We start from the raw sequence: 57397 nt of genomic DNA, 5'->3' as shown, positions 1-57397 counted from the left end.
GACGACGATGAAGCCGACGAATGCGGGGGACATGCCGAACGTAACCGCCGCTTCCTGCACCGACTCGACGAAAATCTCGCTCACCAGTGCCACCAGCACGGTCACGCCGGCCAGGACCGCAAGCGCCAGTCGCACTGGCCATATCTCGTCACCGGCCTCGTGATGCGATGCGCTGCCGAAAAATTCCCGATGTGTCCTGAGCGAGAATAGCAGACCCAGCGCATAGGTGCCGATCAGCAGTACTGAAAGCCCAACGCTCAATTGATGGGTAAAGGCCGATGTAGAGACAGACTCGGCATCGAGAATTGCGGACGGTGTCATGATCGCGATCGTTGCCAGAAACAGCAGACATGTTTGCAGCCGGGCGCTGTCTCGATTGAATTCCTGCGTATGGAACTTGAGCCCGCCAAGCAGAAACGACGCGCCGAGCATGAACAGCGTATTGGTGACGATCGCTCCGGCAATCGACGCCTTCACCAAGGTATACTGCCCGGCATTCAGCGCAGCCAGTGCGATGACAAGTTCGGTCAAGTTGCCGAGCGTGGCGTTGAGAAGACCTCCAACAGTATCGCCAGTCTTGGCTGCCACCGACTCGGTCGCGGAACTCAGCAGCGTGGCCAGTGGCACGATCGCTAGGACGGAAAGTACGAAAAGCAGCGTATGCGCTTCGGGCTCAAGCTGCTGAGCAATGAGCACCACTGGCACAAATACCAATAGCCAGAGCATTGGATTGTTGCGGATTTCCTTGAGCAAAAGAAGCATGGCTACAGTCACATCCTTTTCCTGACCCCAAGGACTTTTATCGATGCCTGCGATCGGCAAGTGCCTTGTGGCGAGTCATCGCGCAGTACCGTTGTCCTGGCTCGAACGGTTGGCATCGGTATCGTCGGGTGAGCCTATTTCTGTTCGGAATCCTCATCCTCGGTCGCTCGCAGCGCCTGGACGCTGACAGCGGCGACAAGCCCGGTCAGGACGATGCCGGAAAAACCAATCACCACCGCAAGCAACCGTGCCGTGAAATGTTTCGGCGCAAAATCTCCGTAGCCGATCGTAAGGCCGGTCACGAAGGTGAAATAAAGCGCCTCATGGACCCGCCAGTCCTCTATGCGCCCAATGATAAGGCCAGCTCCGATCATGACCAGCAGAACGCCAGAGAAGATCGGCCACAAGACATGAAGCTGATGCAAAAGCGCAGCGAAGAATATGCGCCTCATTTGCCTTGGTCGGGGTCTGGCAGGTGATCTCTTCGACACCAATCTTACGCTCGCTTGCGGCAACCAAACATCAGGATGCGGAGACGGAATTTCGGCAAGTATCCCTCCGCATCATTGTAGGTGTCTGCAGCCGCTTGGGCGGATCATGCTTGAACGCGGATCTCATCCGGCCATCACCCCGACGATAACCGTTCCCCAGGTGGTGAGCAGGATATGGCCGATCGGAACCGCCGGCGTGTAACCGAGCACGGCAACCGGACTGCCGGACCGATCCTGGACGGCCGCCATGCCGGCTGTCATGGTCTGCGCCCCCGCCAGTCCCCCCAGCAGCAGTATGGGGTTCATGCGGAGCAAGTAGCGGCCGACGTAAAGCCCCACAATCATGGGCATCAGGGTGACGATCATGCCGCCGAACAAAAGTCCGATGCCCGCTTCGGCAATGGCAGACATGAACACAGGTCCGGCATGAAGACCGGTCATCGCGACGAAGGCCGCGAGGCCGAGTGCCGTCATCAGTGATATCGCCGCGTCTGGTATCCGGCCGAAGAGGGGAAAGCGCGTGCGCAGATGCCCCACAACCAAACCCGCCAGCAACGTGCCTACGCTGGTACTCAAGGAAATCTGCATGCCTGCGATGGGAATGGTGACGAGCACGCCGACAAGCCCGCCAAGGAAGATCGCAAGGCCGAGAACGAAGAAGTCGGTCGCTGTTGTTGGCGCGACGATGGCTCCGATGCGCTCTGCGGCACGTGGCACAACTGATTCTGGACCTACCAGCCGCGCGATGTCGCCGCGTTCGACCGTGATGCCAGGCGCGAAAGGAATGTCTTGCCCCCCGCGCGTGATGCTGCGGAGATAGACGCTTCTTGCCCAGCTCTCCTTCGACACATCTTCGATGGTCCGGCCCACGAGTTCCCGGTGTGTCACCAGCACGTCCACGACCTCGACTGGGACATCGAGGAGCTCAGGATCCTCAACCTCTTCGGCGCGCTCATCGACCACGTCCACCAGCGTCTCTCGCCGGCCCGACACTGCAACGACGTCGCCAGGTTGGATTACAAGCTGCGGTGTCGCCTCAAGAATGGTGCCGTCTCGCCGGACTCGTTGAATGAAGAGCCGATGCTCCGGAAACTTTTCCTCGGCCGCCTTCACTGACTGGCCGACGATTGGCGCGTGATCCGCGACCCGATATGCGCGCAACTCGAATTTGTGCCAAGCCGACGAGACCCCAGCAGCGACGCGCTTGATGCCCAACTCCTTCTCCAGCTTGAGCGCCTCGGTAGCCAGGTCGATGCCGAGCAGTTTGGGCCCGACGACGCTGCAGAACAAGATCACTCCGACAGCACCGAATATGTAGCAGACCGCGTCTGCTACAGCGATGTGCGCCACAAAACGCGCACGGTCTGCCTCAGGCAGCGGGAGAGCGTTGATTGCCTCCGTTGCCGTACCCATGGCCGGGCTCTCGGTAAGCGACCCTGAAAGCAGCCCCGCTGAGAAACCTGGGTCGAGGCCGAGCGCCTTGGCAACCGCGATCGCGGTAAGAAGTCCTGTTACGCACACGACCACGGCGAGCACGACCGGCTTCATCCCATCGCGCTTCAAGGCCTGCATGAACTGTGGCCCGACCGAGTAGCCTATGCCGAAGAGGAAGAGCAGGAAGAGGAACGACTTGGCCGTACTCGAAACCGGCACATCGGCGAACTGTCCGATCAGGATGCCCGCAAAAAGAGAGCCGGTAACCGGCCCCAGGCTGAAACCTCCAACCTTTATCCCCCCGATCAGGTAGCCGATACTGATCGCAAGGAAAATCGCGAGCTCGGGATACTTGACCAGAAATTGTCCGAACCAAGCCATGACCAAACAAGCTCCCCTCTGCCCGACCCTGAGCTACCGCGCCTGCGCCATTGCATGAGGCGGTTTGGGCGGCATGTGCGGCGGCCCCTTCAGCGTTTCGACCTGGCTGCGACCGCGTCGGGTTTTACCAGTTTCAGTCCTCGCGCTTTCTCGTATCCGTGGATCTCCTTCACATCGAGCTTCCGCATGAAGTCGATCGTCTCCTGCGTCAGCACCTGGCCCGGCACCATGATCGGGAAGCCCGGTGGATAGGGAATGACGAAATTGGCCGAGACCATCTCCGGCCCCTCGCGCAGTCGCCGGTCGCACTCGGCGCCGGCGAGCGGCACGTATTCGCAGACCGAAGCATCATAGGCGTTGAAGAACGCGGTGCGGATGTCACCTTCCGGCGTCAACCGCCCGGCGTCGCCACGGTAAACCTCGTGGAAGTGGCTGAAGTTTGGAAGATCGGGCACGTCGGTCATCAGCGACTTCACACGCGCGGCGAAGGCCGACCGTTCTTCTTCCCCACCGTCGGCGAGGCGCTTTTCGATGCCATGGCAAATCTCGACCAGGACGCGCACGAGGTGAGCAACGTCGCTTCTTGTGTTGTTGATGTTGGACTGCAGCAACACGCTGTTGCGCGATGTTTTGTTCAGCTGGATGTCATACTCGTTCGCCAGCAGACCCTTGAATTGGGTTCCGTCGAAACCGGCGGTTCCGCAGACCAGCGTCATGCGCGTGGGATCGAGGTAGAATTCGTCTTCCCGCATCGCCTTTACCGCGGTGGCCCAGGTCGAGCCGGGTGCGAGATAGTCCTTGAAGCCTGACTGCCGGTAGGCAGCTGGGATCATCTCGTCGGCACCGAGGACGCGGAAATATTTCGAGATCAGTGGGTGAGTGTTCACCGCCTGCCGGATCTTAAGCCCGATCTCGATGGCGTTCATCACCAGGCCATAGCCTTCGAGTTCCATCTGCCGCCGCGCCACGTCGAGGCTGGCGATCAGCTGTTGGTTGGGGCTTGTCGAAGCGTGGGTGAAGACCGCTTCGTGGAACTGAGCTTCCACGGTGTGGAAATCCACGTCCTTGACCAGCAGCATGGACCCCTGGCGGATGGCGGACATCGACTTGTGCGTGGAGTTGGTCTGATAGACCCGAAGCCGCACGAGACGTGGATCGGGGATCAGGCGCGTTGCGAGCAGCGTCTCGTCGGAGGGTTTGTCGCCGAGTTCCGCGCGCTGCTTCTCATAGGCATCGACCGACGCCGGATCCCGCAGCCAGTTCTCGATATCCTCGGCAGCGCCCATGGCCGTGCGCGGACGCAGGAACGGCGAGAAGCGGGCAAATCCAGACCATGCCTCGTCCCACAGAAAAATGAGGTCCGGCTTGATCGCGAGGCATTCCTCCATGACGCGGCGGACATTGTACATGTGTCCGTCGAAGGTGCAGTTGGTCAGATCAAGTAGTCTCAGTCGGTCGAGCCGCCCCTCCGCCCGCAATGCCAGAAGCGCCCGCTTGATGGTGGCTAGAGGCACCGCGCCATACATCGAATATTCCGTCATCGGGAAGGCTTCGACGTAGTAGGGCTGCGCGCCGGTGAGGACCATGCCGTAGTGGTGCGACTTGTGGCAGTTGCGGTCCACGACTGCGATGTCGCCTGGCGCCAGCAGCGCCTGCACAGCCATCTTGTTGGACGTGGAAGTGCCGTTGGTCACGAAAAACACGTGGTCGGCGCCAAATGCCCGCGCGGCCATTTCTTGCGAGCGCTTGATGGTTCCCGTGGGCTCCAGGAGGCTGTCGAGGCCACCTGTCGTGGCGCTGCTTTCCGCCAGAAACAGGTTGAGGCCATAGAATTCCCCCATGTCGCGTATCCAGTCGGATTTGAAGACCGACTTGCCACGGGCGATGGGCAGCGCATGGAATGTGCCGATGGGCCGCCGCGCGTATTTCTTCAGATTGTCGAAGAAAGGCGTGTCGAAGCGGTCCTGCACACCTTCCAGGATGGCGAGGTGCATCTCCAGCGGCTCTTCCACGGCGTAGAAGATGCGGCGTACGGCATCCGCCGCCGGGTCGCCGGCAATGTGCTCCACCTGGCGGTCGGAGAGCAGGTAGATGTCGAGTTCCGGTCGAATCCGCTTCAACGTGCGCGAAAGGCGCAACGCCGACATGTCAGGTCCTTCTGCTTCTCCTAGCGGATCCAATATCGAGCGCAGCACTGGCGCGTCGCGCCGCGAACGGTAGGGAAAGCCTTCGGCCAGGACGACCGAAATGATGTCCGGGTTCAATGCCGCAGCGCAGAGCGCATCTTCGAAGGAGCCGACCATGATGGGCTCATAAATGAAGGCATCCTCCGGCCGACGCAGCCTGCGCAACTCTGCTGCCATTGCGGGCCAGCGCGCGGCGGGCTGGCTGTTGACGAACAGCACTTCGAAATAGGGCCGGCGCCCGCCCCCTTCGCCGCTCGCGGGTGGCATGATGTCGGCAACTTCGCCCGACGACATCTCATCATGGACGTCCCACTCTCCCGGACGACCGCGATAAGCATGTGTCAGAAGCCCGTTGGAAATGCGTCGGGCCAGTTTCGCCGCTCCTCCCGCATCATCGGTGGCAACGCGCTCGTTCAAGGCTCCGAGCAATCGCGAGCCCGGATAGGCGTGGTACTCCTCGGCTGCCGCCATCTCGGCAATCGCAGCCTCAAGCGCTGCCCGCTTGCCACGTCCGGTGGCCCAGGCGTCAGCCAGCGTCGTGATCTCGCGCCAGTTATCGGCACGCGCTGAATGGATGAGGAGGAACTGATCGATACGTGCGGTGTTGCGTGGCATCGCGTGCTCCCAATGTTTGTTCTGATTAAATGTTTGTTCTGATTAAACTGTCTGTCGCGGCCATCCGGCCGTCATCTCACCGGTTTTGGAGCGCCGCCGATTGCGGCGCTCCATGGAACCCGAAAATTCCATCCCGTGCAGACCATCTTTCCTCGGTCAGCCATCCGGGGAGGCCGTCTCCGAGGACAGCCCCACCAGAAGTCGCACCTAGGCCATCAGCATCACAAGGACCATGCCCCAGATCGTCAGCAGGGTGTTTCCAACGGCATAGGTAACGGTATAGCCAAGCCCGGGAATTTGGCTCTTGGCACGGTCGTTGATCATGCCAAGCGATGCCGTCGTCGTGCGTGCGCCCGAGCAGCACCCCAACAGAATGGCGGGATGGAAGCGGAATACGTATTTCCCGACATACATCGCCAAAATGAGAGGCACTGTCGTTGCAAATATGCCCCAGAGAAACAGGCTGAAGCCAAGTTGCTGCAGGCCGGCGACAAAGCCCGGACCCGACGAGATGCCGACCACGGCGATGAAGACGTTGAGGCCGACCGAATTCATGAACCAGACCGTGGAGGATGGAATTCGTCCGAATGTCGGGTGTACGGAGCGCAACCAGCCGAAGAAGAGACCTGAAATGAGTGCGCCGCCCGAAGTGGACAGCGTCAGCGGCACATTGCCGACCTTGTAGACGATCGCTCCGATCAGGGCGCCGATTGCGATCGCAGCCCCGATGAAAGCCACGTCAGCGATATCGCTTGGACGGTCTGCGACGCCAAGCGCCTTGGCGGCTGCCGCGGTATCCTGTGTGCGCCCGACTACCGTCAGAATGTCGCCGCGATGCACTTTGGTGTTCGGCAAGATCGGAATTTCAGTCGCGGTGACGCCGCGTGCTATCTTGCGCAGGAACACGCCACGTGCCGCCGGCAATTGCGCAAGCTCGGCCAACGTCTTGCTGTCGGCTTGCTTGTTGGTGACAAGAATGTCGACGCCTTCGATGGGCACCGCCAGTAATTCGCGGTCATCGACCTCTTCGGCTTCGTCGAGCAGATTCACCAGCACATCGCGCCGGCCTGCCACGGCAACGATATCGCCGCCCTGTATCACCGTGCTTGCCGTCGCATCCTCGATCTTGCCGCCCCGGCGGTAACGCTCGATGAACACGCGCTGGTCGGGGATCAGGGACTCGGCGTCATGGACCGTCTTTCCGACAACCCGTCCATTTTCCCGGACCTTATATGCACGCAGTTCATAATGATGCCAGGCGGTTCCGGCACCACCCACGTCCTTGGTGCCGCCATGTTCGGCTTCGTAACGCTTGCATTCGGCCTCCAGATCGATGCCCAGCAAGGCGGGGCCGAGCAGGGCCAAAACGATGGCCGAACCGACCGTGCCGAAAATATAGGTGACGGCATAAGCAACCGGCATCGCATCGAGCAGCCGCTTGGTTTCTTCCGGCGGCAGCGCCAGGCGATTGATTGCGTCCGTCGCAAGCCCCATCGATGCCGATATGGTCTGCGAACCGGCGTAGAGACCTACCGCTGATCCGATGTCATAGCCGGCCAGCTTGGCCGCCAGCAAAGGCGCGCCGAGACAGAAAACACAAACAACCACCGCAAACAGAGCCTGCGGGATGCCATCCTTGGCGATGCCGCGAACGAATTGCGGCCCGACGCCGTAGCCGATCGCAAACAGGAACATCAGAAAGAAGGTCGCTTTGAGCGGGGGCGAGATCGTAATTCCGAGCTGTCCGATGATGACAGCCGCGATCAAGGTTGCCGTTACCGCACCGAGGCCGAGCCCCTTATATGTAAAAGACCCGAAATAGTATCCGAGGGCCAAAGAGAGAAATATTGCGATTTCTGGATAACTACGAAGTGTGTTTACGAACCAGTCAAACATAGTGGAATCCCCTCTATGAATCGGTACGGCCGGTCACAACTCTGCGCTGCAAGGTGCATCGCCAATCAGGCAAGATTACACCCTTGCGTCATCCTTTCAAGATGCTACCATTGCGAAGAAAACAAGAGACTTACTGCTAATTTCCAGTGCATTTTCGGTGCAGAGGAAGTACATGAAGGCTTTATCTGGTATCCTGCAATATAAGTCATGGACCGGGGAAGTTTTGTTCATGCCTATCGCAGTTAACCAAAGCTGAAATGAAAATGAAACGTCCATCATTTCCAGATGGCGTCATTTGGGTGACTGGTTCCCGGCCGCGGCCAACACTGCCCGGGGAGTTTTGCACCATAAGCGACATCCCCTGCCTGAGCACAAACCGCTCGCCGAAGCGGACCCGGCGGCGACTTTTACTTGCCAGTCGTCGCGAGAGTTCGCCGGTTCCCGACGTCAAGCCGTGCGCGTCTTGCGCTCCGTCGTCCAAGCACGCTTCCATCACAACGGCATCGAAATTGTGGCTGGCCTCCGCGCCAAGACGTGGCTTCGGCGTTGCCAAGAGAGCCGCAAACTACAAACGCGCCGGACGACGGCAGCTTCCAGGTAATCTTTGATTTTGGCGGGGTCCTGCAATGCGGCACAGCCGCGGATTGAAACGTATCGGAGATAGGGGATGATGCGAACTCAACGACAGACGCTGGTGGCGGCAATGGCCTTCCCGCTCATGTCGCTGGCAATGGCCACGCCGGCCGCTGCAGCAGACACAGCGGCGGCCAAGGCAGCCGACACCGGCAAGTCCACCCTGATACCCAAGCTGCGTGTTGGCGACGACAACAGCTATCTTGAACTCTATGGCCAGATCAACAAAGGCCTGCTGGTCTTCGGCGACGGCGGATCGACCTTGGGTTATGGTCCGGTCGACAACGGCAATTCATCCTCGCGCATCGGGTTACGGCTATACGGGGCCATCTCCGAAGGTTGGTCGCTTGGCGGCAACTTGGAATGGGAGTGGACCCCTTACTCCACCAACTCCGTGAACCAGCTCAATCGTGGCGATTTCGATTGGGATACCAATCTGCTGCGCAAGGCGGAATTCTACCTGGAGTCCAAAGAGCTCGGCAAATTGTGGCTCGGTCAGGGCAGCATGGCGTCAGACTCCTCTGCGGAAGTCGACCTCTCAGGAACCACCGTCGTTGGATATGCATTGGTCTCCGACATGGCCGGAGGGCCGTTCTTCAGGCAGTCCGATGGCACGCTCACTTCTGTGCATGTCAAGGATGCGTTCACCGATTTCGACGGGGTTGGCCGTAAGCTGCGCGCTCGATACGACACGCCGAAATTCCTTGGCGGTTTCAGCCTGGCGACTTCGGTAGGGCAGCAGGTGGTCCCCACGGATACCGACGTCACCGTGTGGGACATTGCCGCGCGATACGACAACACCATTGGAGACTACAAAGTCTCCAGCGCCATCGCTTTCTCCAGGCCCGGCGACGACCAAAATCTGTTCGACGGGTCGGTCTCGATACTGCATGAGCCGACGGGGTTGAGCCTGACGGTCGCGGCAGCCTATTCGGATGAGCAGGCGGTCGATGGAAAGTATGGCTACGTCAAGCTGGGCTATCAAACCGACATCTTCGAAGCGGGCAAGACCGCGTTCTCGGTCGATGCCTATTTTGGCAACGACATCGCAGCCGCTGACAGCAGCAGCACATCCTTTGGTGCCCAATTCGTCCAGAATCTGGATTATTATCAGACAGAACTCTATCTCGGCGCGCGCTCCTATTCATACGATGAGGCGGCCGTGGATATCGACACCAGCTATGCCTTTCTCGCGGGAGCCAGGGTGAAGTTCTAAAGCCAGTCGGGACATGTCGCCCTCGCGGGGTGCATGATGATCGTGAACGAGGTCGCCTAAGCTTGCCCCTTCGGGGCGACGGAAAGAAAGCAGAGTAGGCAATAACGCCCTGCTCGGTATTCTGGGAGTGATGCCATGGAAACGATTGACTACCGAGAATACGAAAAGATGAGCCCGTTCGAGATCAAGGACGGGCTCATAAAGCTAGCTAAGGTTAGCGCGCAGAAATCCGCCCATGCCCTGCTCAACGCTGGACGCGGCAATCCCAACTGGGTTGCGACCGCGCCACGCGAGGGGTTCTTTCTGTTCGGCCAGTTTGCGCTGACCGAATGCCGCCGCACGATGGATGATCCGAAGGCGGGGCTCGCCGGCATGCCGCAGATGCGCGGGATTGCCGAGCGCCTGGAGGCTTGGCTGGACAAGCACGCCGACATGCCGGGCGCTGACTTTTTGTCGAACATGGTTCGCCATGGGGTGAAGGCCCTGGGCTTCGATGCAGACGCCTTCGTCTTCGAGCTCACCGACTCGATCATCGGTGACAACTACCCCGTGCCGGACCGCATGCTCGTTCACGCCGAGCAGGTCGCTCACCGCTACCTCATGTGGGCGATGGCCGGCGACAAGCCGCCGTCTGGCAAGTTCGACCTCTATGCGGTGGAAGGCGGCACTGCCGCCATGTGCTACATCTTCAAGTCGCTGATGGCGAACCGCATTCTCAAGAAGGGCGACACCATTGCGATCGGCACGCCGATCTTCACGCCCTATATCGAGATCGCCGAGCTCGAAGACTACGCTTTCAAGGCGGTGCACATCAGAGCGACGCAAGAGCATCGCTTCCAGTATTCGGACGAGGAAATCAAAAAACTCGAAGACCCAAAGATCAAGGCTTTCTTTGTGGTCAATCCCGGCAACCCGACCTCGATGGCGATCGACGCGCCAACCATGAAGAAGCTGGTCGATTTCGTGAAAACGAAGCGCCCGGACCTCATCCTGCTCACCGATGACGTGTATGGCACCTTTGTAAACGGCTTCCGCTCACTGATGGCGGAGCTGCCGCACAACACCATCGGCGTCTATTCCTATTCGAAGTATTTCGGCTGCACCGGTTGGCGCCTCGGCGTCATCGCGCTGCACGAAAAGAACATCCTCGACGATATCATCGCCAAGCTTCCCGCCAAGGAGCTGGAGGCGCTCGACAAGCGCTACATCGCAATCACGCTCGAGCCACGCAAGCTCAAGATGATCGACAGGCTTGTGGCCGACAGCCGCGACGTGGCGCTCAATCACACCGCCGGGCTATCGCTGCCACAGCAGGTGATGATGACCATGTTTTCCATGAGCGAGCTGATGGACACCGAGAAGGTGTACCAGAAAGCCTGCATGGAGATCTGCAATCGTCGCGTCGACAGCCTGCTCGAAGGACTGCCGCTCGATGTTCAGCCCAATCCAAGCTTTGCGGGATATTATGGCACCCTCGATTTCGAGTTCTGGCTGCGCAAGTACCAGGGCGAAGAGATGGTCCAATGGCTGAAAGAGAACGTGCATCCGCTCGACCTTGTCTATCGATTGGCCGAAGACCATTCGATCGTGCTGCTCAATGGAGGCGGGTTCGATGCGCCCAACTGGAGCGTGCGCGTCTCATTCGCCAACCTTCAAGATGATGTCTATGACGACATCGGCCGCGCCGTCCGCGCGGTCGCACGCGGCTACGTCGACAGGTTCAACGCATCGAAAAAGAAGTAGCCTCATATCCCGGAGAGCTCAGTAGCGCCTTCAACGCTAACGGCTCGCCGGCGTGAAGCGCGGTTTGCTACCTCATGCAGGAGGGGCAAACCGCTACCTTCGAGCTAGAAATGCAGAGCTGATTTCACGCCGTGCGCTTGGCCAAGATGGAACGGCCGTACACGCCGTCCCTCGACGGCTGTCTTTGCGAACAACACACCGGCAAACTTCAAGCGCTGTCCGCAACCGTCCTGATCTGTGCCGGCGACGACTTCGAGACCACGTTAGCTGGCAGACTCACTCATTCCTCCATGCTCGAATTTCTGCGCCTGCTGCAACATTGTGGTGAGGCACGGCTCGCGTTTGCGGGGTTAGGGTTGGACGGCTTTCCGTCGGGGCTAACACCCGCCATGCACTGCCAGTAGTACCGTCTTGGATCATCGCCGCCGAAGCGCGGCATTGTCATTCACCGTTTCTCGCCTATTTCCGACAGCCTGCGTAAAATTTCCGACAGCTTGTCAGGGGCGACAAAATCCAATCGTTTCAATGTCATTGCGCCTCGGTCGAAAGTCGCGCTGCGACAGTTGCGCGCGGTCGTCACTTGACAGGAAATTAACTTTGCCGGACATTCCTCAAGGGAAATTAATTTCCCGCATAGGCAAACCAATACGAAGCCGAAAACGGCCTGATGAGGAGGAAAAATGGAAGCGACTTTAAGTCAGCAGCGCGAGGCTGCGACTCTCGATCAGCGCATCGACAAGATGCATGCCCGTGATCGAGCGGGCCTCGTGGTTTTCGTCGCGGTGCTCTGGTGCACCATGTTGTTCGCGCTGTTCAGCGTCTGGTCCTACATCTCGATCCCGGCCATCCGCGTCATCCTGTCGATTGCCTGCGCCCTGGTCCTGACATTCAACACGGCGGCTATCGTTGCCATGCTGCGCCACTACGTCGAAGACAAACATTTCATCTATGGCCTCGACATCAAGCATCTCGACGAGATGCGCCGGCGTCGCGGCTGAGGAGCGGACAATGGCTTACAAACCTCCGAAACAGAGCCTGGCCGGCCAGATTTTCGACGTCGTGACCTTGCTCGTGCTGACCATCGGCGCGCTCTACATTCCGCTCTATCTTGGCCTTGCCGGTGCGGCCAAAGTGCCGAACCCTATCGCCAACCCAACCTGGGAAGCGCTTGGCCAAAACGCCACTGAGCAGCAGCAATGGGCGGCCCTTGGCATCACCGATCCTGCCGCTGCCAATGACATCATTACCGCGCGCTTTGACTACAGCTTCAGCTGGGTCGCGTTGATCGTCATGGCCGTGCTGGTCATCGGCTATTTCGTCATGGTCGTGCGGCTTTCCGACAGGGAATACCGCGAAGTCATCGAAGAACGCTTCGGCAACGAGAAGCGCTAGGGAGAGGCCACAATGGATACCTGGAACATCCTTGAATACGTGGCCTGGGCGCTCTCTGCCATGTTCGGCGTGCTGATGCTCATCGACCTCGTCCGCATCGATACCACCTACGACAATGAACTGCTGATCTCCTCTCGCGAAGGCGAGATCGAGGCGACCGCAGAACGCCACGAGATCTGAGGGGACGACGATGGCAAATGTTACATCAACGGCAGCGGAGCCTGAACGGCTTCAGTTGCTGCGCGTGCTTGGTCCCGCCCATATCTGGGCGCTCGGCGTTGGCATCGTTCTGGTCGGCGAATATATGGGCTGGAACTTCTCGGTCGGCAAAGGCGGCATGATTGCCGGCCTCATCGCTTGCTGGGTCGCCGGCCTGCTCTACACCTGCGTCGCCATGATCGATTCCGAAGTGACCTCGACGGTTGCAGCGGCCGGCGGCCAGTATGCCCAGGCCAAGCATATCGTCGGCCCGCTCATGGCCTTCAATGTCGGGCTGTTCCTGGTCATGGCCTACACCATGCTCGAAGCAGCCAACGCGATCACTGTCGGCTTCCTGCTCGACACCGTCGCAGGCATGCAGGGCCATACCGGGCTCAACCAGCAGCCCTTCATCATCCTCGCCATTATGTTTCTGGCGTGGCTCAACTATCGCGGCGTGCTGGCAACGCTGACCTTCAACCTGGTCATCACCGCAGTAGCCTTCTTGGCGATCATTACGCTGTTCATCTCCGTGCAGTTCGGTGCTTCCAACGTGCCGCTCGACTTTTCGGCTGTTACCACCGATCCGCTGCCTTACGGCTGGGTCGGCATAGTTGCGGCACTGCACTTCGGCCTGTGGTACTATCTCGGCATCGAAGGCACCTGCCAGGCCGCCGAGGAAGTGCGCTCGCCGGCGCGGTCCCTGCCTTACGGAACTATGGCCGGCATCATGACGCTGCTGATTGCGGCGACCATGACCTGGTATGTCTGCTCGGGTCTCATTCCGTGGGAATATCTCGGCCAGGCCGGTACCCCGCTGTTTGACGCGGCTCGCGTTACTGGCAGTACCGGGCTGATGGTCCTGCTTTTTGTCGGCACGACCTTTGCTACGTTGGCCTCGGCCAATGGCTGCATTAACGACGCCTCGCGCGCCTGGTTCTCGATGGGTCGCGATCGCTACCTGCCGAGCTGGTTCGGTGCCGTGCACCCAGTCTACCGCACGCCGTACCGCGCCATCGTCTTTCTGGTTCCGATCGCGCTCATCTTCGCGCTCGGCGCACCGCTCGACCAGGTCGTCACTTTCTCGATCCTGTCGGGCCTGCTCGGCTACACCTTCATGACCTTCAACATGGTGATGTTCCGCAACAAGTGGCCGCTCGACACCATTAAGCGCGGCTATGTCCATCCGTTCCACCCGCTGCCGACGATCGTCCTGCTGATCCTGTGCTCGACCGCCTATTTCGCCGTGTTCCTCGGCTATGGCACACAGCTCAGCGCGATGATGTGCTTCTACATCGTGGCATCGCTCTGGTTCCACTTCCGGCGCTACCAGTTCGTGCGCCGCGGCGACCAGTTCACCATGCCCTGGCCGAAGCCGGTCGGCTACTGACCATGCCAGGAGAGGCGGCGCAAACCCGCGCCGCCTCTCATCTAACAAGGCGCCACGAATGATCACCACGATCGTCCTTTCGGTCTTTGCCGCCATCTGCTGCGGCTGGATGGGCACCCGTGCGCTGAGCGAGCACCGCTCGGCGCTGGCCCAGCGCCACGGCTTGCTCGATGACGCGGCCACGATATTTGCCAATGCCCACATCACCTTCGGCCCCGATCACTTCCCGACCCTTGTCGGCCGCCTCGACGATGGCCGCCAGGCCAAGGTCGAGCTCATCGTGGACACCATGGTTTTTCGCCGGCTGCCCCAGCTTTGGCTCAGGGTGACCTTGAGCGAAACCGGAGCGCTGAAACGCCCCACCATCGGCGCGCTCGCTCGCCCGACCGGCGCCGAATATTATTCGCTGGTCCACGACATGGCGGAGTGGATGACCCCGCCGCAGACCGACGCCTCGCTTTTGATGCGTGGCGACGGCACGGCCACGCCTTGGCAGATCGAGCGCGTTTCGGCCCTGTTTCGCAACCTGTTTGCCGACCCGCAAGTCAAGGAAGCCGTCATCAAGCCGCGCGGCACGCGTATCATCCGCCAGGCCGCTCAGGGCGAGCCCGGCGCGCATCTTCTGCTGCGGCAGATCCGTTTTCCGCTGACTGCGATTTCGCCCGAACTCGTCAGCCTGGCCATTGCCGAGGCAAACGCGCTGAGCGAGGTGTTTGCCGAAGCGGAAGCCGTAATCCCCACCTACGAAGCTGCCTGAGGTTCCCATGGCAAAGCCAATCAACCCCTATGTCGTGCTGGCACTGGCGATCGTGCTGCCAGGCGCAGGGCATGTCGCCGCGCGCGATGCCACGCGCGGGCTCGCCTTCGCCTTCTTCGTCGTTTTGTTTTCGGTGATCACTTACGCCACGACCACGCCCGACCAGAGCTTCATCGGCCGCCATGCCGGCGGGCTGTTCGTCTGGGCGCTGTCGATCCCGGATGCCTATCGCCGGGCGCGTATTCAGGCTGCCACGACGCAGCGCGCGACCTGAGGCCCGGCTTCTCGTCGAAGCCGGGCCCCTTGCGCTCAGGCCGCCGCGTTATTGGAGATCGCGCCGCGCCGGATCTGGTCTTCTTCGATCGACTCGAACAGGGCGCGGAAGTTGCCCTCGCCAAAGCCTTCATCGCCCTTGCGCTGGATGAACTCAAAGAAGATCGGCCCGATCACGGTCTTGGAGAATATCTGCAGCAGGATCTTGGTCATGCCGCCATCGACGACGCCTTCGCCGTCGATCAGGATGCCGTATTTCTTCATCCGTTCGATCGGCTCTTCATGGTCATGCACGCGTGTGTGCGACAGCTCGTAATAGGTATCGGGCGGGCCGGGCATGAACTTTAGGCCCTTGTCGGCGATCCTGTCGGTTGAACTGTAGATGTCGTCGGTGCCAACGGCGATGTGCTGGATGCCTTCGCCCTTGTACTTCCGCAGATATTCCTCGATCTGGCTGGTGTCGTCCTTGGACTCGTTCAGCGGGATGCGGATCTTGCCGCATGGCGAGGTGATAGCGCGGCTGACCAGGCCGGTGATGCGGCCGTCGATGTTGAAGAAGTGGATCTGCTTGAAGCCGAACAGCTCGCGGTAGAAGTCCCACCACTTGTCCATGTTGCCGCGATAGACATTGTGGGTGAGGTGATCGAGGAAGTAGAAGCCGACGCCTGCTGGCTTTGGATCGGCCTCGCCAAGCCAGTCGAATTCCGCAGCATATGTCGAGCCCTTGGCGCCATACTTGTCGACGAAATAAAGTAGCGACCCGCCGATGCCGACGATCGCCGGTACGTCGAGCGCCTTGTCGTCGCCGGTGTAGGGCGTAGCGCCCTTGGAGACGGCATGATCAAAGGCATGCTTGGCATCAACCACCCGCCAGGCCATCGAGGCGGCACAAGGGCCATGCTCGCCGACGAAGCGCATGGCATGGCTGCCCGGCTCGGCATTGATCAGATAGTTGATGTCGCCCTGGCGCCAGACGGTGATGTTCTTGGTCTTGTGACGCGCAACCGGCACATAGCCCATGCGGGCGAACAGCTCTTCGAGCTTCTCTGGCTCGGGATGGGCGAATTCAACGAATTCGAATCCGTCGGTGCCAGCGGGGTTGTCGGCGCTGATCTTGGCCGGCGGCGCATCGTGCGGAAACGGACCCATGCAAATTCCTCCTCAAAACTAGGTGACGCATATTGTGCTCCCCATTCGATGCAATGTGCTTGCATTTTGATGCCACATGGACAGATCTATGCATGAAATGCGCATAGAAGTGGAGAAGCATGCAATGGCTGACGGTCTCGACCAGTTCGACCTCAAGATCCTGCGCGAGCTGCAGCGCGATGGGCGGCTGACCAACAACGAGCTGTCGGAAAAAATCGCCCTGTCGGCCTCGCAGTGCTCCCGCCGTCGCGTTCGGCTGGAGGCTGACGGCTTCATCCGCGGCTATCAGGCGATGCTGGATCGGGAGAAACTGGGGCTCGACCTTCTCGTGGTCATCTCCGTGACACTGGCCACCCACAACCGCGACAATGCCCAGCGCTTCGCCCGTCTGGTCAACGACCTGCCCGAAGTGCTGGAGGCCTATTCGTTGACCGGCGAGATGGACTACCACCTGAAGGTCGTGGTGCGCGGGCTCTCCGACCTGTCGCGCTTCGTCAACGAGGTGCTGTTGCCGCACGACGCTGTCCAGCACGTTAAGACATCGATCGTGCTGACCACGCTCAAGCAGTTCGGGGCGTTGCCGATCGGGTGATGTCAGCGGCTGCGGGTCCCAGCCAGCAACGCCGTCTCGACCTCCGTCAGCCCAGCTTCGATGCGCTCGATGGCGCCTTGCCCAAGCGTTTGCTCTAGGCTCGCCTGATAGGCACGGGCAAGTGCTGCAATCTCGCGATAGGATTTCTGGCCGAGCGCAGTCAGTTCCAGATGTTCGACCCTTCGGTCGGAATTGTCTTCGGTCCGTTTCAACCAGCGGCGCTGTTCAAGAGCGCGCACGGCGCGGCTGACCTTTGTCTTGTGCATATTGGAATGCACCCCGACCTCCGTCGCCGTCATCTTTCCGACGCTGCCAAGGGCAGCCAGCGTGCGCCATTCAGGCCGTGTGATCTGGTAGCGCTGCTTGTATTCGCGTGCGAAGCTCACGCTGATCAGCTCGGCTGCGCGGTTCAGCCGATAGGGCAAGAAACTCTCGAGATCGAAGGGCGCGGGCATAGAACAGCCTTTGATAGTTACAAAATCGACGGTTACAATTGCAACCAATTCGACGATCTCATGTGCTCACGGGAGGTGCAAGCCATGCTGGACAAAACCGAAAAGCAGGTGGCCGCTGCCACCGACGTGAAATACATGCCCGGCTTCGGCAACGACTTCGAAACCGAGGCGCTGCCGGGCGCTCTGCCGCAAGGCCAGAACAGCCCGCAAAAGTGCAACTACGGCCTCTATGCCGAGCAGCTTTCAGGCTCGCCCTTCACCGCGCCGCGCGGCACCAATGAGCGCTCCTGGCTCTACCGCATCCGCCCGAGCGTGCGCCATACCAAGCGCTTTTCGGCAGCGAGCTATCCGCACTGGAAGACAGCACCTTGCCTTGATGACCATTCGCTCGCGCTCGGCCAGTTGCGCTGGGGGCCGCTGCCCACGCCAAAGGACAAGCTCAACTTCATACAGGGCATCCGCACCATGACGACGGCGGGCGATGCGATGACCCAAGTCGGCATGGCGGCACACGTCTATGCCTTCAACGACGACATGGCCGACGACTATTTCTTCAATGCCGACGGTGAGCTTTTGATCGTGCCGGAGGTCGGATCGATTCGCATCTTCACCGAAATGGGCATCATCGACGTTGAACCTTCAGAGATCTGCCTGATCCCGCGCGGCATGATGTTCAAGGTCTCGCGTCTTGGCGATGGCGAGATGCGGCGCGGCTACATCTGCGAGAACTATGGCGCCAAGTTCACCATGCCCGACCGTGGCCCGATCGGTGCCAATTGCCTGGCCAATCCGCGCGACTTCAAGACGCCGACCGCAGCCTATGAAGACAAGGAAACGCCGTGCCGCGTGCTGGTCAAATGGTGCGGCAAGTTCCATGTCACCGAGATCGGCCATTCGCCGCTCGACGTGGTCGCCTGGCACGGCAATTATGCGCCGTTCAAATATGATCTGCGCACCTTCTCGCCGGTCGGCGCGATCCTGTTTGACCATCCCGACCCGTCGATCTTCACTGTGCTGACAGCACCGACGGAGGAAGCCGGCACGGCCAATGTCGACTTCGTCATCTTCCCGCCGCGCTGGCTGGTGGCCGAGCACAGTTTCCGCCCGCCCTGGTATCACCGCAACATCATGAGCGAGTTCATGGGCCTGATTTACGGCCAGTACGACGCCAAGGAGGAGGGCTTCGTGCCGGGCGGCATGAGCCTGCACAACATGATGCTGCCGCACGGGCCCGACGCCATGGGCTTCGAGAGGGCGTCGAACGGCGAGCTCAAGCCAGTCAAGCTCGACCACACCATGGCTTTCATGTTCGAGACGCGATTTCCCCAGCAGCTGACCAAATTCGCCGCCGAGCTGGAAACTTTGCAGGACAATTACATCGATTGCTGGGATGGTCTCGAACGCAAATTCGACGGCACACCTGGCATCAAGTGAAGACGGGAACACCATGAAACTCGCGACACTGAAAGACTCCACCCGCGACGGCCGCCTTGTCGTCGTTTCGAAAGACCTAACCCGCTGCTCGGAAGTCGGCCACATTGCCCGCACCTTGCAGGCTGCACTCGACGACTGGGCCCATGTCGGCCCGCGCCTTGCCCTTGTCGCCGAAGGCATAGAGGCAGGCGCGCAGCCGACCCTGCGCTTCCACGAACATGATGCGGCCTCACCTTTGCCGCGCGCCTATCAGTGGGCCGATGGCTCGGCTTATGTGAACCATGTCGAGCTGGTGCGGAAGGCCCGGGGCGCCGAGATGCCGGCAAGCTTCTGGACCGACCCCCTGATCTACCAGGGCGGTTCGGATGCTTTCCTCGGGCCCCGCGACCCCATTGCGATGGCCGACGAAGCCTGGGGCATCGATCTCGAAGGCGAAGTGGCGGTCATCGTGGACGATGTACCGATGGGCGCGAGCCGCGATGAGGCGCATGCGGCGATCCGGCTGGTCATGCTGGTCAATGACGTGTCGCTGCGCGGGCTGATCCCGGCTGAACTCGCCAAGGGTTTCGGCTTCTACCAGTCGAAGCCCTCCACGGCGTTCTCGCCGGTTGCGGTGTCGCCGGAAGAGCTGGGCGATGCCTGGCACGGCGGCAAGCTGCATTTGCCGTTGCTTGTAGGCGTCAACGGCAAGGCTTTTGGCCGGGCGAATGCCGGCATCGACATGACCTTCGACTTCCCGACGCTGGTCGCCCATGCCGCCAAGACCCGGCCGCTTTGCGCAGGCACCATCATTGGTTCGGGCACGGTGTCCAACAAGCTCGACGGCGGCGCGGGCAAGGCGATCTCGGCAGGAGGTGCAGGCTATTCCTGCATCGCCGAGATCAGGACTATCGAAACCATCGAGACGGGTGCGCCGGTCACACCATTCTTGAAGTTCGGCGACCAGGTCCGTATCGAGATGGACGATGCCGATGGCCATTCGATATTCGGGGCTATCGAACAGACTGTGACCCGATACGAAAAGGCTTGAGCCACGATGACCGAAACCGTCTTGTTCGACTATTGGCGCTCGTCCGCAAGCTACCGTGTGCGCATCGCGCTCAACATGCTCGGGCAGGAGTTTCGTTCAGTGTCCGTAGACCTGCTGGCCAAAGGCCAGAAATCATCGGAGCATCTGGCGCGCAACCCGCAAGGGCTGGTGCCGGTGCTCGAGATCGAAGGCCACGCCTTCACCCAGTCGCTGGCGATCATTGAATATCTCGACGAAACACGCCATGCCGGCTTCCTGCCTGTCGACCCGGTCGGACGCCAGCGCGTGCGCCAGCTGTCTTATGCGATTGCTATGGAAATCCACGCGGTCTGCAACACCGGCGTGGTCGCCGAGCTGATGCGGGTCACAAGCGATGGCGAGGAGGTGCGCGATGCGTGGATGCAGAAATTCATCGGCGACGGCATGGTCGCTTTCGAGAAACTGCTCGACCATCCCTCGACCGGCAAATTCTGCCATGGCGACACACCTGGCATGGCCGATTTCTGCCTAGTGCCGCAGGTCTACAACGCGCGGCGCTGGAACGTCGATCTTTCGGCTTTGCCGCGCGTCCTCGACATCGCCCGCCGCTGCGAAGGCCTCGATGCCTTCGCCAAGGCTCATCCCGATCGGGTCAAGCCGTAATCCCTACCGCTGCCGCCAGGCCTGGGTGCGGGTGATCAGCACTTTGGACAGGAACAGGTGGATCAGGCGGGCTGCGGCGTTGGTGTAAAAGATCATCATTGCCATGGCCGCCGCCGGTGCCACGTCGCCGGCGTCGTCCATGTTGAGCACGGCGACCGAAGCCAGTGCGGTGTCCTTCGAATAAAGGAACACCACCGCCGACACCGTCGTCATGGCGTTGACGAACAGGTAGATCGAGATGTCGAGGATCGCCGGCAGGCAGACCGGTACAGTGACCCGGGCGAACAGCTTGTAGAAGGGCTGCTTGAGCGACGCCGCTACCGGCTCGAACTCCTGATCGATCTGCTTCAGCGCCGTCAGCGCGGTCAGGTGCCCGACGGTGTAGAAGTGGGTGATTGTGCAGACGACCAGGATGGTCATGGTGCCGTAGATGGCGTGCAGCGGGTTGGACGGATCGTTGAAGAAGAAGATGTAGGCAAGACCCAGCACCATGCCCGGCACCGCCATCGGCAGCATGGCGAGGAACTGGAATGCCGACCGTCCTGTGCGGAAACCTTCGGTCTTTTCAACCATATAGGCGCCGACAAAGACGATGATGGTGCCGAAGATCGCGGTGAGGCCAGCAAGCCGGATCGAGTTGTAGTACGAACCCCAGCCGCCGCCGTCCATGCGGTCGAAAGCGAAGTGCTTGAGGCTGAAGCTGAGATCGTAGGGCCACAGCTTGACCAGCGCTGCGAGCTGGCTCGTTGCCATGATGCCGAGGATGAACACGGCGATCAGCGAACACCAGGTCAGGCAAAGCGTGTCGAAACGCCGGTTCGGCTTCGGCTGGTAGGGCACCGAGCGTGCAGACAGGAGCGCGACCTGCTTTTTCTGCACCATGCGGTCGACTACGAAGGCGGCGATAGCCGGGATCAGCAGGATCACCGAAACGACCGCGCCCATCTCGAAATTCTGCTGGCCGATGACCTGCTTGTAGATATCGACGGCGAGCACGTTGAACTGGCCGCCGATGACCTTCGGCAGGCCGAAATCGGTGATGACGAGGGTGAAGACGACGAAGGCCGCCGAAATCAAGCCATAGCGCGCACCGGGGATGGTCACCGTCCAGAAGGTGCGCCAGCTGCTGGCGCGCAACGAAGCGGCCGCCTCATAGTGGCGCTGGTCGGAGATGGCCAATGCCGTCGAAATGATGATCATGGCGTGCGGGAAAGCGAAGAACACCGAGCCGATGACGATGCCGAGCGGCCCGTAGATCGGTACCCCCATCAGGAGGTCCTTGAGCAGGCCCTGATTGCCGAAGAGATAGATCAGCGCGATGCCGGGCAGTAGCGACGGCACCAGGATTGGCACCATGGCGACAAGTTTGAACGCATCCTTGAAACGCATGCAACTGCGGTTGAGCGCATAGGCGAAGCCAAAGGCGAGCCCCACCGTCACAATGGTGCTGATGAAGGCGATGAAGACCGAGTTTTCGATCGAGCGGAACAGCGTCGGCGTCGAGAAATAGGTGGAGTAGTTTTCGAGACCAATCGCACGCGCCGGTCGAAGCATCACCCGACGGAATTCGTTGGAGCCGAGCTCAAGCCATTCGGTGCCTTTGTGCAGCTGAAGGCCGACGAGGAAAGAAGCATCTTCGGTTGTGCCGCGGATCTTGTACTTTACCGGGCTGCGGAAGCTGAAATCGGGGAAGAAGGTCGTCGCTTGCAGGCGGCCATCGGAATTGGTCGCAAGCTTCTGCGGCGAAACGACCGCGAGTTTGTCGTTGAGGGCCGCAGCGGTGACCGGCGCACCCCAATTGCCGTCCTTGTCGCTCACCAGGAACTCGAACCTGGCAAGGTCGAAGCTATAGGTCGAAAACGATTTCGACAGCATGATGTAGAGCGGGGCGGCCAGCGCCACGATGAGATAAAGCGCGATGACCACCATCAGGCCGCGCTTGATCATTTCATCCCGGTCAAGCGAAACCTTCAGCTTGCGGCCCGCCGGCAGGACGGCGTCGATTGCCATCGCCATGTCATTCTCCCCGGGGGTAGATCAAGAGACGCTCTTCCGGCAGCTCGACGGTAAGAGCAGCACCCTCCGCCAATGTCAGGCGCCGCGCTGCATTGATCGAGAAGTCGGCAATCAGCGTCTCGTCGCCGAGATCGGCGCCACGCAGCCTGGTGCGCCAGAACGAGCCGAGGAATTCCATTTCGCCGATTGTCACATCGAGCAGGTTTTGCGGCTGCTTCACCACATCGGGTGCACCCGGAGAACGGGCGCCAGGCCCGTGCGGGATCACATCCTCTGGCCGGATGGCCGCAATGACAGGCGCGCCCTCGTCAAACCCATGGGCCGCGCATTTGAAGATTTTGGAGCCAAAGCTAACTGCACCCTTTTGGGCCTTGCCCTTGAACTTGTTGGCCTCGCCGATGAAGTCGGCGACAAATAGCGTCGCGGGATGGCGATAGATCTCTGTCGGCGAGCCGATCTGCTCGATCACGCCATGGTTCATAACCACGATGCGGTCGGCCATCGACAGGGCCTCTTCCTGGTCATGGGTGACCATGATGGTGGTGACGCCGAGCTTGCGCTGCAGCTCCTTGATCTCGTGGCGCAGATGCGTTCGTACCTTGGCGTCGAGTGCCGAGAGCGGTTCATCAAGCAGCAGAAGGCCTGGCGAAATGGCGATAGCGCGGGCGAGCGCGATGCGCTGCTGCTGGCCGCCGGAAAGCTGGGCTGGGAATTTGTTGGCCTGGTCGGGCAGGCCGACAAGCTGGAGCAGTTCGGCGACGCGGCTTGCGATCTCGGCGCGTGGGCGTTTGGTGTTTTCGAGGCCGAAGGCGATGTTCTTGGCAATCGTCAGATTGGGGAACAGCGCATAGGACTGGAAGACGATGCCGTAGTCGCGCTGCGACGGCGGCAAGGTGGACACGTCCCTGCCACCCTGGCGGATTGAGCCGCTCGTCTGCAGGTCGAGGCCGGCGACTGCGCGCAACAATGTGGTCTTGCCGCAGCCGGAGGGACCGAGGAAACAGACGAACTCGCCCTCGCGGATGTCGAGGGAAATGTCCTTCAGCGCGTGGAAATCGCCGAAGGCCTTCCAGACATTGGAGATTTGCAGATAGGCGGGCTTCACGTTCAGGCTGGCAGCGGTCATGGCGCTCACATCAACTGGAGTTCGCGGCTGCTCGGCGAGGGTTTCGTGTTTCATCGTGATGATCCGGCTTTGAGGGTAAGAGTCGGGCGCCACCTGTGGCGGCGCCCGGTTCAACGGACAAAAGTCGGGATCAGCTCTTCGGCTCGGACTTGGAGTCGTAGCGCTTGGACCACTCGGCAAGAATTGCGTTGCGGTTGTTGGCGGCCCACTCGAAATCGTTCTTGATCATCTTTTCTTCGATGTTGGTGGGCAGGTGCGGAACAGGCTTCGCCACGCCGGGCATGGCGACGATTGCCCAGCCGACATTGTACATCTCGTTGGCCTTCTTGGTGACCGTCCAGTCGATGAACGTCTTGGCCGCTTCCTCCTTCGTAGTACCGGCAACGATCGCCGAGGCTTCCATGTCCCAGCCGATGCCTTCCTCAGGAATGATGATGTCGATCGGCGCACCTTCGGCCTTCGACTTGGCAGCACGGAACTCGAAGGAGATGCCGATCACCGTTTCGCCGGCAGCGGCCATCTTGCAGGGCTTGGAGCCGGAATGGGTATAGGTGGCGATGTTCTGGTGCAGGCCGTCCATGTAGGACCAGCCTTCCTTTTCACCGAACAGCTGGATCCAGCTCGACACGTCGAGATAACCGGTACCCGACGACGCCGGGTTGGGCATGACGACATGGCCCTTGTATTCGGGCTTCGTCAGGTCCTTCCAGCTCTTGGGCGCGGTCAGGCCAAGCTTGCCGCCTTCGACGGTGTTGTAGCAGATCGAAGCGGCCCAGCCGTCCATGCCGACCCATGCCGGAGGCGTGTCCTTGTCGACATATTCGGGCTTGAGCAGTTCGACGCCCTTGGGCGCGTAGGGCTCAAGCATGCCTTCTGCCTTGAGCACCAGAAGCGACGTCGCGGCCAGACCCCAGATCACGTCGGCCTGCGGATTGTCCTTCTCGGCGAGCAGCTTGGCGGTTACCACGCCAGTGGAGTCGCGGATGAAGTTGAGCTTGATGTCGGGATGGTCCTGGTTGAATGTCTCGGCGTAGCGCTTGAGGTCTTCGGCTTCGATTGCCGTGTAGACTGTGAGCTCGGTCTCCGCCCATGCCGCCGACGACATCATCATCGTGGCGAAGGCGGCTAGCACGAAGGCTTTCTTCTGGTTCATGGATATCTGGCTCCCATTTGGATCGCTTTGGCACGTTCTGATTGGGAGAGGTCTGAGCAGGGATGCGCGTGCCGCGATTGCCCCGATTGCGCCTCGTCCAAGGCTGATACTGGGAACGAGGGGTCAATAAGTAAAATCTATTCTTTTTATGATACTGTAGGCTCAGCTTATGAGCTACACAGTTGCGCGACAGGCAAGTGACAGCATTGTTTCAAACAGGTGTAACGCTCAGGAAAAGGCGAGCGCTACAACGCCACAGGCCACGATGACCGCCGAGATGATGCGCGCCGGCCAGGGTCGTTCGCCGAAGATGAACAGGCCGATCAGCGCCGCGATGATCACGCTCGATTCCCTCACCGCCGACACTGCTCCGAGCGGCGCGATGGTCTTGGCGTAGATCACAAGGCCATAGGCGGTGACAGCACCGAGCCCGCCGATCAGCCCCAGCCCAACTGTGCGCAAATCGATGGTGTGGGTGGCACCGCGCCGGCGCAACAGCACGAACAATGTCACCGGAAGTTCGAGCAGGAACAACCAGCCCATATAGCCGAACGGGCTGTCGGACAGGCGCACGCCTATGCCGTCGATGACCGAATAAGAAGCGATCAGAACGCCGTTGATCGCAGCGGCAGCCACAGCGCGCGGATCGGCATTTGCGGCACCCCGCTGGAAAGCTAGGAAGCCGATGCCGAATGTAATTGCCGCAAGCCCGGCCCAGCCCAGTGGTGGCAGCGTTTCGCCGATCATCACATAGGCGCCAAAGGCGACAAGGGCAGGCGCCAGTCCGCGCGCAATCGGATAGACCTGGCTGAGGTCGCCGAACCTGTAGGACTGGAACAGGAAGACGTAGTAGCCGAAGTGGATGACGGTCGACAAAAAGATGTAGATCCAGCTTTCCATCGACGGCGAAGGTGCCGAAAAGACCAGTACCGTGCCAAGCGTGGCGTGGGTGGCGGAGACGGCGGCAAGCACAACGGCGCGGTCGGTCGCCGCCTTGACGACGGCATTCCAGCTCGCGTGCAGGAACGCCGCGACCAGCACGATGGTAAGCGCGAAACCGGACATGCGATCAGACTTTTATGTGGAGGAGGGTAATGGTGTGCGTCGCGCCGGACGATGGACGCGCCAAGGCTTTCGAAAAGTGCATTTCCCCTCCAGACGCAAATGAGGGAGCGCAAGCGCTCCCTCATCGAGGCTTATGCGATTTGCCGGCTCAAGACCATGGCAGTGAGAAAGTCTTGACGTTGGTAAAGCTCTTCATTGCCTCGATGAAGCCTTCATTGTAGCCGTTGCCTAAATCCTTGATCTCGCCAAATGGCGACATCTCGATGCGATATCCCGGGACTTCCCAGATATTGACCGTGCCAACCCTGCAGGCCGGGAGCAGGGGCCGTCCTACCCCATCACTGAAGCCGAGTTACCCATTCCCACGCCGATTGACTCATCGTGGACGTTGAGTGCTTGCAAAGCGCTGAAAAACACAGTCAAGCGCGGGTACTGCCAAGAGCCTCCAAGATGACGCGCTGCGCACGTTTGAAGGAGCCCTCCATCCGGAACAGATGCCCGATGGGCGGTAAAAGCATGGAGGCTGGGTCGAGCTTGCAGCCGAACTTGAACAATTCGAAGCCGGCTGAGGGCCGGCCTCGGATTAGATGCGATACCGCCGACCAGTAAGCGGTTGCCGCCAAATGGTGACGCGCCATGCGATGTAGCGTTGGTGCGTTAGGCATGGTGCTACCTTCGTGACCAAAAAAGCTCTCCAACACAGTTTCATATTCCTGCAACCGGCGAAGTGCGTTCTGCCACATGACTTGCGAGATGTTGGTCGTGTGTTCGCGTGTCATAGCCAATGGCGCTGATAGCTCTGCAACCGATCCGTAGTGCGCCAAGCGAAGCGCCATCTCCAGGTCGTCAAGCAATGGTACGGCCGGTCGATAGTGGCCTACAGCTTTTTGGGCAGATGTTCGCACCAGCATCGCATGGGCAGACAGATTGAATTTCATCTTCCGGCAGCACGTCTCGATCAGGAGATCCCCATTCATCAGGCTCCAGCCATCGGCGTGCGCGGGTAGAGCAGGCGTGTCATTACCTACCCATGGCGCCACGTATTTGCCCAGCACCAACGACACCTCCTGGAACCGGTCCAGGATCGCGATCCCTTGGCGAAGGGCACCCGGCGTCAGCAGATCGTCGGCACACAGGATCATGAAATAGTCGGCCCGAGCCAAGTCGATCCCATGGTTAAACGAAGCATGGGAACCGAGATTTGTTTGATGGCAGACAACCTCGATCCTACTGTCCGTCTCCGCTAGCCGACGTGCCACTTCGACACTGTTATCGGTTGAGGCGTTGTCGATGATGACGATCCTGAAATCATCGACTCCCTGGATGAGAACGCTTTGGACGCATTGCGGCAGGAAATGCGCGTAGTTGTAGCACGGGATGATAATGTCGACGCTAGCCATCAACCAGTTTCTCCGATGACGGATGAGGGTTCACAAGGGTACTCGATCGCGCCTCGTTGCTGCGAAGATTTCGGCATCGGGCTCGCCAAGGTGCCGGCCTGCGGCACCCCGCAGGCCATTTTTCGGGCGCGACGGAGCTTCCCACAATCCCCAATGGCTGCCTGCCAATGGTGGCATGATGCGGTGGGATCCTTCATGTCGGAGTAGCTGCGTGGCGGAAGACCCGTAGGGCGCTTGCGATTTCGTCATGCAGGGGATGGCGGGTGATGAACACTCCAGCCAGCCAGCCAGCCGCGGCGAGAACGCCGGCGAATATCGCCTGGCCGAGCGAAAGCTCGAAGCTGAAGCCGTTAGCGATGACCACAACCAACGAGCCTAGCACGCTGGAAATGGCAACGACGCCGCTCTTCCAGACGGCGACCGCTATTTCGCCCCACTGCACCGAGAGCCTGCGCCGCACGAAACTCAAGGAAACAAAGGCCTGAAACGGCACAATGAACATCAGGCTCCATGCTGCGCCCATGAGTCCGCCAAACAGGACGGCTGCCGTCATGACGGCAGCAGAGACCGGGATGACGATCATCGATCGGAAGAACATGTCCCTGATCGAACCTATCGCTACCATCACAGGATAGTTCAGCTCGAAGCTGAAGGTGAAAAGCGATGCGAGGGCGATGACTTGGACTAGAGGGGCAACTTCCCACCACTGGTGGCCAAGCAGAAGATTCACTGCAGGGTAGGAGAGCGCGGCAAGAACCAGCAGCGCTGGCCAATGAAGTCCGGTGACGATTTCAAGTGCGTGCAGGTAAGGCCGTTTCAGGTCCCTGCCTTGCCTGGCCGAGGCAGCAAAGGCGGGGAGGACGACCGACATGGCGCCGCCAAGGACCAGTTTGTCGGGTATCTGACTTACAGTAAGGCCGCGGCTGAAAAGCGCGGCAGCATGCGGTGACAGGACATGGCCTAGCAACAAGAGAGGCAAAGCCTCGTACCCCCTGTAGAGGAACACCATCACGCCGTTGTAACCGCCAAATGCCACTACCCCCCGCCAATTTCTGAATGTCGGAATGAACATCCAAAGATGCGGGCGGAACGCGAGGGCGAGCAGAGCGGTGACTGTGCTGCTTGCCAGCCAGGCCCATGCGAAACTCATGTAGCTGAACCCCGTCAGCGCCAGCGCGACGGTCGCCACTCCTGCGGTCGCTGCTCCGGCAACGTTGATCAGCGCGACCGTTCCGAAAGCCATGTCACGCCGCAACAGGGCGATAACCTGGATGGAAACCAGATCGACGAATAGGCAGATGGATACCAACCGAAGGTACGGGACCAGCTTTTCTTCCTGGAAGGAGGACGCCAGTGCGGGTGCGGCTGCCACCAGAAAGGCGGCAATCGCCACTGTGAGGGCAAGCATCAAGCTGAAAGTTCCGCGTATGTCCTCCCGGCTCAGGACCGGGCGCTGGATCACGAAACTCGTGCTGGCAAACTCCCGCGCAGACACGGCGATGCTGAGGATCGCCAAGCCAATAACCGAAATCCCGATTTCCTCGAGGGTCAGGATGCGAGAAACAGCCGCAACGGTGGCAAAGTTCAAGGCCATCGTCATGTAGCGATCGCCTGTACTCAGTAGAAGTGCGCGTTTGACGGACATGGCGGCCCTAAATGAAGGCTGCGACTGGATGAGTGCCAGTCATGACACCTGGTACCGGACGCAACTCAGAAGGTAGAAGAACACAGGCGGTCGGTCCGAAGTAGCAGCCAAAAGGGAGTAGGGTCCGACGTTTGGTTGAGCACCGAAGCTCCGCTGGAGCGCGTCCCCCTTTCGGCAGCCAAACACTGCATCCAGTGAAGCCAGGAAGGAGGTCAGCCGGGCGGAAGCCAGCATCGGAGGACACGTGCCCTTTCACACGATCTTCGTGCGCGTGTTGTTGTGGCGTTTGTGTTGGGGGAGAGCAGCCGGAGTGTAGCTGCGCGGTTTATCGCTGCGGTTTCTTCAGTTGTGATGGCCGCAGCCTGAACGGGCGACGGGCAGCATTGCAGGGCAAAATGGGCGGCCACTGCAAGCGAGTTCTTTAGCCGCACCGGGCCTCCATCGTTGAGCTGATCGGCAATACACCAAACTTGGCGCTGAACGGATTGAAGGAAGGGGGCGTTGCGCTGCAATCGGCTCGACGCACATAGCGTCTTCGACGCCCCGATCAACGGCACCTGCTTCCGCGTCTATATCCAGCAGCGGATTGCGCCGGTTCTCAAAGCCGGCGGTATTGCCACAGCCGTTTCGCCGGCCATCATGGCAAACAGCGCAAAGGCGCTGGTTAGTGCCGACATACTCGCTCGACCTCAACCCGATCGAGCAAGCCTTCGCCAAAATCAAGCATTGGACGCGACAAGCACAGCGCCGGACCCTCGGAGAGACCTGGCACACCATAGGTCAAACTCTTCCAGCCCAGCCGGATGTGCCAACTGCCTGCAAAAGGCCAGCTACGCTCCGTCAACACCTGGTCCGCTCCAAGAGCCGCATTCGAAAGACGTACCCAGACGAGGTGCCGTCTTCCTATTATTGGACAGATTGCTGAGGTTTCCGATGAGGGTCATGTTGCCGGTTCGTGGAACGGTGGGCACTGAAATGTTGCGTTGTGCATCAATCGGAGCGGCTTTCTTCTTCCTTGCCTCGTCCGTGCTGCCGCGCGGCTATTTCGCGGGCGTGCTTTTCCAACTGAATTCGCGACCGGAACAACGCCAATGACCGCCAGGAACGATGCCGCCGACAGCCTCGCGGCCGACGGCGCAATTAAGGCAGCATCCCGTCGTGCATCCGCACAAGGCGCAGCTTTGCGGCGCCGGCCTTCTAGGATTGCCCTGTTCGGATTCTTCGGCTCCGGCAACCTCGGCAACGAAGGTTCGCTTGAGGCGATGGCCTCATTCCTCAAGAGAGAGCGGCCTGAGGCGGAACTTTCATGCGTCTGCGGGAAACCCGATGTCGTCAAACAGAATTTCGGGATCGAGGCCTTGCCGATCCGCTGGAATGGTCCGGCAAGCGGTCAGTCTGGAAGGGTCAAACGAATCCTACTTAAAATTCCACGAAAACTCGCCGATTTCGCGCGGGCGTTCGCCAATGTCCGCAAGGCAGACGTGATGATCTTTCCAGGTACCGGAATCCTCGACGATTTCGGGGAGCGGCCGGCGGGCATGCCTTACGACATACTGAAATGGTGCCTCGCAGCCCGACTCGCAGGCACGCGCATTGCCTTTGTCAGCATTGGGGCAGGGCCGATCAGGAACCGATTAAGCCGCCTACTGATGCTGTCGGCGGCCAGACTTGCGCATTATCGGTCTTATCGCGACCTCCAATCCAGGGAGTTTATGGAAGGCGTCGGCTTCGACACCCGCGGCGACCTTGTCTATCCCGACCTTGCCTTCGGATTGCCCACGCCCATGCCGTCTCCACGCGCTCCGGGAGGCGCACTGAGGGTAGGGGTCGGCGTCATGGCCTACCGCGGTTGGTACGGCTACGAGGAGGGCGGCCAGTCGATCTTTTCACGGTACATCGGCAAGCTTGCGGATTTCGTCGTCCATCTCTTGGACAGCGGACACGATGTCCGCCTTCTTACAGGCGACGACGAGGACAAGATCGCCGTGGACGCTCTCATGGAAGCTGTCAGCAACGTCCGGCCCACGTCAAGGCTTGCGCACGGACAGGTCTGTTCTCTGGGCGACGTAATGGAGCAAATGGCGCTCACCGACATCGTCGTCGCTACGCGCTTCCACAACATTGTCTGCGCGCTGAAGATGCACAAGCCGACGATCTCGCTCAGCTACGCCAGGAAAAATGACGTGCTGATGGCGGAAATGGGCCTTGGCGAGTACTGCCAACATGTCGAGAATTTCGATGTCGAAACGCTGGTCTCACAGTTCTCGCGGCTGGTCGCCGACCGCGAGAAACACGAGGAAGGGATCCGCGCGCGCGTCGCCGAATTCAGGGAGCAGATCGAAAACCAGCATATCTGCCTTCTCTCCGGCGTGATCGGCTGAAGCGCCACGACACAGGGTGGCCAGCGGCTCAGACGCCCGAACCGATCTTGAGGAACGTCTTCCTCGGCGACTCTTCCTCTACACGGGTGAACCCACAGCGTGCCAGCTTCGGCACTAGAGTACCCCCGTTTCACCGGACAGACTGCGGGTGGGATTAATCACTAAGGCGGATGAACTCGCGCGGCGATTTGAAGTTCAGACCGGAGTGCGGGTGGGATTCACAATAGTCTTTGGCTTCGAGATCGCCGTCCATTCGGCCCTCTCGGAATCCACGCCCAATTAACTCACTGCAAAAGCAAGGATAAGATCTTGCGTTTGCGCGTATATCTCCGCCATGGATACACCCACTTCATGCGAAATCTGTTGCGCGCCCGGTGGGAGAGACCACTAGCTATCTGGGCCTCTGGGGGGGACGGGAGTGCGACGCTGCAGTCTCGTAGTAGAGTCTCTGCTTGGCGATAGAATCTGTTGAAGTATTCATCCCAAGGCCAGCCAGTTGCGTCCCAAGGTTTAGGTGCACCAACGAAGTGCCAGATCGTCGGCTTGAGTCCACGTTCGCGCGGGTCCAGTGCCATCATGTGATCGCTCTGGTAGTTGTAGTGAAGAGGCAGGAAACTGACTTTTCCCCGCGCCGCGTAATTAAGTGCGCTTTGATCGGACGCGATGCAGCGGTCTGGATACTCACGTAGAAAATTGGTCGCCTCTGATGCGATACGATTCCACGCTTTCCTCGATGTATATATTACGCCGGAATTGAAATATGATTCCGGACTGCATCCTAGATTGCTAAGGTGATCTATGTCTTTTTTCTTGGAAAAGCTTAGTTCGTCAATGTATATCCTTATGAATTCTGGTATCACCATTAGGCCGTCCTCGGGCGGCGTACTCGCCAATAGGCTGTCGAGTTCGTTATCCACCATGGTGTCGCCGTCGATGTACAGAAAGCGTTCTATATTCTCATCCAGCAATGCTCCGATCCACAGCCGTGCCAACGCGATCGGGGGAACCACATCGCGATGAAGTCGGGAGAATTCGGCCAATTGCGGGAGGTTAGCTGTCCGGATTGAAATCTTCGTCCCCGAAACAGCTGCATCGAATTGTCGTATCCACGTCTCTTCCGCATTGACAACGAATAGGTAGATGACAATTTCGTCCCGCGTATGGGCATCGGCGGATAATGCAGTCGCAAACGTCGGAAGAATATAATTCTTATCAGTGACAAGAACTATTGCTGCATTTCCGACGGGATTCGGCTGAGGATATTCTTTGCTGGTTGGCGGAGTTATGTTTTCGTCCGACATCTGCTGCTCCAAATATCCGACTTTGTTCTCTGGCATTATCGGTCTCAGGCCGTTTGCCCGATCGCATGAGCCAATGAACTTTTTTCATCCAATTTCGCGCAACGCGTCTATCTCCCACCCTGACGGTTTCTGCCTTTGACTGCAATTACGGCTTTCGGAGGCGTAAACTGTGACCCGCGTAACTTTTTGGATAGCCGTACCTAATGAGCAAGCCTCAGCTCGATGATCTTCTTTTCCAGATTCGGAATCTTCGATGTCGCATCTCTCGTGCGCCAGCTTCTCGACGTTGGAAGCTGGCGCTTAGATGAACTTTGCCAGGCCTTGCCGGTCTAAATCGCGTTCAAAAGCGAATTGCACCGAACGCCTCGGACAGCGACGTCCTATCCTTAAACAAGAAGGTGCCGGCTCAAGACCATGGCAGTGAGAATGTCTTGACGTTGGTAAAGCTCTTCATCGCCTCGATGACGCCTTCCTTGTAGCCGTTGCCTGAATCCTTGATCCCGCCAAATGGCGACATCTCGATGCGATATCCCGGGACTTCCCAGATATTGACCGTGCCGACCTGCAGGCCGGCGATGTATTTTTGCATGCGGCGGAAATCATTCGTGCAAACGCCTGACGACAGGCCGAAGGCTGTCGAGTTGGACAGTGCGATCAGCTCGTCGTCATTGTCGGGCGCGCGCACGATCGGGATGATCGGCCCGAAGGTCTCTTCCATCACCAGCTCGGAGGTATGCGGTACGCGGTCGACAACGATGGGCGGCAACAGCGCGCCCTTGCGGCCTGGATCATAGAGCACTTCCGCCCCTTGTTCGGCGGCCATGTAAACGCGCTTTTCGAATAGGGCGGCAGCCTTCTCGTGTACAACAGTGCCGAGGTCGGTCGAACGATCCATCGGATCGCCAAATTTGAGCTTCTTGGCCCGCTCGAGCACCATCGGCACAAAGCGGTCGGCGACGCTTTCCTGGCACAGGATGCGCTTGACCGCGGTGCAGCGCTGGCCCGAATTCTTGGTGGCACCGGCGACAGCGAGATCCGCCGCCTTGGCGAGATCGTCGTCGGAGAGATCGTTGAGGATGATCAGCGGATCGTTGCCGCCGAGTTCCAGCACGGTGCGGCGATAGCCTGCGGTGTTGGCGATCATCTTGCCGACCGGCACACCACCGGTGAAGGTGATCAGCTCGATGTTTTCATTGGTGATCATCTCCAGTCCGATGTCGGCTGGCATGCCCGTCACCACCGACAGCATCTCGGGCGGCAGGCCGGCCTCGTAGAGGATGTCGGCGAGGATCAGCGCCGTCATCGGGGTGAGTTCGGTCGGCTTGACCACCACGCAATTGTTGGTGGCGATCGCTGGTGCCACCTTGTGCGACACCATGTTGAGCGGATGGTTGAACGGCGTGATCGCCGAGATAGCCTTCAGCGGTTCACGCGTGGTGAAGATCTTCCGCGCCTTGCCGTGCGGGGTCAGGTCGCAGGAGAAGATCTGGCCGTCATCCTGGATGCACATCTGCGCTGACAGCGTGAACACGTCATAGGCGCGGCCAACCTCGTAAAGCGAGTCCGCCTTGGAGATGCCGAGCTCCAGCGTGATGATGTCGGAAATCTCTTCCTTGCGCGTGGCAAGCGCTTCGGCGGTGCGGAACAATATCTGCTGACGCTCATAGCGCGTCAGCTTCGACTTGTAGTTGGCGGCGATGTCGAAGGCCTGACGGGCATGCTCGGCACGCCCCGCCGGCACCGTTCCGATCACCGCATTGGTGTAGGGGTAGTGGACGTTGACGATGCCGTCGGCATCGACCTTGCGCCCGGCGATGCGCATGGGCTCATGGCGCACCTTGAACGTCGTTTCAGCCTTGACCATCGTCAACTCCCTCAGGCCTGCGCTGCGGCCATGGCAGCATAATAGAACGCATCGAAGTTGCGCAGCACCGGTTCGTTCGGCAGGCTGGGCAGTTTGCGATTGACGATGAACGGCACCGCCTGCTCGGTCAGGCCGCCATGCGAACGAAGCGGCTCGTTGAGTGCTGCAAGATCATGGCGATGCTCGCTGGTGCCGATGGTCTTGTTTTCCGACGAGACCAGCACGATGTCGCCGATGCGGTCGCTCGGCAGTTCGAAGCGTTCGCTGGCGGTGGCATTGTCGATGACAACGTCGATGCCCTCGATGGCGGCCAGGCGCTTCATGATGCCGGCCTGGTCGGCACCTTCGGGCAGGTAGGCGGTGGCAAACGAACCAAGCGCGCCGTGGTGGACGACATATGGGTCGGTGATCGGCAAGATGACGCGTGCGGCGTCCTTGCCCAGCCACTCGTCGAGCAGATCCTGGACATAGACTACGTCAGGAGTGCCGTCGGACTTGTGCTTGGGCTTCATGCCATGGTCGGCGGTAATAACAATGGCCGCACCCAGCGCGTCGAGTTCGCCGAGATATTTGTCGAACATCTCGTAAAAGGCATTAGCCTGAGGCACGCCGGGCGCATATTTGTGCTGCACATAGTCGGTGGTGGTCAGGTACATCACGTCAGGTTTGAATTCCTTGAGCAGCTTGACGCCAGCGGCAAAGACGAACTCCGATAGTTCGGCCGAGTAAACCTCCGGCACCGGCTTGCCGAGCCAGGCGGACGCGTTGTCGATGCCGTGCTCGGCCTTGGTCGAGACATCGGACTTTTCCGAAGAAAAGCAGATGGCGCGGCCGTCGTCGAACTTCAGGCCGCTGCCGAGAAGGGCGCGTAGCTTGTCTTTTGCGGTGACGACAGCAACGCGGGCGCCGGCATCGTAGAAGGCCTGGAAGACGGTCGGCGCGCGCAGGAAGCGCGGGTCGTTCATCATCACTTCCTTGCCGGTCTCGCGTTCGTAGAGGTAGTTGCCACAGATGCCGTGCACAGCGGGCGGGCGGCCGGTGGCGATCGACAGATTGTTGGGGTTGGTGAAGCTAGGGATGACGCTGTGGGCGGTGCGCTCGGTGCCCTTGGCGCGGATCTTCACCAGCGATGGCATCAGGCCGGCTTTGATCGCCTCGTCGAGATAGGCCGGCTCGCAGCCGTCGAGGCAGATGGCAATCGCCGGCACGCGCGGCCATTCGTAAGTGCGGCCGTTGGCGCTGACATTGATCGTGGTCATCTTGTTCATGGGGAGTTCCTTTAAATCTTTATTCAGGCGGCGAGCTTGGCGCGCTCGGCGATGGCGGTCGCGGGAGGAGCCGCTGTGTCGACGCCCATTTCCCTGAGCGACTGGCCGGCGGCCTCGACCACCTTGCGCATGACATGCTCGTCCATCTGCCCGATGCAGCCGACGCGGAAGCTGTCAGCTACCGTCAGCTTGCCTGGATAGATGATGAAGCCTTTTTCCTTCATCAGCTCATAGAACCGGTCGAAGGCGAAATCGGGATGGGCGGGGCAGAAGAAAGTGACGATGATCGGCGACAGCCAGCGGTCCTTGAGCAAGGTTTCGAAGCCCAGCTCGCGCATGCCTGCTACCATGACGTCGCGGTTTCTGGCGTAGCGCGCGCCGCGGCCGGCGACGCCGCCTTCGATCTCATGCTGGCGCAGCGCCTCGAGGAAGGCGGCGACCACATGGGTCGGTGGGGTGTAGCGCCACTGGCCGGTCTTGTTCATGTGCGCCCACTGGGCATGGACGTCGAGGCTGAGCGAATGGCTGCGGCCCTTGGCGGCTTCGAGCTCGCTCTTGCGGGCGATGATGAAGCCGAAGCCGGGCACGCCTTCGATGCATTTGTTGGCCGAGGACACCATCGCTTCGTAGCGGATCTCGCTGACGTTGAGGGGTATGGCGCCAAATGCGCTCATCGAGTCGACAAGAAACTTGCGGCCCTTGGCGTAGACGACTTCGGAAATCTCGGCGACCGGGTTGAGGATGCCGGAGCTCGTTTCGCAGTGGACGAGAATGACATGAGTGATGGCCTGGTCGGCATCCAGAGCTGCGGCCACTTCATCGCAGCGCGGCGGCATGTAGTCGCCCTTGTCGATCGCCACACAGTCGCGGCCGAGGTAGCCGAGCGTCTGAACGATGCGCTGGCCGTAGGCGCCGTTGACCAGCACCAGGACCTTGCCGTCGCGCGGAACGAACGAGCCCAGCATTGCCTCGACGGCGAAGCTGCCGCTGCCTTGCATCGGCACGCAATCGAAGTCGCTGTTGCCGTCGCCGAGCATGGCGAGGAGACGCTGGCGCATGTCGGCCGTCATCGCCCTGAAGTCGCCGTCCCATGAGCCCCAGTCGCGAAGCATCGCCTGCTTGACCGCATAAGAGGTCGTCAGCGGCCCGGGCGTCAGCAGATAGGGTTCGCCGAGTGCTGGTGCCGGGAAGGGGGCTTGAGCCGCAAGCTTGTGTTCGGACAGCATTTCTTTCTCCTCGCCGTCTTCAGATGTCTGGTTCGGCTTCACATTGCTGACCGGCAATCCATATGTAAAATCGTTATTTTGTATTCATTCATAAGCTGAAACGATGATGGCTAGATGACATGCAATTTCGTCATGCCGTCTTGGCGAGCCGGCTTTCCAGAAGATCGCCGCTCTGGGTCAGGATCGGATAGGCGACCGAGACCAGAAGGGAGTTGAACTCCTTGAGCGCCCGCACCGCTTCGAGGTGGATGTCGCTGGTCTCGATACTTTGCGGCGAGCCCGATTGCAGGCGCTTGAGATGCCGCTCGTGGCTATCGCGTTCGAGCTTGCGCATGCGCTCCTTTTCGACCACCAGCTGGCGCGCGGCGTCTGCATCGCCCGACACCAGCACGTTCATGGCGATCTGCATGTTGGCCAGTACGCGGTCGTGCAGGGCGGTCAGCTCGCCCCAACCTTCCTTGGAAAAGCTCAGCCGCTTGTCGTTCTTCTCTTGGGCCAGCACCAAAAGATTCTTAGCGATGATGTCGCCTGCATGCTCGAGATTGATGGCAAGGTCGGTCAGCTCGATGCCGCGCCGTGCCTCCTCCTGGGTCATCGTCCCGCGATTGACTTCGGCGATGTAGAGCTTGATGTCGGTGTGGGCGCGGTTGACCTCTTCGTCGAGCTTGCGCACCTGCTCGACACGGTCACGGTCGCCGGAATCGAAAAGATCCATCACCGGGCGCAGCATGATCTCCACCACTTCGGCCATGCGCAGCACCTCGCGCGTGGCGCTGGCGAGCGCGACACTCGGCATCTTGATCACCGTGCGGTCGAGCGCACTGACCCGCCGCGACATCAGGTTGAAGCTTTCCGAACCGCGGGGTGCGTCGGGCAGCAACATCGCTACCAGCCGCTCCATCGGCCCGGTGAAGGGCAGGCACAACACCAGCAGCGCCAGGTTGAAGGCAAGGTGCATGTTGACCACCTGCCGGGCCGCACTGGCGCCGAACCAGGTCATCGGGATCTCTATCGCCTGCATGGCAACGAGGATAGCGATTGCCGCCGTTGCGCGAAAAATCAGATTGCCGACCGGAATGCGCCGCGCTTCGATCGCCAGGCCGCGCGTCAGGCCAACGGCAACGAGACCGGCACCCAGATTGACGCCGAGGATCATCGGCACCGCCACTTCGGCCGGTAGCACGCCTTGGGCTGCCATCGACATGAACAGCAGTACCGAGGCGACGCTGGAATGGATCAGCCAGGTGAACAGCGCCGCAGCACCGAAGGCCGTTACCGGATCGCTCCGGAGGTAGTCGATGGCCATCGGCAGCAACGCGCTGTGGCGCATGGGTGCAGTCGCTTCGCCGACCATGCGCAGCGAGATCAGGATGAACGCGATGCCAAGCAAAGTGCGCCCGGTCTGCTTGACGATGCGCGCCTCGAATTTGAGGAACATGGTGGCGCCGAAAAACAACAGCAGCGGCACCAGCCAGCTGAGGTCGAAGGACAGTGCCTGCACCACCAGCGCCGAGCCCACATCGGCCCCCAACATCACGGCGAGCCCGCCCGAAACGGTCAGGACGCCGGTAGCGGCGAAACCGGCAGCGAGCACGGCGACCGCGGTTGCGCTCTGCAAAAGAATGGCGAGCAAGGTGCCTGATGTCGCGGCCTTCAGTCGGCCTTTGGTCGCGCCACGCAACGCCTCGCGCAGCACCGCGCCATGGGCACGTTCGACGCCGGTGCGGACCATGCGCACCGCCCACAAAAGCAGCATGATGGCGCCGGCCAGTTGCAGCAGGATGAACATGAAATGCATGGCCGCGAGCCTCCGATTGCAAAGCGCGCAGCTGTGGCGCTTGCCTTATCTTCGGTGGTTCTGGATATAAATCAAATCGTTAGTTTCGATATTTGTATTGGCTGAGATTATTGGTATTCTACCCGATATCAGGGAGTAGGCATGCGCTACGTACAGCTTCGGGCTTTCCATTATGTCGCGATTTGCGGCGGCTTTTCGCGCGCCGCCGAGACGCTGTTTCTCACCCAGCCGGCGATATCCGACCAGGTGCGCAAGCTCGAGGAAGAATACGAAGTCCTGCTGTTCAACCGCCACAAGAAGCAGGTGACGCCGACGGCAGCCGGCCAGCAATTGCTCGAAATCACGCGGCGCATGTTCGACACCGAGCAGCAGGCGCTGGAGCTTCTGTCGGAATCCCGCGCGCTGCGCTCGGGCACGTTGCGCATCGTCGCCGACGCCGCCCACCATCTTCTGCACATTCTAGGCCAGTTCCGCCAAAAATATCCCGGCATCCAGGTGTCTGTGCGCGCCGGCAACACCGAAACCGTCATCTCCAGCCTCTACAGCTACGAGGCCGACATCGGTGTGCTCGGCGAAATTCCAATCGGCCGCGATTTCGAGGTGGTCAAACTGAACTCGACGCCGATCATTGCCTTCGTGTCCACCGACCACCCGCTTGCCTCGGCCAAGTCGCTGTCGCTGCACGAACTGTCGCTGCTGCCGCTGGTCATGCGCGAGCGCGGCTCAAAGACCCGCGCCAAGCTGGAAGACTTGGCCATCAAGGAAGGCTTCGAGTTCAAGCCCGCAATCGAGGCGGAAGGCCGCGAGGCGGTGCGCGAGATCGTGGCTTCAGGGGCGGGCATAGGCTTCGTCTCCGCTGCCGAGTTCGGGCAGGACGCGCGGCTGGTGCAGATCCCGATCGCTGCACCCGAAATGCTGATGGATGAGGCGCTGATTTGCCTCAAGGAGCGCAGCGGCGGCAAGCTGGTGCGGGTGTTTTTGGATATTGCGCGGTCGATGGCGGCGGGTTGAAAGCAAGTGTGTCGCTGGGTTTTTCAACCGCACATTCTGTCTTGAATTTCTCGCCTTGGTCGATTACCAAACCGTCACCAGGCCGGGCCCCTCTGGCAGTCAATAATGACTGTGATGTCGGACTGGAATTTCAATCCGGCGGCCTGGCTTTGACGTTCCGTACTCCTTGACAGCACTTGGCGAGTTTCGCGCGGGTTCCGCGCAAAACAGAGCATGTGCGAGCCACGCCGCCCTAGCGACAGCAAAGGGTGCCGCATGACAGAATTAATCACTCCCGAAGCCTTATCGGCTCTCCTCCAGGTCATCATGATCGATCTGGTCCTGGCGGGCGACAACGCCATCGTAATCGGCCTCGCTGCCGCGGGCCTGCCCAAGGATCAACGCGCCAAAGCAATCCTCATCGGCATCATCGCAGCAACCGTGCTGCGCATCGGTTTTGCCGCGGCAACGACACAGCTCCTTCAGATCGTTGGCCTGCTGCTGGCAGGCGGCGTGCTTCTGCTGTGGGTGTGCTGGAAGATGTGGCGCGAACTCCGCCATAGCCATGCCGAAGAGACGCAGGCCGTCGAAGCACTTGCCGAGGCCGATATCGATGGCGACGGTAAGGTCGCCGGCGCCGCCCCGCGCAAGACCTTCGCGCAGGCCGCGTGGCAGATCGTCATTGCCGACGTGTCTATGTCGCTCGACAACGTGCTCGCCGTTGCAGGTGCTGCCCGCGATCACCCCAACGTCCTGGTCTTCGGCCTTGTTCTGTCGATCGCGCTGATGGGTATTGCCGCAAGCTTCATCGCCAACCTGCTGCAGAAGCATCGCTGGATCGCCTATGTCGGCCTGGTGATCATCCTCTATGTCGCCGGCGAGATGATTTACCGCGGCGTCCTGGAGGTCATGCCCTATATCAGAGGCGCCTGAGACGGGCCCATGCATGCCGGAGCGACATTGCTCCGGCATGCAACCTTCAACAACCTACCAAGCCATCGCTTGCCCCAAAATATTCCTCTAGTGTGAAACAATTTTTCATGCTATGAATAGTCGGTCTTCGGATTTGATCGGCAGAACGACCGCATCCGAACATTCGCAGAACCAATCAACCGAACCGCGAGCTGAAGTGGCCAACGCTTCAGACAGGTCGTTATTGACCGGCGATAGCTATGAAAACGGCTTCGACCCTACTGCAGCTTCTGGCACTGAGCGCATGCATCGTGGCTCGGCTGCTTTGCGCTGGCGAGCTTCAAATGCCGGGCGTGCGCCGGGCCATGCAGACGATCGCGGTGCCGGGCAACCGGCGATCACCGAGTGCCTTGGTCAAGCAAAACCTGCATATGTCAGCGCCGTAGCGTCGGAACAGGCAATGGCGAACAGTTCAGATGCCGAAAGCTTCGCTAACTCTCGGACCGCGCCGCCATTGGGACGCCGGGGACATAGAGCGAAATCGGCCGGATTTCATACACGGCTGTCGGATTGGCGGAGCGCAACTCGCGTGCCGCTGCGACAGCTCCGTCGATCGTTGGATAGTCCACGACGTAGAAGCCGAGCAATTGCTCCTTGGTCTCGGCAAAGGGGCCGTCGGTGACGAAACCGAGTCCTTTCCCCCTCAACGTCACTGCGCTTTCCGTCGCCCCTAAGCGCGCCGCCGGACCCAGGTGCTTTTCTTCGACGAGGCGATCGTTGATCTCCAGCAGATCCGTCATCAAAGCCGCATCCTCCTCGTCAGTCCAGGATTCGACCACTCCCTCCGCGTGATACGCCAGGATAGCGTACAACATCGTTGCCTCTCCCTTGCCTGTTCATCTCGATATCAGCGTCAAGCCATTATTCAGGTTCGAATGCGCTCGAGCAAGCCTGCGTGATCTTCGGAGTAAATTGCAGCATCCTCCAATGTGTTGCTTAGCCCGCGCGCCAAAAGCTACCCGGCTGCCACCCCTAACACACGGTCACCGCTCAGCAGCGCCTGCCTTCGAACAGGTCGCGTTCGCGGGCGAGGCCGTCGCCGACGACATCGAAGAACGCGCGGACCCTCGCGGTGCCTTTCAAGTCGGAGTGGGTGACAATCCACAGTTCGCCGGCAACCTCAGGCAAAGGCGCGGCAAGCGCGCGGACGAGACCGGGCTCGCCGTCGCCGAGATAGCAGGGCAAAAGCGCCATGCCGATGCCACCCCTGGCGGCGACTGCCTGATTGACCAGGCTATTGGTGCGGTAGACGAAAGCGTCCGCCGCAACGGCTCGGTCGAGCCAGTCGGCTGCCATGATGCCGCCCGCAGTCTCCTCCCAGCCGATCAGCGATTGACTGCCAAGGTCGTCAGGGCCCTCGATCGGTCCGCCATGGGCCTGGAGATAGGCGGTGGATGCGAAGAAGGTCCATGCGACGCCGGCAAGCTTGCGGCCCCACAGGTCACCTTCCTTAGGGCGGATCGGCCGCAGCGCGATGTCGGCCTCTCGGCGCGACAGGGAGAGCACGCGGTTTTCGATCACAAGTTCGACCATGATGCCGGGATGTACCTGCTGGAACGCGGCAAGGTGGCTGGTCAGCCTGGAGTAGGCCAGAGTCTCCGATGAGGTGACTCGCAGTCGGCCCGACAGCCGGCCGTCGGCACCGGCGATGTCGCGCGCCAGAGACAGCGCCTCGTCCTCCATGCGTTCCGCGGCGGCCGCCATGCGCTCGCCAGCAGGTGTCAGCTGGTAGATGCCCCCGGGAAGGCGTTCGAACACCCGCACCGCCAGCCGCTGTTCGAGAGCATTGAGCCGGCGAAACACGGTTGAGTGGTCGATGCCGAGCACTCCAGCTGCTGCGGTGAGGCTGCCAGCGCGGGCTACAGAGAGCACTAGCCTGAGTTCGTTCCAGTCTTCCATGCGTGCCTTCTAGCACGCCCTGGTCTTGCAGTCATGCAAGCGCAGTTGGCAAAGACCCAATGAGCATTGCGAATACGCAACGACTAGATTTGTCCCGGAAGCAACGGCCAAACGGTCAGAACCCAAGAGGACAGATCATGAAACTCTATTACGCCACCGGCACCTGCTCGCTGTCGCCCCACATCGTGGCGCTCGAGGCCGGCATCCCGCTCGACATCGAGCGGGTCGACATATCTAGGAAACCGCATGTCACCGGCTCCGGCCACGACTTCGCCAAGGTCAACCCCAACGGCTATGTTCCTGTGCTCGAACTCGACGGCGGCTCGCTTCTCACGGAAGGTGCGGCGATCATCCAGTACCTCGCGGACCTCAAACCGGAAGCGAATCTTGCGCCGGCGGCCGGCACGCGCGAACGCTATCAGGTGCAGTCCTGGCTCAACTTCGTCGCCACCGAACTGCACAAGATGTACAGTCCCTGGCTGTTCCATCCCGAATATGGGGCCCAGGCGCAGGAAGTGGCGCGCGGCAAGATTGCCCAGCGGCTCGCCTTTGTCGAAAGCCATCTCGCGGCTTCCGGCCCGTTCTTGATGGGCGAACGCTTCACCGTCGCCGACGCCTATCTGTTCACCATCGTCGGCTGGTCGGGCTTTGCCAAAGTCGACCTCTCGGCTTTCCCAAGCCTGCGCGCCTATATGGGCCGCGTCGGAAGTCGGCCAAAGGTGCGCGAGGCGATGCAGGCCGAAGGTATGAAGCTCGCCGCATGATGAGCCAGGGTCTCGCCTGGATCCTGCTGGTGATCGCTGGGCTGCTCGATGTCGCCTGGGCGGTGTCGATGAAATATTCCGAGGGCTATACCAAGCTAGGATGGAGCATCGTCTCCATCCTGCTTCTCGGCGCTTTCGTCTATTTGCTCGGCCGCGTGCTGGACACGCTTCCTGTTGGCACGGCCTATGCGGTGTGGACGGGAATCGGAGCGGCCGGAACCGTTGTCATGGGTGTCGTGCTGTTTGGCGAACCGCTCGGGCCCATACGACTTGGTGGCATAGCTGCCGTGCTCGCCGGCATCGCCATGCTCAAGCTCGCGCCGGCCTGACCGCTTGCGAAAAAGCCCCTCCCTATGGCGGGAGGGGCAGTGGGGGGTAGAATCGAAGATTGGAACGGTCAGGCCGCGGCGCGTAGCTCTGTGCTGTCGGCCTTCACCCGTTCGGACTTTGGATCGTAGGGCGCCTTGAGATGGGCGGTGGCTGCGTGGCGCTCGCCAGCGAGATCGATCTCGTAGCGGCCGCTTTCGATGAACGACTTGTCGACGCCTTCAGCGTGTTCGATCAGCCCGAGTGCTACGGATCGGCCGAGCGTGTGGCCATAGCTCGCCGAACGCACTTCGCCGACCGGCTTGCCGTCGCGCAGGACCAGCTCGCCACCCCACAGCATCGGGGCCGCATCATCGAGCGTGAACTGCACGATGCGGCGCGTCAGCTTGCCCTTGGCCTTTGCCTCGGCCAGCGCGTCGCGCCCAATGAAACCGCCCGGCTTGTCCATCGACACCGCGAAGGCAAGCCCTGCCTCGTAAGGATTGATGTCGGGCGTAAGCTCCCGGCTCCAGGCCCTGAAGCCCTTTTCGATGCGCAGCGCTTCGAGTGCGTAGTAACCGCAATCGGTGAGGCCGAGGTCGCGACCGGCCTGGTCCAGCGCTTCATAGACGCCAACGGCGAATTCGGTCGGCACGATCAGCTCCCAGCCAAGTTCACCGACATAGGTCATGCGGTTGGCGTAAGCGGTGGCATAGCCGACGTCGATCTCTTTGATCGTGGCGAAGGGGAATCCGGCATTGGACAGATCAGCCGAGGTGAGCTTGGCCAGGATGTCGCGTGAGCGCGGCCCCATCAGTGCCAGCACCGAATAGGACGAGGTGACGTCGGTCAGCGTGACGTGCGCGCCCTCGGGGATGTTCTTGCTGATCCAGTCGGCATCGTGCACAGCTTGGGCCGAGCCGGTGACGATCAAGAACTTGTCGCGCGCCAGCCGCATCACGGTCAGGTCGCTCTCATAGCCGCCGCGCTCGTTGAGCAGGCCGGTATAGACCGAGCGGCCGATCTCGACGTCGATGTCGGCCGCACAGATATGGTTGAGCGCCGAAGCGGCATCCCGGCCCTGCACCATGATCTTGGCAAACGAGGTCTGGTCGAAGATGCCGGCGGCCTCGCGCACGGCCTTCATCTCGCGCTTGACCGCATCGTGCCAGTTCTGGCGGCCGAAGGAATATTGCGTCTCGGGCTTTTCGCCCGCGCCGGCGAACCAGTTGGCGCGCTCCCAGCCCATTTTCGAGCCGAAGCAGGCGCCCTTGGCGGCGAGGCGGTCATAGAGCGGCGAGCGGCGGAAAGGCCGCGCGCTGTCGAGCTCGCGGTTCGGCCACGGCATGGCATAGTGGAGTCCGAGCGTTTCCTTGACGCGGTCGTGCAGCCAGCGCGGGTTGTTGTTGAAACCGGCAAAACGCCTGATGTCGACCGGCCACAAATCCATTGTCGGCGAACCGTTGACGATCCATTCGGCGAGCGCCTTGCCGGCACCACCGGCACTGGCAATGCCCATCGAATTGAAGCCGGCGCCGACGAAGAAGTTCTTGAGCTCCGGGGCTTCGCCAAGGATGAAATTGTTGTCGGCGGTGAAGCTTTCCGGCCCATTGTAGAATTTCTTGACCTCTGATGTTTCCAGCTGCGGCACGCGCACAAGCGCATTCTGCATCAGGATCTCGAACTGGTCCCAGTCGTCGGGCAAAAGCGCGAACTCGAAATTGTCGGGAATGCCGTTCATGCCCCATGGCTTGGCCTCAGGTTCAAAGCCGCCCATGACAAGGCCGCCAACCTCTTCCTTGAAATAGATGAAGCCGTCGGGATCGCGGAGCACCGGCAGGTCGGGATGCACGCCCTCGATCTTGCCGGTGACGATGTACATGTGTTCAGCCGAATGCAGCGGCACGGTGACGCCGCACATCGCGCCGACCTTGCGCGCCCACTGGCCCGCGCAGTTGACGACGATCTCGGCTGTGATGTTGCCCTTGTCGGTCTCGACGCCGCAAGCCTTGCCGTCCTTGACGGTGATGCCGGTGACACGCACGCGCTCGATGACCCGCGCCCCGCGATTGCGCGCCCCTTTGGCCAGCGATTGGGTCAGGTCGGTGGGGTTGGCCTTGCCGTCGCCCGGAAGCCAAACGGCGCCGACAAGATCGTCGATGGCCATGACCGGCCACTTCTCCTGCGCCTCCCTGGCCGAAATCACCTCGATGTCGACGCCCTGTGCGCGAGCCGAAGCGGCAGTGCGCTTCAGCACCGTCATGCGGTCGGCGCTGCGGGCAACCGACAGCGAACCGCAGTTTTTCCAGCCGGTGGCAAGGCCCGTCTCAGCCTCGAGTTCGCTGTAGAGCTGTGTCGAATATTTGATCAGGCTGGTCATGTTGGCGTGGCTGCGCAATTGCCCGACCAGGCCTGCGGCATGCCATGTGGTGCCGCCGCTGAGCTGGCCCTGTTCGAGCAGCACGACGTCTTTCCAGCCGAGCTTTGTCAGGTGATAGGCGACCGAGCAGCCGACGATGCCGCCGCCGACGATGACGACGCGTGCCTGCGTCGGGAATTCCTGCGCCATGATGAAACAACCTCCCAAAGGTGAAGGCCGCACTCTATCTCGGTCGCAACAAAACGCAACATTAATTGCAACAAATAATCACATACCAAGCGGGGAGACGTGCGACTACACCGTCTGTCGGGAAGGGCGAACGGTACCGCATGCCAAGGCGGGCTTGCGTGCGGGCTGCAGTGCATGGAAATTTCGCTAGCTTTGTCGGAACGCACCGCCGCCGAACGTCTTCAAAGCGTAGAGCCAGCAGGGGCGATGAAGGAGAACGACATGAGAAAGATCGTGGTGGGTGCATTCATGAGCCTCGACGGCATCATGCAGGCGCCGGGAGGCCCCGAGGAGGACCCGATCGGCGGCTTCAAATATGGCGGCTGGGGCGCGCCCTATTTCGACGAAACGATGGGTGAAGCGGTGGGCGAGATGTTCGCCAAGCCCTTCGACCTGCTGCTTGGGCGCAAGACCTGGGACATCTTTGCCGCGCACTGGCCTTATGTCGGCGCCGACGATCCGATTGGTCCACTGTTCGACAGGATCAATAAATATGTCGCGACCCGTAATCCCAACCTGAAACTCGGCTGGCAAAACAGCCATTCGCTGGGCACGGACGCCGTTGCCGCCATGCACAAGCTGAAGGCCGAGGACGGACCGGATCTCTTGACCCAGGGCTCGACCGATTTCCTCAAGACCCTGCTCGCCGCCGACCTCGTCGACGAGCTCAACATCTCGATCTTCCCGCTGGTGCTGGGCAAGGGCAAGCGCCTGTTCGGCGACGGCACACGACCGTCGGCACTGAAGCTGGTTTCCTCGAAGGTTTCCGGGACGGGCGTGACCGTCAACAAATACGTTCGCGATGGCGACATCGTCACCGGCTCGTTTGAATTCGAGACCCCAACCGATGCGGAACTGGAACGGCGTAGAAATCTGAGCTGAAAAGTCTTGGCTGGCGGCATCCGCCGTCAGCCATCAATCGCCGACGATCACCTTCGGTCCCTTCCGTTCCAGCGCCTCCGCCATGGCAGCGGGGGGAGGGGCGTCGACGATGACGCCGGCGGCGAGCTCGAAGCGCGGGATGCGCAGCGGGGTCAGCTTGCCGAACTTGGAACTGTCGAGCACGAAATAGGCTTTTGCAGCGGTCGCCGCCATGCGCGAGCGCTGCTCGGCGCCATTGCGGGTGAAGTCGGTGACCTCGCCCTCAGGCGACAGTGCTCCGCCGCCCAAAAACGCCACATCGACACGGAAGCGGCTGATTGCCTCCAGTGCATCGATGCCGATGGCGGCTTCCTCCGATGGATCGATTTCGCCGCCCAGCATATGCACGCGCACATGCGGCTGACGGCACATGTGCAGGGCGATCACCAGACTTGTGGTGCAAACCGTCAGGTTCTGCTTGCCGGTCAACGCGTGCGCGACGGCAAGCGTGGTGGTGCCGGAATCGAGGAAAACGACCATGCCGTCCTCGACCAGATTGGCTGCGGCGCGGCCGATGGCAGCTTTGCCCGTAGCATTTTCCTGGCTGCGCTCGTTGAGCGCCGGCTCGGTTGCTTCAAACAGCGTCGCCCCGCCGTGGACGAGGTCGAGCTGGCCGCGCTCGGCCAGATGCTTCATGTCGCGGCGGATCGTCTCCCGCGACACGTCGAAGAAATTGGCAAGCTCGGTGATGCCGACAGAACCGTCGGCGGCAAGCCGCCTCAGGATCTCGTCATGGCGGCGCGGCGCGAGCGCCCGGGCGTTGGAACTGTGCGAGTCGGACATAAGGCCAATGTGGCGATATTGGCCTCATCGAGCAAGCATATGTTGCAATATGTGGCAGCTGGCCCGGATGTTCGGTTCACATGCGGACACGCTCGCCGGCGGGATCGTACACGCATCGGTCGACGACGGTTGCGCGGCTGCGGCGGCCGAAGGCCTCGACCTCGATCGCCTTGAGCCCCATGTCCTCACCCTTGAGATAGCCGAACACCAGCGACGCGCCCACCGTATGACCGAAGTCGCCGCTGGTCGTCATGCCGACAATGCGACCGTTCACCGACATCGCCTCGCCGCCATAGACCGACAGCGGCTCGTCGAGCCGGAAGCAGGCGAGTTTGCGGCTCAGCCCAAGTTCTTTCTGCGCCGCAAGCGCCTCGCGGCCCTGGAAATCGCCCTTCTTCATCGACACGGCAAAGCCGAGGCCAGCTTCCAGCGGTGTGTCGTCGGGCGTTATGTCTGCGCCCCAATAGAGGTAGCGCTTTTCCATGCGCAGGCTGGAGATCGATTTGTAGCCGACATCGGCGATGCCGAACGCAGCGCCTGCGTCCTTCAGCACCTCGTAGACATAGGCCATGTATTCGGTGGGCACATGCAATTCCCAGCCGAGTTCGCCGACATAGGTGACGCGCGCGGCCATGACCGGCGCCCAGCCGACGCGGATGTTGCGGCAGCTCATATAGGGGAAGGCGGCATTGCTCACGTCATCCTCGCTGACCTTGGCGAGCACGTCACGCGAAAGCGGTCCGCACAGATTGATGACACCGTATGCACCGGTCACATCCTGTACGCTCACCGAGCCGTCGCGCGGCATGTGACGGCGGATCCAGCCACCGTCGCGCGTGCCGAAGGCCGAACCGGTGACGACGTGGAAGACGTCCTCGCGCGGCCGCATGATGGTGAGGTCGGCTTCGATGCCGCCGCGCTTGTTGAGAAGCTGGGTGTAGATCACTGCACCTTCGCCGCGATCTACATTGGCGGCCGCTAACCACTGCAGGTAAGAGAGCGCGCCCGGTCCTGCGACCTCGAATTTCGAAAATGACGACTGGTCGACAAGTGCCACGCCCTCGCGCACGATCTTGTGCTCGCGGCCGATCACCTCGGCATAAGGCGCGCGCTCGAAGGTTTCGAGCGGCGGTTTTGCCTCGCCGGCTTTGAGAAAATAATTGGGCCGTTCCCAGCCGAATTTGACTCCGTTGACGGCGCCTTGCGCGGTCAAGGTCTGGTAGAGCGGTGAGCGGCGCAAGGGGCGGCAGGCCGAACGTTCCTCCTCTGGCCAGGCGATGGCGTAATATTTGGAATAGGCCTCAATGGCGCTGTCCCTGAGATAGGCGAGGCCACCATGCGGCTTACCGAAGCGGCGCAGGTCGAAGGCCCACAAATCCATCCCAGGGTCGCCTTCGACGATCCAGTTGGCCATGGCGCGGCCAGCACCGCCTGATGCCGCGATGCCCGAGGTGAAGCCACAGGCAACGAAGAAGTTCTCATAGTCGCCGGCAAGGCCCATGACCGGCTCGCCGTCGGCCGAGATCGGGATCGGGCCGTTGACCACTGCGCGCACGCCGAGTTCACTGAGGATCGGAATGCGGTTGGCAGCACCTTCGATCACCTCCGACATGCGCTCGAGATCATCGGGGAGCAGCTCCTGGCCAAAGCTCATCGGCAGCTTGCCGAGACCATAGGCGGCGCGGGTTTCCTTTTCCCAACCGCCGATCGCCATCGCTCCCGGCTCCGGCTTGACGTAGAAATTGGCATCCGGGTCGCGCAGGGTCGGCAGGTCGTCGGGCACCATGGGCGACTTTTCGGTGACGAAATATTCGTGCTCCACAACGGTGATCGGCAGGTCGATGCCAGCGAGTTCGCCAAGCTGGCGCGCCCACAGCCCGGCTGCGTTGACGACGATCTCGCAGCCGATCTCGCCCTCTGCAGTCTTCACGCCGGTGATGCGGCGATCCTTGATGGTAAAGCCGGTGACCGTCACGCCCTCGACGATGCGCACGCCCCCAGTGCGCGCGCCCTTGGCGTAGGCATGGGTCAGCGAATAGGGATCGACATGGCCATCCGAGGCGATCCAGGTCGCCCCGCGCAGGTCCTTGGTGTCGACAAGTGGGAACAGCTTCTTGACCTCGTCGGGACCGACAAGCTCCATGTCGAAGCCGTAGCTCTTGGCAGCGGTATGGGCGCGCTTCAGTTCTTCCCAGCGCGCATCGGAGGCAGCGAGCCGCAGGCTTCCGACATTCTTCCAGCCGACATCCTGCCCGGTCTCCGCACCAATCTTGGCGCAGAGATCGGCGCTGTATTGCATCAGGCGCGTCAGGTTCACCTTGCTGCGCAGCTGCCCCATGAGGCCGGCGGCGTGCCAGGTCGAGCCCGCCGTCAGCACGTTCTTTTCTAATAGCAGAACGTCTTTTTCACCCATCTTGGCGAGGTGATAGGCGATGGAGGTGCCAAGGGCGCCGCCGCCGACAATGACGATGCGGGCGTGCGAGGGGACTTTGCCGGACATGCTTTGACTTTCCAAGTGAGCTCGCGGCTGCGAGGGGATTTCGGGATTGCTCAGCCGGTGTTCGCCGGCAATTTCATCAGAGGTCGAGAACAAGCAGTGGTGAATTGGCCCGCGAACAGCACACGGTGAGGAATTCGCGGCGTTCGTCTTCGGTGAGTGCGGTGTCGCGGTGGTCAGGTTCGCCGTCGAGGTAACCGACCATGCAGGAGCCGCACATGCCTTGCCGGCAGCTCGTCTCGATGCGGTGGCCGGCCGCCGTCAGGGCCGCGAGCAGCGACTTGCCATTGGGCACGTCGATGACCGCACCGCTCGAGGCGATCTTCACCTGGAAGGACCGGTCACCCGCCTCAATCTTTTCCTCAGGCGCGAAGCTCTCGACATGCACCTGATGGCGCGGCCAGCTTTCGGTCGCCTTGGCGAAAGCCTTGAGGAAGCCAGCCGGGCCGCAGGCATAGGCATGCACGCCGTCCGCCACCTCACCGATGAGTGCCGCCATATCAGGACGCTTTGCCGGGTTGTTGTCGTCGTGATGCAGGGCCGCGCGACCGACCTTTACCTCATCGACGATGAATTCGCCGAATGCCGTTTCTTCCATCGAGCGGGCGCAGATATGAGCGAAAAAACTCGCCTTGGCGGCCTTGAGATGATGGATCATCGCGATGACAGGCGTGATGCCAATGCCACCTGCCACAAGGATATGGTGCCGCGCATCGGCGGCGAGAGGAAACCCGTTGCGCGGCGGATCGGCGCGAACCACCACGCCGCGCGAAAAGGCTTTCGCTATCTCCAGCGAACCGCCTTCGCCCTGCTCCTCGCGCTGCACGGCGATCCAGTATTCAAACGTCTGCGCCGGGTCACCGCACAGCGAGTAGCATCTGGCACGGCCGCTCGGGAGGCGGAAGTTGAGATGCGCGCCAGCTTCCCAGGCCGGCAGGCGCTCGCCATGCGGCGAGACTAGCCGATAGGCCGAGACCCTTGCGGTGAGCGCCCTGATTTCTGCAACCTGCAGCAGGATTTCCGGCCTGGAGAGCATGATGTGGCCTTGTCTTGGGAGGATCAGGCGCCCATCTGGCGGGCGTACCATCTGACGTAGCGGTCGACGTTCTGCTCTTTCAGCGGCGAGTAGGGGCCGGGCTGGAATCCCGGCGAGTTCACCCCGATCCACTGGCGCCGGCAGATTTCCCAGTCCTCCGACATTACCTCGTCATGGAAGGCCGCGACTTTTTCGGGGTCGTAGTCCCGGCCCTCGACCGCGTTCTCGTCGACCAGCCAATAGCCGCGCACGATGGTCTTGGTCGGCGAAACCGGGGTGATGCGCACCGTATGGGCATAGTCGGAATTGGCGTGGCACCAGAAGTTGATGTTGGTGTTGGCGCGCGCCGTGCCCATGTCGGGATCGGAGAAGCCGGCCATCAGCACCTTGCACACCAGCTGACCGTCGGGACTTTCGGTGACCATGCCCTTGCGCACCGGCGTGCGGTTGGCGCGGAACCATTCGGCGGTATAGTCCGACGAAGTATTGACGCGGGCGGTGTCGAGACCGGCCTTTTCCCAGCGGATGGCGCAGTCGGCCAGGCGCTCCGATATCTCGTCTTTAAGGTCCGGATTGTCGTTTTCGGTGTCGTATTGCACCGACACATAGCCGTGATGGTTGGCCTCGCAGTGGTAGCATTCGCGGTTGTTTTCAACGACGATCTTCCAGTTCACGTCGAGCTCGTAATCGCGGATCAGCGCGATCTTGGCCCGTGCCATGCCTTGCGATTTCAGGATCGGCGAGAGGTGGTCGCGCAGCTCGTGGAACGGAGAGGGCGTGTCGGACAGGTTGACGAAGATCAGCCCGTCGAATTCCTCGGCATGAACGCGTTTGAGACCATGTTCGGCCTTGTCGAAATCCTCGCCCATCATCGGCGCGCCGATCAGGGTGCCGTCATGGGCATAAGACCATGAGTGATAGGGGCAAACCAGCCGGGTCGCCTTGCCCGTTTCCTTGGTGCAGATGATGGAGCCGCGATGGCGGCAGACATTGTGGTGCGCATGCACCTTGCCGTCGCGGTCGCGCACCACCACCACCGGGGCTCCGCCGACATTCAGCGTCATGTAGTCGCCCGACTTGGGCAGCTCGATCGAATGTCCAGCGAAGAACCAGTTGTTGCGGAAAATCCGCTCCTGCTCCTCGGCGAAGATCTCAGCATTGGTGTAGAAGTCGCGCGGCAGGCCGTGACCGGGCCGATAGCTGTTGAGCCAGTGAACATTCATCGCAGCGCCTCCCAGTGCTTGTTTGAGGCAGATTAGAATTGTTCTTGTCTGGGTCGGCAAACGCGATTACCTTAGGGGAACACCAAGAAAAACTAATGGTACTATGGCAACTGCCCGACCCCCGCTGAACTGGCTCCGGGCATTTGAAGCTGCTGCTCGGCTTGGAACCTTTGCGGGTGCCGCCAGCGAGTTGAACGTCACCCCTTCGGCGATCTCACAACATATCCGGGCCCTGGAACTGCGTCTCGGCAAGGAGCTGTTCGACCGCCATGCCAATGGCGTGAGGCTCACCGACCGTGGCCGTCGCTATGCGGAAGATCTTGGCCGCGGCTTCCAGATGATCGACGAGGCAACCGCCAAGCTTGCCGGGCGCGGCATGCGTGAAATGCTGGTCGTGCACGTGCCGACCTCGTTTGCCAGCCAGTGGATCGCACCACGGCTCGACTTGTTCCGCGCCCAGCATCCGACCATCGATCTGAGGCTGACCGCGCTCGACCACGGCGAAGGCAAGGTCGATGCCGCGATCGAGTTTGGTTGGGGCAACTGGCCCAAGCGCGAGGCGACGCTGTTGCTGCGCGACGAAACCTTTCCCGTCTGCGCGCCGAAATATGCCGCCGGCCTCACCTCGCCTGACGACCTGCAAGCCGGGGATCTGCTGCATGTGCCAGGCTATGACGAGGACTGGGACAGCTGGCTGGCACATGCTGGCGTGAGCGGTATCGACACCTCCGCCGGCTCGTTTTTCGACCAATCAATCATGGCGATCCGTGCTGCGATCGAAGGCAAGGGCGTGCTGCTCGGCAGAACCGCCCTGATCGAGCGCGAACTCGCCGCAGGCCTGCTCGTCGCTCCCTTCAAACAGCGCCTTCGCGGTGCCGGCTCCTACTGGTTCTTGACCACGCCGCAGAAGGCGAAAACGCCAAAAGTCATCGCCTTCGGCGACTGGCTGATGAGCATGGTGCAGCCAACCGTCGCCGCCGAAGGTTGAACCTCTGCGCAACAAAAGCAGCTGTCGGTGCATTTTGACATGTTGCGTTTTGTGTTCTTTTTTGCCAATTTGTGATCATGCTGTCTCGTTTGAGGCAATCGGCTCTGGTTGAAGACCGGGGTCGGGGAGGGCACATGAACGCACCGAACAAGCATGCGGACTTCAACGTCGAGACCTGCTGGCCCGGTGCAAAAGCGTTGCCCGGCGCCTTGCCCCAGCCGACCGGCTCAGCTTCGCCAGCCGAATTCCCGCCAGCCGAATTCCTGGTGCTTGTGCTGCCCGGGTTCTCGCAACTGTGCCTGTCGTCGTTGATCGATCCGCTGCGGATTGCCAACTCCCTATCAGGCCGCAGCCAGTTCAGCTGGCGGCTGATGAGCCTCGACGGCTTGCCGGTGGAATGCGCCAGCGGCATTTCGATTGCGGTGACAGGCAGCTTCACCGAGCATCAGAAGGCCATGGCGCTCGACCCGCAATGCGCTGTCGTCATCTGCGCAGGCGAAGGCGTCGAAAAGCACGGCTCGCACGAGCTGCGTGCCTTCCTGCGCCGTGCCTTTCGTTCCCATGTGCCGATCTATGCGCTGGGCACCGCGACATGGTTGCTTGCCGAAGCGGCGTTGCTCGATGACGTCAAATGCACCATCCACTGGGGCAAGTTGGCGGCACTTTCAGAGACGTTTTACGACCTCGCCATCGACGATGCCCTGTTTGTGCGCGACGGCCAGATCGTCACCTGCGCCGGCGAACTCGCAGCCTTCGACCTCGCCTTGGAACTGGTGCAAGAGCGCTGCGGCACCGAGCTTTCCCGCCGCATCTGCCAGCATGTCACGGCCGACCGTTGGCGCGATGGTGCAAGCTGCCAGTCGGTGCCACCAGGGCTGCGCTACGGCAGTACCGGCAAGAAGCTCCTGCGCATCATCCAGCTCATGGAGCGCAACATCGAGGACCCGCTGTCGCTGGAGGAGATCGCAAGTCAGGTCTCGCTTTCGCGTCGCCAGATCGAGCGGCTGTTCGAACGCCACCTCTCAACGACACCATGGCAGCATTATCTCGCCCTCAGGCTGGCCAAAGCTCGCCAGCTGATCGAACTGACGCCGATGCCGATCATGGATGTCGCGGTTGCCTGCGGCTTCGTTTCCTCGTCGCATTTTTCCAAGAGCTTCCGCGACCACTTCCAAGTCCTGCCGAGCAAGCTGCGCGCTGCATAGTCGCGACTACGGCATCGATGCCCCTGAGGTGTTCGCCCCGCTGATTTCGCCGGCACCTGCTTTGCTGGCACTTGCTTTGCGGGCTCGGCTGCGATCGGAAGTGGGGCGTCTGTTTAGCGCTTAGGAACACAACCCGGCAGTCAGCCGTGCGGTGACAGATGACATCGGCACACTGGCCGCGGTGTCCTTCCTTCCCTGTCGCGACAGCCGGTCCTTCCGCTGGCTCGATGGGGCATGTCCGATCGCAGAGCGGCTTCGCCTCGATCGTTATCCCGCAACGGCAGGCGCAGGTTTCTTCCCCTGCAAACAGCGTTCGCATTCCTCGCGAGCCAAGAAAGCCGCTTCCTGCCGCCCTCCATTTCATTGCGGCCCTGACGGGTGCGGTTCGATCGTCTCCGATCTTTTCGACTGCCATCGAGGTCGCGAAGGGCGCGGCCCGAAACACGAGAAAGGAATACCACTCATGACGACCATTGGCTCATTCACCAGCACCGCCAACGGCTTCACCGGTTCGATCAAGACCCTCACCCTCACCGTCAAGGCCCGCTTCGAGCGCATCGAAAACCCCTCCGACAAGGGCCCGCACTTCCGCATCTTCTCCGGCTCCGTGGAGCTCGGAGCCGCCTGGCAGAAGCACTCCGGGCAGAGCGGTCGCGACTACCTCTCGGTCAAGCTGGACGATCCGAGCTTCCAGGCTCCCATCTACGCCACCCTGGTCGAGGTGGAAGGCGAGCAGGGCCTCCAGCTCATCTGGTCCCGCCCCAACCGGGACTGACCGGCCGAGCCCGGCCCCGCCCACAAGGCGGGGCCACACCTCTGGCTCTTGGAGCGTCAGGGTTGTCTCATCTTAAGCACCTGCTGGCCCGGCTTCCCTTGGCGCTCGATAGCCCCGCCGCTTCTCCATCGTCTCCAGACGCTTCATAGCGCGTTGAGCGTCGTCGGTTTCATCGAAGGTTTCCATCATGGCTTGCCCATCGATGCCAATCCGCCGCCAGTTTCGGATGACCCATGCGCCGCCAAACAAGGTCGGCTGGAAAGTGAGGCTGTAGAACCGGCGCACGTTCAAATCCCAGGTCGACACGGTGGCGGTAAAAAGCTGAAGTGCGGAGGCGCGAAAGCAGTCGTCCCACGCCGAATGTATGTCTCGGCTGGTCGGTCATCACCCATGTCACTACAGCAACAATGTCCTCTTCCTTCGTGCCGCCGACGCGGCGATCCATCGAGCGCGTTGAAGTCGGTCGCGGGACCAATGGGATCGAGCACGATCACCTTGCGGTCGGCTTTGCAGCGATGCGCGATCATCATCGGTGCGATCTCAGAGGACGGATCAAGCACCACCAGGCCGCCGCCCATTTCAGCGCGGTTGGGATCGCACCGACGTAGTCTTGAAGCCGCCCAGGCCGACGAAGAAGATGCCAGGTGGACGAACCTAACGAGCTGTCGAAACAGAAGAACAGCGAGCTGCCAGTAACTCGGCTTCGTCGCTTTCAATTTCGCCGAGGCCAGCCCGAATTGCTTTGAGCCCGATGCGCTCGGCCTTGCGCATTTCCGCTTGCCTCAGTTGCCTGAAGGCGGGCGATTTCTTGCCTGATCTTCGATGAGGGTCGTTTCATTTTGGATGAACCTTCCTTGTCTGGATTGAGCGAAACGCCAGACAAAGATCGACGGGGAGGGTGCGAAGCGCATTCCCGTTTATTCTGCAGTCGGCGGTGGCGACGCTCTCAACGATGATCCCGCCGTTCCGAAGGAGCGGTCCAAGGGCGCAATTATACGTCGCTGGCGCGACGCCTTGCTCAACGGCCTGTCCAGCCAGCCGCTCCTGACGAACGCCGAGTGTCCGTTCGCCATCCAGGAGCAATCTCTGCCGTGACTGTCCCTCACTTCTCCGTCAGCATCGTCAGCCGCGGCGACGGCCGCAGCGCGGTGCTGTCGGCCGCCTATCGCCATTGCGCCAAGATGGAGTACGAACGCGAAGCGCGCTCGGTCGATTACACCCGCAAGCAAGGGCTACTCCACGAGGAGTTTTCGGCACCACCTGATGCGCCGCAATGGCTGCGCAGCCTCATTGCCGACCGCTCGGTGGCAGGTGCTGCGGAAGCCTTCTGGAACAAGGTCGAGGCTTGCGAGAAACGCGCAGATGCCCAGCTTGCCAAGGACATCACCATTGCCTTGCCGCTGGAGCTGTCGTCCGAGCAAAACATCGCACTGGTCCGTGATTTCGTCGAACGACACATCCTCGCCAAGGGCATGGTTGCAGACTGGGTCTATCATGACGCGCCGGGCAATCCGCATG

48 protein-coding genes and 4 pseudogenes (1 of these 52 cut by a window edge) are annotated in these 57397 nt (G+C 60.9%); 23 read left to right on the top strand and 29 right to left on the bottom strand.

Annotated features, from left to right (window positions below; all coding sequences use genetic code 11):
• The 5 genes from cax to aspT (AC1DLV_RS12525) form a co-directional block, all read right to left on the bottom strand.
• Positions 1-762, bottom strand: the 5' portion of a protein-coding gene (gene cax, locus AC1DLV_RS12545; RefSeq protein ID WP_476800075.1) for a calcium/proton exchanger. 330 nt of this gene lie to the left of the window's left edge; 762 of the gene's 1092 nt are visible here — the first part of the coding sequence; its start codon is at positions 760-762; its stop codon lies beyond the left edge, outside the window.
• A gap of 134 nt (positions 763-896) precedes the next feature.
• Positions 897-1214, bottom strand: a complete 318-nt coding sequence (locus tag AC1DLV_RS12540; protein WP_476799889.1) for a potassium channel family protein — start codon at positions 1212-1214, stop codon at positions 897-899.
• A 162-nt stretch (positions 1215-1376) separates the two neighbouring features.
• On the bottom strand, positions 1377-3068 hold the full coding sequence (gene aspT, locus AC1DLV_RS12535) for an aspartate-alanine antiporter (protein ID WP_476799888.1): 1692 nt from the start codon (positions 3066-3068) through the stop codon (positions 1377-1379).
• A gap of 89 nt (positions 3069-3157) precedes the next feature.
• The gene (locus AC1DLV_RS12530; RefSeq protein WP_476799887.1) at positions 3158-5869 is read right to left on the bottom strand and encodes a decarboxylase; all 2712 of its coding nucleotides are present in this window, start codon (positions 5867-5869) and stop codon (positions 3158-3160) included.
• A 207-nt stretch (positions 5870-6076) separates the two neighbouring features.
• Positions 6077-7765: an aspartate-alanine antiporter gene (gene aspT, locus AC1DLV_RS12525; protein ID WP_476799886.1), complete on the bottom strand. Its 1689-nt coding sequence runs from the start codon at positions 7763-7765 to the stop codon at positions 6077-6079.
• Between the two features lie 703 nt (positions 7766-8468).
• On the opposite strand from aspT (AC1DLV_RS12525), the gene AC1DLV_RS12520 reads away from it, so the two are divergent.
• From AC1DLV_RS12520 to AC1DLV_RS12485, 8 genes are all read left to right on the top strand, one after another.
• Positions 8469-9614 carry a hypothetical protein gene (locus tag AC1DLV_RS12520; protein WP_476799885.1) on the top strand — a complete coding sequence of 382 codons (1146 nt, stop codon included), beginning with the start codon at positions 8469-8471 and terminating at the stop codon, positions 9612-9614.
• Positions 9615-9749: 135 nt separating this feature from the next.
• Positions 9750-11357: a bifunctional aspartate transaminase/aspartate 4-decarboxylase gene (locus tag AC1DLV_RS12515; RefSeq protein ID WP_476799884.1), complete on the top strand. Its 1608-nt coding sequence runs from the start codon at positions 9750-9752 to the stop codon at positions 11355-11357.
• A 680-nt stretch (positions 11358-12037) separates the two neighbouring features.
• Positions 12038-12355, top strand: a complete 318-nt coding sequence (locus tag AC1DLV_RS12510; protein ID WP_476799883.1) for a hypothetical protein — start codon at positions 12038-12040, stop codon at positions 12353-12355.
• Positions 12356-12365: 10 nt separating this feature from the next.
• Positions 12366-12749, top strand: coding sequence for a hypothetical protein (locus AC1DLV_RS12505; RefSeq protein ID WP_476799882.1), 384 nt, complete (start codon positions 12366-12368; stop codon positions 12747-12749).
• A 12-nt stretch (positions 12750-12761) separates the two neighbouring features.
• On the top strand, positions 12762-12929 hold the full coding sequence (locus AC1DLV_RS12500) for a hypothetical protein (RefSeq protein ID WP_476788038.1): 168 nt from the start codon (positions 12762-12764) through the stop codon (positions 12927-12929).
• Between the two features lie 10 nt (positions 12930-12939).
• Positions 12940-14337, top strand: a complete 1398-nt coding sequence (locus AC1DLV_RS12495) for an APC family permease (RefSeq protein ID WP_476799881.1) — start codon at positions 12940-12942, stop codon at positions 14335-14337.
• 58 nt (positions 14338-14395) lie between these two features.
• The gene (locus AC1DLV_RS12490) at positions 14396-15094 is read left to right on the top strand and encodes a hypothetical protein (protein WP_476799880.1); all 699 of its coding nucleotides are present in this window, start codon (positions 14396-14398) and stop codon (positions 15092-15094) included.
• Positions 15095-15101: 7 nt separating this feature from the next.
• Complete coding sequence (locus tag AC1DLV_RS12485) at positions 15102-15368, top strand: hypothetical protein (protein ID WP_476799879.1); 267 nt, start codon at positions 15102-15104, stop codon at positions 15366-15368.
• Between the two features lie 35 nt (positions 15369-15403).
• On the opposite strand, the gene hppD is transcribed toward AC1DLV_RS12485, so the two are convergent.
• Positions 15404-16516, bottom strand: a complete 1113-nt coding sequence (gene hppD, locus AC1DLV_RS12480) for a 4-hydroxyphenylpyruvate dioxygenase (protein ID WP_476799878.1) — start codon at positions 16514-16516, stop codon at positions 15404-15406.
• A 124-nt stretch (positions 16517-16640) separates the two neighbouring features.
• Here hppD and AC1DLV_RS12475 point away from each other — a divergent pair, with 124 nt between their 5' ends.
• Complete coding sequence (locus tag AC1DLV_RS12475; RefSeq protein ID WP_476799877.1) at positions 16641-17108, top strand: Lrp/AsnC family transcriptional regulator; 468 nt, start codon at positions 16641-16643, stop codon at positions 17106-17108.
• Between the two features lie 2 nt (positions 17109-17110).
• Here AC1DLV_RS12475 and AC1DLV_RS12470 read toward each other — a convergent pair whose 3' ends face one another.
• A complete protein-coding gene (locus AC1DLV_RS12470; protein ID WP_476799876.1) occupies positions 17111-17563 on the bottom strand; it encodes a MarR family winged helix-turn-helix transcriptional regulator in 453 nt (150 codons plus the stop codon).
• Between the two features lie 84 nt (positions 17564-17647).
• Here AC1DLV_RS12470 and hmgA point away from each other — a divergent pair, with 84 nt between their 5' ends.
• From hmgA to maiA, 3 genes are read left to right on the top strand one after another with little or no spacing between them, the layout of a single operon-like run.
• Positions 17648-18997 (top strand): homogentisate 1,2-dioxygenase, encoded by a 1350-nt coding sequence (gene hmgA / locus AC1DLV_RS12465; protein WP_476799875.1) that lies wholly within the window; start codon positions 17648-17650, stop codon positions 18995-18997.
• 13 nt (positions 18998-19010) lie between these two features.
• Positions 19011-20027: a fumarylacetoacetate hydrolase family protein gene (locus AC1DLV_RS12460; protein ID WP_476799874.1), complete on the top strand. Its 1017-nt coding sequence runs from the start codon at positions 19011-19013 to the stop codon at positions 20025-20027.
• Positions 20028-20033: 6 nt separating this feature from the next.
• On the top strand, positions 20034-20669 hold the full coding sequence (gene maiA / locus AC1DLV_RS12455; RefSeq protein ID WP_476799873.1) for a maleylacetoacetate isomerase: 636 nt from the start codon (positions 20034-20036) through the stop codon (positions 20667-20669).
• A 3-nt stretch (positions 20670-20672) separates the two neighbouring features.
• Here the strand turns inward: maiA and AC1DLV_RS12450 are convergent, their stop codons facing one another.
• The 7 genes and pseudogenes from AC1DLV_RS12450 to AC1DLV_RS12420 form a co-directional block, all read right to left on the bottom strand.
• Positions 20673-22685, bottom strand: a complete 2013-nt coding sequence (locus AC1DLV_RS12450) for a putative 2-aminoethylphosphonate ABC transporter permease subunit (protein ID WP_476799872.1) — start codon at positions 22683-22685, stop codon at positions 20673-20675.
• Position 22686: 1 nt separating this feature from the next.
• The gene (locus AC1DLV_RS12445; protein ID WP_476799871.1) at positions 22687-23865 is read right to left on the bottom strand and encodes a putative 2-aminoethylphosphonate ABC transporter ATP-binding protein; all 1179 of its coding nucleotides are present in this window, start codon (positions 23863-23865) and stop codon (positions 22687-22689) included.
• Positions 23866-23941: 76 nt separating this feature from the next.
• Entirely contained in the window at positions 23942-24964 is a 1023-nt protein-coding gene (locus AC1DLV_RS12440) for a putative 2-aminoethylphosphonate ABC transporter substrate-binding protein (protein WP_476799870.1), read from the bottom strand.
• A 228-nt stretch (positions 24965-25192) separates the two neighbouring features.
• Complete coding sequence (locus AC1DLV_RS12435) at positions 25193-26029, bottom strand: EamA family transporter (RefSeq protein WP_476799869.1); 837 nt, start codon at positions 26027-26029, stop codon at positions 25193-25195.
• A 148-nt stretch (positions 26030-26177) separates the two neighbouring features.
• Positions 26178-26336: pseudogene (locus tag AC1DLV_RS12430) on the bottom strand (phosphonoacetaldehyde dehydrogenase); the annotation flags it as partial.
• A gap of 112 nt (positions 26337-26448) precedes the next feature.
• Positions 26449-27429, bottom strand: a complete 981-nt coding sequence (locus tag AC1DLV_RS12425; protein ID WP_476799868.1) for a glycosyltransferase family 2 protein — start codon at positions 27427-27429, stop codon at positions 26449-26451.
• A gap of 193 nt (positions 27430-27622) precedes the next feature.
• On the bottom strand, positions 27623-29029 hold the full coding sequence (locus tag AC1DLV_RS12420; protein WP_476799867.1) for an oligosaccharide flippase family protein: 1407 nt from the start codon (positions 29027-29029) through the stop codon (positions 27623-27625).
• A 324-nt stretch (positions 29030-29353) separates the two neighbouring features.
• Between AC1DLV_RS12420 and AC1DLV_RS12415 the strand changes: the two are divergent.
• Both AC1DLV_RS12415 and AC1DLV_RS12410 read left to right on the top strand, forming a co-directional pair.
• Positions 29354-29911, top strand: a pseudogene (locus AC1DLV_RS12415) (hypothetical protein); the annotation flags it as partial.
• Between the two features lie 254 nt (positions 29912-30165).
• On the top strand, positions 30166-31455 hold the full coding sequence (locus AC1DLV_RS12410) for a polysaccharide pyruvyl transferase family protein (RefSeq protein WP_476799866.1): 1290 nt from the start codon (positions 30166-30168) through the stop codon (positions 31453-31455).
• Between the two features lie 284 nt (positions 31456-31739).
• Here AC1DLV_RS12410 and AC1DLV_RS12405 read toward each other — a convergent pair whose 3' ends face one another.
• The 5 genes from AC1DLV_RS12405 to AC1DLV_RS12385 form a co-directional block, all read right to left on the bottom strand.
• Positions 31740-32792 carry a glycosyltransferase family 8 protein gene (locus AC1DLV_RS12405; protein ID WP_476799865.1) on the bottom strand — a complete coding sequence of 351 codons (1053 nt, stop codon included), beginning with the start codon at positions 32790-32792 and terminating at the stop codon, positions 31740-31742.
• A gap of 370 nt (positions 32793-33162) precedes the next feature.
• Positions 33163-34620, bottom strand: coding sequence for a phosphonoacetaldehyde dehydrogenase (gene phnY / locus AC1DLV_RS12400; RefSeq protein WP_476799864.1), 1458 nt, complete (start codon positions 34618-34620; stop codon positions 33163-33165).
• An 11-nt stretch (positions 34621-34631) separates the two neighbouring features.
• On the bottom strand, positions 34632-35888 hold the full coding sequence (gene phnA, locus AC1DLV_RS12395; RefSeq protein ID WP_476799863.1) for a phosphonoacetate hydrolase: 1257 nt from the start codon (positions 35886-35888) through the stop codon (positions 34632-34634).
• Between the two features lie 23 nt (positions 35889-35911).
• The gene (locus AC1DLV_RS12390; protein WP_476799862.1) at positions 35912-37114 is read right to left on the bottom strand and encodes a 2-aminoethylphosphonate--pyruvate transaminase; all 1203 of its coding nucleotides are present in this window, start codon (positions 37112-37114) and stop codon (positions 35912-35914) included.
• 130 nt (positions 37115-37244) lie between these two features.
• The gene (locus AC1DLV_RS12385; RefSeq protein ID WP_476799861.1) at positions 37245-38912 is read right to left on the bottom strand and encodes a Na/Pi cotransporter family protein; all 1668 of its coding nucleotides are present in this window, start codon (positions 38910-38912) and stop codon (positions 37245-37247) included.
• Between the two features lie 141 nt (positions 38913-39053).
• Between AC1DLV_RS12385 and AC1DLV_RS12380 the strand changes: the two genes are divergently transcribed.
• The gene (locus tag AC1DLV_RS12380) at positions 39054-39923 is read left to right on the top strand and encodes a LysR substrate-binding domain-containing protein (RefSeq protein WP_476799860.1); all 870 of its coding nucleotides are present in this window, start codon (positions 39054-39056) and stop codon (positions 39921-39923) included.
• Between the two features lie 255 nt (positions 39924-40178).
• Positions 40179-40835: a TerC family protein gene (locus tag AC1DLV_RS12375; RefSeq protein WP_476799859.1), complete on the top strand. Its 657-nt coding sequence runs from the start codon at positions 40179-40181 to the stop codon at positions 40833-40835.
• Positions 40836-41305: 470 nt separating this feature from the next.
• Here the strand turns inward: AC1DLV_RS12375 and AC1DLV_RS12370 are convergent, their stop codons facing one another.
• Positions 41306-41689 (bottom strand): YciI family protein, encoded by a 384-nt coding sequence (locus AC1DLV_RS12370; protein WP_476799858.1) that lies wholly within the window; start codon positions 41687-41689, stop codon positions 41306-41308.
• A 175-nt stretch (positions 41690-41864) separates the two neighbouring features.
• Positions 41865-42773 (bottom strand): LysR family transcriptional regulator, encoded by a 909-nt coding sequence (locus tag AC1DLV_RS12365; protein WP_476799857.1) that lies wholly within the window; start codon positions 42771-42773, stop codon positions 41865-41867.
• 137 nt (positions 42774-42910) lie between these two features.
• On the opposite strand from AC1DLV_RS12365, the gene gstA reads away from it, so the two are divergent.
• Both gstA and AC1DLV_RS12355 read left to right on the top strand, forming a co-directional pair.
• On the top strand, positions 42911-43537 hold the full coding sequence (gstA, locus tag AC1DLV_RS12360; protein ID WP_476799856.1) for a glutathione transferase GstA: 627 nt from the start codon (positions 42911-42913) through the stop codon (positions 43535-43537).
• The gene (locus AC1DLV_RS12355; protein WP_476800074.1) at positions 43537-43866 is read left to right on the top strand and encodes a DMT family transporter; all 330 of its coding nucleotides are present in this window, start codon (positions 43537-43539) and stop codon (positions 43864-43866) included. Before gstA ends, AC1DLV_RS12355 begins: the two co-directional genes overlap by 1 nt.
• 68 nt (positions 43867-43934) lie before the next feature.
• Here AC1DLV_RS12355 and AC1DLV_RS12350 read toward each other — a convergent pair whose 3' ends face one another.
• Entirely contained in the window at positions 43935-46412 is a 2478-nt protein-coding gene (locus AC1DLV_RS12350; protein ID WP_476799855.1) for a GcvT family protein, read from the bottom strand.
• Between the two features lie 261 nt (positions 46413-46673).
• Between AC1DLV_RS12350 and AC1DLV_RS12345 the strand changes: the two genes are divergently transcribed.
• Complete coding sequence (locus AC1DLV_RS12345; RefSeq protein ID WP_476799854.1) at positions 46674-47333, top strand: dihydrofolate reductase family protein; 660 nt, start codon at positions 46674-46676, stop codon at positions 47331-47333.
• A 33-nt stretch (positions 47334-47366) separates the two neighbouring features.
• Here AC1DLV_RS12345 and AC1DLV_RS12340 read toward each other — a convergent pair whose 3' ends face one another.
• The 4 genes from AC1DLV_RS12340 to AC1DLV_RS12325 all read right to left on the bottom strand — a co-directional run bounded on the left by AC1DLV_RS12340 (position 47367) and on the right by AC1DLV_RS12325 (position 52911).
• On the bottom strand, positions 47367-48155 hold the full coding sequence (locus AC1DLV_RS12340; protein ID WP_476799853.1) for a DeoR/GlpR family DNA-binding transcription regulator: 789 nt from the start codon (positions 48153-48155) through the stop codon (positions 47367-47369).
• Positions 48156-48231: 76 nt separating this feature from the next.
• Positions 48232-50655, bottom strand: a complete 2424-nt coding sequence (locus tag AC1DLV_RS12335) for a GcvT family protein (RefSeq protein ID WP_476799852.1) — start codon at positions 50653-50655, stop codon at positions 48232-48234.
• A gap of 76 nt (positions 50656-50731) precedes the next feature.
• Entirely contained in the window at positions 50732-51688 is a 957-nt protein-coding gene (locus tag AC1DLV_RS12330; RefSeq protein WP_476799851.1) for a PDR/VanB family oxidoreductase, read from the bottom strand.
• Positions 51689-51711: 23 nt separating this feature from the next.
• Entirely contained in the window at positions 51712-52911 is a 1200-nt protein-coding gene (locus tag AC1DLV_RS12325) for an aromatic ring-hydroxylating oxygenase subunit alpha (protein ID WP_476799850.1), read from the bottom strand.
• Between the two features lie 103 nt (positions 52912-53014).
• Between AC1DLV_RS12325 and gcvA the strand changes: the two genes are divergently transcribed.
• The 3 genes from gcvA to AC1DLV_RS12310 all read left to right on the top strand — a co-directional run bounded on the left by gcvA (position 53015) and on the right by AC1DLV_RS12310 (position 55879).
• A complete protein-coding gene (gene gcvA / locus AC1DLV_RS12320; RefSeq protein ID WP_476799849.1) occupies positions 53015-53899 on the top strand; it encodes a transcriptional regulator GcvA in 885 nt (294 codons plus the stop codon).
• A 134-nt stretch (positions 53900-54033) separates the two neighbouring features.
• On the top strand, positions 54034-55104 hold the full coding sequence (locus tag AC1DLV_RS12315; protein ID WP_476799848.1) for a GlxA family transcriptional regulator: 1071 nt from the start codon (positions 54034-54036) through the stop codon (positions 55102-55104).
• Between the two features lie 463 nt (positions 55105-55567).
• Positions 55568-55879, top strand: a complete 312-nt coding sequence (locus AC1DLV_RS12310) for a DUF736 domain-containing protein (protein WP_476799847.1) — start codon at positions 55568-55570, stop codon at positions 55877-55879.
• 72 nt (positions 55880-55951) lie between these two features.
• On the opposite strand, the gene AC1DLV_RS12305 is transcribed toward AC1DLV_RS12310, so the two are convergent.
• From AC1DLV_RS12305 to AC1DLV_RS12295, 3 genes and pseudogenes are all read right to left on the bottom strand, one after another.
• A complete protein-coding gene (locus tag AC1DLV_RS12305) occupies positions 55952-56164 on the bottom strand; it encodes a WGR domain-containing protein (protein ID WP_476800073.1) in 213 nt (70 codons plus the stop codon).
• A 15-nt stretch (positions 56165-56179) separates the two neighbouring features.
• Positions 56180-56570 (bottom strand): annotated as a pseudogene (locus AC1DLV_RS12300) (type IV secretory system conjugative DNA transfer family protein); the annotation flags it as partial.
• Positions 56564-56717 (bottom strand): annotated as a pseudogene (locus AC1DLV_RS12295) (TraC family protein); the annotation flags it as partial. The pseudogenes AC1DLV_RS12300 and AC1DLV_RS12295, both read right to left, overlap by 7 nt.
• A gap of 253 nt (positions 56718-56970) precedes the next feature.
• Between AC1DLV_RS12295 and AC1DLV_RS12290 the strand changes: the two are divergent.
• The coding region (locus AC1DLV_RS12290) for a MobA/MobL family protein (RefSeq protein WP_476836169.1) at positions 56971-57397 on the top strand (427 nt) is incomplete at its 3' end.

Source organism: Aminobacter sp. 01T433, assembly GCF_056398585.1.
Note: the sequence above shows the minus strand (reverse complement) of the source record. Positions and strands in the feature narration are given on the sequence as shown.

Bases quoted from the DNA above. Each gene is read 5' to 3' on its own strand.
- AC1DLV_RS12540 (WP_476799889.1), bottom strand. From the start codon at position 1,214: ATGAGGCGCATATTCTTCGCTGCGCTTTTGCATCAGCTTCATGTCTTG.
- aspT (WP_476799888.1), bottom strand. From the start codon at position 3,068: ATGGCTTGGTTCGGACAATTTCTGGTCAAGTATCCCGAGCTCGCGATT.
- AC1DLV_RS12530 (WP_476799887.1), bottom strand. From the start codon at position 5,869: ATGCCACGCAACACCGCACGTATCGATCAGTTCCTCCTCATCCATTCA.
- aspT (WP_476799886.1), bottom strand. From the start codon at position 7,765: ATGTTTGACTGGTTCGTAAACACACTTCGTAGTTATCCAGAAATCGCA.
- AC1DLV_RS12520 (WP_476799885.1), top strand. From the start codon at position 8,469: ATGGCCTTCCCGCTCATGTCGCTGGCAATGGCCACGCCGGCCGCTGCA.
- AC1DLV_RS12515 (WP_476799884.1), top strand. From the start codon at position 9,750: ATGGAAACGATTGACTACCGAGAATACGAAAAGATGAGCCCGTTCGAG.
- AC1DLV_RS12510 (WP_476799883.1), top strand. From the start codon at position 12,038: ATGGAAGCGACTTTAAGTCAGCAGCGCGAGGCTGCGACTCTCGATCAG.
- AC1DLV_RS12505 (WP_476799882.1), top strand. From the start codon at position 12,366: ATGGCTTACAAACCTCCGAAACAGAGCCTGGCCGGCCAGATTTTCGAC.
- AC1DLV_RS12500 (WP_476788038.1), top strand. From the start codon at position 12,762: ATGGATACCTGGAACATCCTTGAATACGTGGCCTGGGCGCTCTCTGCC.
- AC1DLV_RS12495 (WP_476799881.1), top strand. From the start codon at position 12,940: ATGGCAAATGTTACATCAACGGCAGCGGAGCCTGAACGGCTTCAGTTG.
- AC1DLV_RS12490 (WP_476799880.1), top strand. From the start codon at position 14,396: ATGATCACCACGATCGTCCTTTCGGTCTTTGCCGCCATCTGCTGCGGC.
- AC1DLV_RS12485 (WP_476799879.1), top strand. From the start codon at position 15,102: ATGGCAAAGCCAATCAACCCCTATGTCGTGCTGGCACTGGCGATCGTG.
- hppD (WP_476799878.1), bottom strand. From the start codon at position 16,516: ATGGGTCCGTTTCCGCACGATGCGCCGCCGGCCAAGATCAGCGCCGAC.
- AC1DLV_RS12475 (WP_476799877.1), top strand. From the start codon at position 16,641: ATGGCTGACGGTCTCGACCAGTTCGACCTCAAGATCCTGCGCGAGCTG.
- AC1DLV_RS12470 (WP_476799876.1), bottom strand. From the start codon at position 17,563: ATGCCCGCGCCCTTCGATCTCGAGAGTTTCTTGCCCTATCGGCTGAAC.
- hmgA (WP_476799875.1), top strand. From the start codon at position 17,648: ATGCTGGACAAAACCGAAAAGCAGGTGGCCGCTGCCACCGACGTGAAA.
- AC1DLV_RS12460 (WP_476799874.1), top strand. From the start codon at position 19,011: ATGAAACTCGCGACACTGAAAGACTCCACCCGCGACGGCCGCCTTGTC.
- maiA (WP_476799873.1), top strand. From the start codon at position 20,034: ATGACCGAAACCGTCTTGTTCGACTATTGGCGCTCGTCCGCAAGCTAC.
- AC1DLV_RS12450 (WP_476799872.1), bottom strand. From the start codon at position 22,685: ATGGCGATGGCAATCGACGCCGTCCTGCCGGCGGGCCGCAAGCTGAAG.
- AC1DLV_RS12445 (WP_476799871.1), bottom strand. From the start codon at position 23,865: ATGAAACACGAAACCCTCGCCGAGCAGCCGCGAACTCCAGTTGATGTG.
- AC1DLV_RS12440 (WP_476799870.1), bottom strand. From the start codon at position 24,964: ATGAACCAGAAGAAAGCCTTCGTGCTAGCCGCCTTCGCCACGATGATG.
- AC1DLV_RS12435 (WP_476799869.1), bottom strand. From the start codon at position 26,029: ATGTCCGGTTTCGCGCTTACCATCGTGCTGGTCGCGGCGTTCCTGCAC.
- AC1DLV_RS12425 (WP_476799868.1), bottom strand. From the start codon at position 27,429: ATGGCTAGCGTCGACATTATCATCCCGTGCTACAACTACGCGCATTTC.
- AC1DLV_RS12420 (WP_476799867.1), bottom strand. From the start codon at position 29,029: ATGACGATGGCCTTGAACTTTGCCACCGTTGCGGCTGTTTCTCGCATC.
- AC1DLV_RS12410 (WP_476799866.1), top strand. From the start codon at position 30,166: ATGACCGCCAGGAACGATGCCGCCGACAGCCTCGCGGCCGACGGCGCA.
- AC1DLV_RS12405 (WP_476799865.1), bottom strand. From the start codon at position 32,792: ATGCCAGAGAACAAAGTCGGATATTTGGAGCAGCAGATGTCGGACGAA.
- phnY (WP_476799864.1), bottom strand. From the start codon at position 34,620: ATGGTCAAGGCTGAAACGACGTTCAAGGTGCGCCATGAGCCCATGCGC.
- phnA (WP_476799863.1), bottom strand. From the start codon at position 35,888: ATGAACAAGATGACCACGATCAATGTCAGCGCCAACGGCCGCACTTAC.
- AC1DLV_RS12390 (WP_476799862.1), bottom strand. From the start codon at position 37,114: ATGCTGTCCGAACACAAGCTTGCGGCTCAAGCCCCCTTCCCGGCACCA.
- AC1DLV_RS12385 (WP_476799861.1), bottom strand. From the start codon at position 38,912: ATGCATTTCATGTTCATCCTGCTGCAACTGGCCGGCGCCATCATGCTG.
- AC1DLV_RS12380 (WP_476799860.1), top strand. From the start codon at position 39,054: ATGCGCTACGTACAGCTTCGGGCTTTCCATTATGTCGCGATTTGCGGC.
- AC1DLV_RS12375 (WP_476799859.1), top strand. From the start codon at position 40,179: ATGACAGAATTAATCACTCCCGAAGCCTTATCGGCTCTCCTCCAGGTC.
- AC1DLV_RS12370 (WP_476799858.1), bottom strand. From the start codon at position 41,689: ATGTTGTACGCTATCCTGGCGTATCACGCGGAGGGAGTGGTCGAATCC.
- AC1DLV_RS12365 (WP_476799857.1), bottom strand. From the start codon at position 42,773: ATGGAAGACTGGAACGAACTCAGGCTAGTGCTCTCTGTAGCCCGCGCT.
- gstA (WP_476799856.1), top strand. From the start codon at position 42,911: ATGAAACTCTATTACGCCACCGGCACCTGCTCGCTGTCGCCCCACATC.
- AC1DLV_RS12355 (WP_476800074.1), top strand. From the start codon at position 43,537: ATGAGCCAGGGTCTCGCCTGGATCCTGCTGGTGATCGCTGGGCTGCTC.
- AC1DLV_RS12350 (WP_476799855.1), bottom strand. From the start codon at position 46,412: ATGGCGCAGGAATTCCCGACGCAGGCACGCGTCGTCATCGTCGGCGGC.
- AC1DLV_RS12345 (WP_476799854.1), top strand. From the start codon at position 46,674: ATGAGAAAGATCGTGGTGGGTGCATTCATGAGCCTCGACGGCATCATG.
- AC1DLV_RS12340 (WP_476799853.1), bottom strand. From the start codon at position 48,155: ATGTCCGACTCGCACAGTTCCAACGCCCGGGCGCTCGCGCCGCGCCGC.
- AC1DLV_RS12335 (WP_476799852.1), bottom strand. From the start codon at position 50,655: ATGTCCGGCAAAGTCCCCTCGCACGCCCGCATCGTCATTGTCGGCGGC.
- AC1DLV_RS12330 (WP_476799851.1), bottom strand. From the start codon at position 51,688: ATGCTCTCCAGGCCGGAAATCCTGCTGCAGGTTGCAGAAATCAGGGCG.
- AC1DLV_RS12325 (WP_476799850.1), bottom strand. From the start codon at position 52,911: ATGAATGTTCACTGGCTCAACAGCTATCGGCCCGGTCACGGCCTGCCG.
- gcvA (WP_476799849.1), top strand. From the start codon at position 53,015: ATGGCAACTGCCCGACCCCCGCTGAACTGGCTCCGGGCATTTGAAGCT.
- AC1DLV_RS12315 (WP_476799848.1), top strand. From the start codon at position 54,034: ATGAACGCACCGAACAAGCATGCGGACTTCAACGTCGAGACCTGCTGG.
- AC1DLV_RS12310 (WP_476799847.1), top strand. From the start codon at position 55,568: ATGACGACCATTGGCTCATTCACCAGCACCGCCAACGGCTTCACCGGT.